Source organism: Streptomyces sp. NPDC026394 (assembly GCF_055567735.1).
The window spans coordinates 1-57,671 of the sequence record NZ_JBVHPX010000003.1 but is presented as its reverse complement, the minus strand read 5'-3'; the positions used below and the strand labels follow the sequence as shown (position 1 = coordinate 57,671).

Here is a 57,671-nt window from a genome sequence, read left to right as displayed (position 1 = left end):
CGGCCCAGCAGGGCGGCACCAGCGGCGGCGCGTCCGGCGGCTCGTCGTCCGGCGGCTCCGGCGGCGGTTCGGCGTCCGGCGGCTCGGTGGGCCCGGCGAGCGCGGGCGGCACCTCGGGCGGCCTGGCGGAGACCGGAGCGAGCGACCACGGAGGTCTGCGCGCCCTCGCCCTGGTCGCGGGCACGGTGATCCTGCTGGGCGGCGCGGTCTTCACCTTCGCACCCGGCCGGACACCGCGGCGCCGCTGAGCGCCGTACGACGGGGTCCCGTACGACCGGGCCCGTACCACTGGTCCCGTACGACGGAGCCCCGTACGCGACCGCCGGGCCCGGCACGGAACCGCCGGGTCCGGCACCCGCGCCCCGCACACCGCAGGAGGGGCCCGGTGCCCCATGGCACCGAGCCCCTCCGCGTATCGGGGACGCGCTACGTCAGCGTCAGTGGACGTCGCCCATGGACGCCTCGATCTTCTTGCGGGACATCCAGATCGCCACACCGGCCAGGACGGCCAGGGCCGCTTCGGACGCCACCACCCCCACACCGCTGAGGTCGGCACCGGCCAGGGAGATCAGGCTGACCACGCAGTCACCGGTGGTGACGGCGAGGAACCACACGCCCATCATCTGGCTGGCGTACTTCTGCGGGGCCATCTTGGTGGTCACCGACAGGCCGACCGGGGAGAGGCACAGCTCGCCCATGGTCTGGATCATGTAGACGGTGATCAGCCACATCGGGCTGACCTTGTCGCCGCCGGACGACATCTGCATCGGGACGATGAACACGAAGTACGAGGCGCCGACCAGCAGCATCGACATCGCGAACTTCACGACCGTGCTGGGCTCCTTCGAGCGCCGGGCCAGGGCCGTCCACGCCGCGGCGAAGAGCGGCGCGAGCGCCAGGACCCAGGCCGAGTTGACCGACTGGAACCAGGTCGACGGGAAGTGCAGGCCGAAGACGGTGTCCGTGGTGTTCTTGTCGGCGAAGACGTTCAGCGTCGAACCGGCCTGGTCGAAGATCATGAAGAAGATCGCGGCCGCGACGAAGAACCAGATGTAACCGCTGACCTTGGTCTGCTCGGTCTGCGTCAGTTCCTTGTCGCGCTTGATGCGCACCAGGACCGAGATCGGGATGATCATGCCGAGCAGGCTGATCGGGATCAGCGCCCAGTTCAGCGTGAAGGTCCCGGTGGCCACGACGATGCCGTAGAAGACGGCCGCGATGACGGTCCAGATCAGGCCCTTGCGCAGCCAGCCCATGCGCTCTTCACGGGTGAGCGGGGTCGGCACCTCGTTGCTGCGCGGGTTCAGGTTGCGGGTGCCGAACAGGAAGCCGACCAGACCCAGCGCCATACCGAGACCGGCGGTCGCGAAGCCCACGTGCCAGTTGATGCTCTGGCCGATGGTGCCGACCACCAGCGGGGCGGAGACGCCACCGAGGTTGATGCCGATGTAGAAGATCGTGAAGCCGGAGTCGCGGCGCGGGTCCTGCGGGCCGTCGTAGAGCTGGCCGACCATCGTGGAGATGTTGGCCTTGAGCAGACCCGAGCCCAGCGCCACCATGGCCAGACCGGCGAAGAACGTGCCCTGGCCGGGCAGGGCCAGCGTCAGGTGACCGACGATCACCACGCCCGCGCCGATGATCACGGTCTTGCGCGGGCCCCAGACCCGGTCGCCGAACCAGCCGCCGGGCATGGCGAGCAGGTAGACCATCGCCATGTAGACCGCGTAGATCGCCGAGGCGGTCGCGGCGGTCATGGCCAGGCCACCGCCCTGCTCGCCCACCTTGGCGTCGGCGCCGCCCGAGATGAGGTAGAGGACGAGGAGTGCCCTCATGCCGTAGAAGCTGAACCGCTCCCACATCTCGGTCATGAAGAGAGTGGCCAGTCCGCGGGGGTGGCCGAAGAAGGTTTTGCCGTCGCTGGCAGGGTTCCCCTGCGCGCCGGCGTCCTTCGTCAGGCTGGACGCCATGGTGCTTCCTAGGTGTGCTCGGGACGCGTGAGGAGACCGCAGCGCGCCCGGGTCGGCTGACCGGCACCGGCGTCACGTTGCCCGCCCCCACGTCCTCGGGGGCCGACGCCACTCTGGAAGAGGAATCGGCAGGACTCGCGACACCGGGATCCACGCCCCCGTGCTGTGTGCGCGGTGGACCCGGTCGACAGGTCATTCACTGTGTATCAAGACTGGTGGTTCCAGCCCCGCACACAACAGGGACCGATGACGGCTCTTGAGCGTCATGGGTCCCGAGGCTGTGCTACGGACGTTGGGACACCATACGTCCAGCAGCCGCACCGATGGGACCACTGAGACAACGGTCACATGATCAACCGGGAACCGTACGGAGGTCGGCGGCCGCGGAGCGCGCCCCGTCCCTTGATCACCCGCCGGCCGCGGGCACGTCGCCGGCGCGCCGTCCGCGGGACGTTCTCCGGCCGCCTGCGGGCGTACCGGGTCCCGCCCGTGGAGGGGAGACCGGGGACTACCATCGGCCCATGACCCGTGTACTGCTCGCCGAGGATGACGCGTCCATCTCGGAGCCGCTCGCCCGCGCCCTGCGCCGCGAGGGTTACGAAGTCGAGGTGCGCGAGGACGGCCCCACGGCGCTCGACGCCGGTCTGCAGGGCAGCATCGACCTGGTCGTCCTCGACCTGGGTCTGCCCGGCATGGACGGCCTGGAGGTGGCCCGCCGGCTGCGCAACGAAGGCCACTCCTTCCCCATCCTCGTGCTCACCGCCCGCGCCGACGAGGTCGACACCGTCGTCGGCCTGGACGCCGGTGCCGACGACTACGTCACCAAGCCCTTCCGGCTCGCCGAACTGCTCGCCCGCGTCCGCGCCCTGCTGCGCCGCGGTTCGTCCGTCGAGCCGCAGCAGCCGCCCGCGACGCACGGCGTGCGGATCGACGTCGAGTCGCACCGCGCCTGGATGGGGGACGACGAACTCCAGCTCACCGCCAAGGAGTTCGACCTGCTGCGGGTGCTGGTGCGGGACGCCGGCCGGGTCGTCACCCGTGACCAGTTGATGCGCGAGGTCTGGGACACCACGTGGTGGTCGTCCACGAAGACGCTGGACATGCACATCTCCTGGCTCCGCAAGAAGCTGGGCGACGACGCGGCCAACCCGCGCTACATCGCCACCGTGCGGGGTGTCGGCTTCCGCTTCGAAAAGAGCTGAGGCCCGCCGCCGGGCGGGAAGAAGCAGAAGAACCAACGCATCCCGCCCGGAGGACACCGTGCGCCGCCGTCTGATCAATTCCACCCTCGCCGTGGTGCTCGTGGTGATCGCCGTCTTCGGCGTCTCGCTCGTCATCGTCGAGACCCGCACCATCCAGTCGGGGGCACAGGACAGCGTCGCCGCCGAAGCCGTACGGCTCGTCGGCATCGTGGAGAGCCGGCTGGGCAGCGGCGAGAAACTGACGCCCGAGATCCTCTCGGAACAGATCACCGCCAAGCGGTACGCCGAGATCAAGGTGCCGGGCCGGGCCCGCATCGAGATCGGCTCCCGGCCGGCCGGCGACGTCATCGCCTCGACCCAGCACGGTGACCGCGGTGAGACCGTCACCGTCGAGGAACCGCGTTCCGCGGTGAGCGCCGAGATCGGCCGGACGCTGCTGGTCATCCTGGCCGTCGCGATCCTGGCGATCCTGGCCGCGGTGGTGCTCGCCGTCCAGCAGGCCCGCCGGCTGACCGCGCCGCTGACCGACCTCGCGGAGACCGCCGAGCGCCTCGGCTCCGGCGACCCGCGGCCGCGCCACCGCCGGTACGGGGTCCAGGAGCTGGACCGGGTCGCGGACGTGCTGGACGCCAGCGCCGAGCGCATCGCGCGGATGCTCACCGCCGAACGCCGGCTCGCCGCCGACGCCTCCCACCAGTTGCGGACGCCGCTGACCGCGCTGTCCATGCGGCTGGAGGAGATCACCCTCACCGACGACCCGGACACGGTGAAGGAGGAGGCCAGCATCGCGCTGGGTCAGGTCGAGCGGCTCACCGACGTCGTCCAGCGGCTGCTGACCAACTCCCGCGACCCGCGCTCCGGCTCCGCCGTCGCCTTCGACCTCGACGAGGTCGTCAAGCAGCAGGTCGAGGAGTGGCGCCCGGCCTACCGCAGCGCGGGCCGGGCCATCGTCCGCTCCGGGAAGAAGGGGCTGCGGGCGGTCGGTACCCCCGGGGCGGTGGCCCAGGTCCTCGCCACTCTGATCGAGAACTCGCTGATGCACGGGGACGGGACGGTGGCGCTGCGCACCCGGGTCACCGGCAACCAGGCGGTCGTCGAGGTCACGGACGCCGGCCGGGGCGTACCGCCGGACCTCGGCTCGCGGGTCTTCGAGCGGACGGTCAGCGGCCGGAATTCGACGGGACTGGGGCTGGCCGTGGCCCGGGACCTGGCGGAGGCGGACGGCGGGCGGCTGGAGCTCCTCCAGCAGTACCCGCCGGTGTTCGCGCTCTTCCTCGCCCGGGAGGCCGAGCCGTCGCCGGAGTGAGCCCGGGCGGGCCCGCGGGGCGCCGGCCGCCCCGGGCGTGTGGCCGTCGGTCGCGCGGCCGTCTTCAGCCGCGAGACCGGTCCTAGTCGCGCGCCCGCTCGGCGGCGGCCGCGCTCGCCGCCCGCTGCGGCTGCGCGCCCTCGGCCAGGAAGGACTCCGCGGTCTCCACGGCCTCGCGCGCGGGCAGCGCGCGGAACACCCAGGTGCGGTAGGACCAGAAGCGGAACAGCGTGGCCAGGCCGATGCCGAGGAACTTGAAGACGTTGCTCTGCAGCGAGGTGTCCCACCCGAACCCGTACGTCGCCACGTACAGGACGCCGTTCTCGATGACCAGGCCGACGACGCTGAACAGCAGGAAGAGCGTCAGCTCCTTGGTCCGCCCGTTCTTGTCGCGGTCCCGGTAGGTGAAGTAGCGGTAGCCGAGGTAGTTCGTGCCGGTGGCCACGACGGTCGCCACGACACTGGCCCGGACGACGGGCAGCTCGGTCAGGTGGCGTACCAGGTTGAAGACGACGAAGTTGACGAGGACCCCCGCACCCCCGACGGCGCCGAACTTCATGAGTTCGCGGGCCAGCGCGTCCAGTCGGGCCCGCAGTGCGCTCCGTTCACTCATCGTGATCGTTCAGCTCCTGTGGTGGGCGGTCGTGGGCGTTCCTGCACGGTCGCCCCCGTGCAACCGCACGCTCATGCTAACCAGGGGACCTGTGTGCTGCCTGCCACCCGTGACGGCAGGGGCGGACGGGATATGTCAGTCCACGGTCACGCGGAACCGCCGGGTCCGGCTGTTCTCGTCCTGCTCGTCGGCCTGCGGGGTGCCGCAGCGGAAGCAGTATCTGAGAGTCACCTCGGTACGTCCGGCGCCCCGCGCCATGAAATCGACGTAGCGCAGACCGCCCGATCCCGGGCGGACCGGCTCGTCGGCGTCGTAGTGCCCGCCGGTCCTCCGCAGTACGGCCGGATCCGGCTCCGGTGTGGCGAGGACCCACCGGAAGCCGGTGGCGGGGTTGTCCTTGAGGCGGATCGAGAAGTGGGTGCCGGAGGAGACCGTGATCTCCCGGTCGTCCTCGTCGAAGACGACGGGGCCGGTCAGCTGGGTGACCACCGCGTAGACCGCGGCGGCCAGTGCCGCCACCGCGACGACGATGCCCACGGTCCTGGTACGCCCGGGTGTCCGGCCCTCGCTCATGCGTTCCTTCCCCTCGGCGCGGGCGGCGAGCCTACCGCCCGCGCCGATCCCCGGGGGCCGGAACGGTGAGAGTGGCGTACTTGTGTTCGTACGTTCCTCCAAGGTGGCGACGGGGCTCCGTGGGCGGGCGGATACCCTGGGGGCGTGACGTTCCCGGTAGTCGGCATGGTCGGCGGCGGTCAGCTCGCCCGTATGACCCACGAGGCGGGCATCCCCCTCGGCATCAAGTTCAAGCTCCTCAGCGACACTCCGCAGGAGTCGGCGGCCCAGGTGGTCAGCGAGGTCGTCCTCGGCGACCACCGCGACCTGGAGACGCTGCGCGCCTTCGCCCGTGGCTGTGATGTGATCACTTTCGATCACGAGCATGTCCCCACCGAGCACTTGAGGGCTCTGGAGGCCGACGGCATCCCCGTCCGGCCCGGCCCCGACGCGCTCGTGCACGCCCAGGACAAGGGGGTGATGCGAGCGAAGCTCGACGCGATCGGGGCGCCCTGCCCCCGGCACCGCATCGTCGCCGACCCGGCGGACGTGGCGGTCTTCGCCGCAGAGATCAGCGGGGGCGGCGCGCAGCGCCTCGATGAGGGGCGGTGGCCGGGTGGCGGGCGGGACGGCGGCTTCCCGGTGGTCCTCAAGACGGTACGCGGCGGCTACGACGGCAAGGGTGTCTGGGTCGTACGATCCTCCAAGGAGGCCGCCGAGCCGTTCCGCGCCGGAGTGCCGGTTCTGGCCGAGGAGAAGGTCCCCTTCGTCCGGGAACTGGCCGCCAACGTGGTCCGCTCGCCGCACGGCCAGGCCGTCGCGTACCCGGTCGTCGAGTCCGTCCAGGTCGACGGCGTCTGCGACACGGTGATCGCGCCCGCCCCCGGCCTCTCCGACGCGCTGTCCGGCCAGGCCCAGGAGCTGGCGCTGCGCATCGCGCACGAACTCGGTGTGGTCGGCCACCTCGCGGTCGAGCTGTTCGAGACCGCCGACGGCCGCATCCTCGTCAACGAGCTGGCCATGCGCCCGCACAACTCAGGTCACTGGACCCAGGACGGCGCGATCACCTCGCAGTTCGCCAACCACCTGCGGGCCGTCCTCGACCTGCCGCTCGGCGACCCCCGCCCGCGCGCGAAGTGGACCGTGATGGCCAACGTCCTCGGCGGCGACTATCCGGACATGTATTCCGCGTACCTCCATTGCATGGCACGGGACCCGCAGTTGAAGATCCATATGTACGGAAAGGACGTGAAGCCCGGCCGCAAGGTCGGACACGTCAACACCTACGGCGACGACCTGGCCGACGTGCGAGAGCGCGCCGCGCATGCCGCCGGCTACCTGCGAGGGACCATCACCGAATGAGTGCGAGCACTTCCCCCACCGTCGGCATCGTCATGGGCTCCGACTCCGACTGGCCCGTCATGGAGGCCGCCGCCAAGGCCCTGGACGAGTTCGAGATCCCCTACGAGGTCGACGTCGTCTCCGCGCACCGGATGCCGCACGAGATGATCGCGTACGGCGAGGAGGCCGCCGGCCGCGGCCTGAAGGCGATCGTCGCGGGCGCCGGGGGAGCGGCCCACCTGCCCGGGATGCTCGCCTCGGTCACCCCGCTGCCGGTCATCGGCGTGCCCGTACCGCTGAAGTACCTGGACGGCATGGACTCGCTGCTGTCCATCGTGCAGATGCCGGCCGGCGTGCCCGTCGCCACCGTCTCGGTCGGCGGCGCCCGCAACGCCGGGCTGCTCGCCGCCCGGATGCTCGCCGCCCACGACCCCGACCTGCTGGCCCGGATGCGCGAGTTCCAGCAGCACCTGAACGAGCAGGCCACCGAGAAGGGCAAGAGGCTGCGCAACAAGGTCGCCGCCCCGGCCGGTTTCGGCTTCGGGAGCGGCAAGTGAGCGCGTCCCTGGAAGCGGCCCGCGCGCTGCTCGCCGAGCACCCCGTCGTCGACGGCCACAACGACCTGCCCTGGGCCCTGCGCGAGCAGGTCTGCTACGACCTGGACCAGCGCGACATCGCCGCCGACCAGACCGAGCACCTGCACACCGACATCCCCCGGCTGCGGGCCGGCGGCGTCGGCGCGCAGTTCTGGTCGGTGTACGTACAGTCCGACTACGCCGGCGACCGGGCGGTCAGCGCCACCCTCGAACAGATCGACGTGGTGCGGCAACTCGCCGCCCGCCACCCCGGCGACCTGCGCCTGGCGTACACCGCCGACGACATGGAAGCGGCCCGCGCCGACGGCCGCATCGCCTCCCTGATGGGCGCCGAGGGCGGCCACTCCATCGACAACTCGCTGGCCACCCTGCGCGCGCTGTACGAACTGGGCGTGCGCTACATGACGCTCACCCACAACGACAACATCGACTGGGCGGACTCGGCCACCGACGAGCCGCGCGCGCACGGCCTGACCGCCTTCGGCCGCGAGGTCGTCCGCGAGATGAACCGCCTCGGCATGCTCGTCGACCTCTCGCACGTCTCCGCCGACACCATGCGCCACGCGCTGGACACCAGCGCCGCGCCGGTCGTCTTCTCGCACTCCTCCGCCCGCGCGATCTGCGACCACCCGCGCAACATCCCGGACGACGTGCTGGAGCGGCTGCCCGCCAACGGCGGTGTCGCGATGGTCACCTTCGTACCGAAGTTCATCCTGCCCGAGGCCGTCGACTGGACGCTGCGGGCGGACGAGAACATGCGCGCGCACGGCTTCCACCACCTGGACACCACCGCCGAGGCCATGGCCGTGCACCGTGCCTTCGAGGCCGGCAACCCGCGCCCGCTCGCCACCGCCGCCACCGTCGCCGACCACCTCGACCACATGCGCGAGGTCGCCGGGGTCGACCACATCGGCATCGGCGGCGACTTCGACGGCACCGCCTTCACCCCCGCCGACCTCGCCGACGTGTCCGGCTACCCGAACCTGGTCGCCGAACTCCTGGACCGGAAGTGGTCCACGGCCGACCTGGCCAAGCTGACCTGGCAGAACGCCGTCCGCACGCTGCGTGGCGCGGAGGACGTCGCGCGCACGCTGCGCACCGAGCGGGGACCGTCCATCGCGACGATCGACCAGCTCGACGGCCTCGACGGCTGAGGACACGCAGGGGAAAGGGGCCGGACTTCCACGGAGTCCGGCCCCTTTCCCCCACGCCTACGTCACGCCTGCGGACGCCCCAGCGCCCGGTACGTCCAGCCCGCCTTGCGCCACAGCTCCGGGTCGAGCGCGTTGCGCCCGTCCAGGATGCGCGGCGCGGCCACCACCTCGGCCAGCGCGGCCGGGTCCAGCTCCCGGAACTCCCGCCACTCGGTCAGGTGCAGCACCACGTCGGCGCCGCGCACCGCCTCCAGCGCCGAGTCCGCGTACCCCAGCGTCGGGAACACGCGCCGCGCGTTCTCCATGCCCTTGGGGTCGTAGACCGTCACCTGGCCGCCCTGGAGGTGGATCTGCCCGGCGACGTTCAGCGCGGGCGAGTCCCGTACGTCGTCCGAGTCCGGCTTGAACGTGGCGCCCAGGACGGCGACCCGGGTACCGAGGAAGGAGCCGCCGACCGCCTCCCGGGTCAGCTCGACCATGTGGCCGCGGCGCCGCATGTTGATCGAGTCGACCTCGCGCAGGAACGTCAGCGCCTGGTCGGCGCCCAGCTCACCCGCGCGTGCCATGAACGCCCGGATGTCCTTGGGCAGACAGCCGCCGCCGAAGCCGATGCCGGCCCGCAGGAACTTCTTGCCGATCCGCTCGTCGTGGCCGATCGCCTCCGCCAGCTTCACCACGTCACCGCCGGCCGCCTCGCACACCTCCGCCATGGCGTTGATGAACGAGATCTTCGTGGCCAGGAAGGAGTTGGCGGACGTCTTGACCAGCTCGGCGGTGGGGAAGTCGGCCACGACGAACGGCGATCCCTCGGCCACCGGCTTCGCGTACACCTCCCGCAGCAGCTCCTCGGCCCGCCCGCCGTCGACACCGATCACGATCCGGTCCGGGTGCAGGGTGTCCTGCACGGCGAAGCCCTCGCGCAGGAACTCCGGGTTCCAGGCCAGCTCCACGTCCTCACCGGCCGGCGCCAGCTCCACGAGCCGCTTCGCCAGCCGCGCCGCGCTGCCCACCGGGACCGTCGACTTGCCGACCACCAGCGCCGGGCGCCGCAGCAGCGGGGCCAGCGACTCGACGGCCGACTCGACGTACGACATGTCGCAGGCGTACTCGCCGTGCTTCTGCGGCGTGTTCACACACATGAAGTGCACGTCGCCGAAGTCCGCCAGCTCTTCCCAGGAGGTGGTGAAGCGCAGCCGGCCGCTGGCGCCCTCGAAGCCCGCGACGTGCGCCCGCAGCAACTCCTCCAGGCCGGGCTCGTACATCGGGGTCTCGCCCCGCTCCAGCATCGCGATCTTCGCCGGGTCGATGTCCAGCCCCATCACCTCGAATCCCAGCTCCGCCATGGCCGCGGCGTGCGTCGCGCCGAGGTAGCCGGTGCCGATCACGGTGATCTTCAGGGCCATGGGTGCTCCAGGTGCATACGGGGAGGAGTGCGCTGCCTGAGCATAGTCCGGCCGGTGTCCGGGGGGACGGGCCCGGTGGCCGGGACCGTACGGGTGCTGTCGGCTAACTCACGTATCCCCGGTGCCGTACAGCCCCCTAGAATTCGGGTTACTTAACGGTAGTTAGCACTGTAGTCAGCTCTCAGGGGAGTGAGAAACCTTGGCGGGAACCGTCGATTTCGATCTGTACCGGACGTCCGAGGAGCACGACATGCTCCGCGACTCGGTGCGCTCGCTCGCCGAGGCGAAGATCGCCCCGTTCGCCGCCGAGGTGGACGAGCAGGCCCGCTTCCCGCAGGAGGCCCGGGACGCGCTGACCCTCAACGACCTGCACGCCGTCCACGTCCCCGAGGCGTACGGCGGCGCCGGTGCCGACGCGCTGGCCACCGTCATCGTCATCGAGGAGGTCGCCCGCGTCTGCGCCTCCTCCTCCCTGATCCCCGCGGTCAACAAGCTCGGCTCCCTCCCCGTGATCCTCTCCGGCTCCGAGGAGCTGAAGAAGAAGTACCTGGGCCCGCTCGCCAAGGGCGACGCGATGTTCTCGTACTGCCTGAGCGAGCCGGACGCGGGCTCCGACGCGGCCGGCATGAAGACCAGGGCCGTACGCGACGGCGACCACTACGTCCTCGACGGCGTCAAGCGCTGGATCACCAACGCCGGCGTCTCCGAGTACTACACGGTCATGGCCGTCACCGACCCCGAGAAGCGCTCCAAGGGCATCTCCGCCTTCGTCGTGGAGAAGTCCGACCCCGGCGTCTCCTTCGGCGCCCCGGAGAAGAAGCTCGGCATCAAGGGCTCGCCGACCCGCGAGGTCTACCTCGACAACGTCCGCATCCCCGCCGACCGCATGATCGGCGCGGAGGGCACCGGCTTCGCCACCGCCATGAAGACCCTGGACCACACCCGCATCACCATCGCGGCCCAGGCCCTCGGCATCGCCCAGGGCGCCCTCGACTACGCCAAGGGCTACGTCCAGGAGCGCAAGCAGTTCGGCAAGCCGATCGGCGACTTCCAGGGCGTGCAGTTCATGCTCGCCGACATGGCCATGAAGCTGGAGGCCGCCCGCCAGCTCACCTACGCCGCCGCCGCCAAGTCCGAGCGCATCTCCGCCGGCGGCAAGCCCGAGGACCTCACCTTCTTCGGCGCCGCCGCCAAGTGCTACGCCTCCGACGCCGCCATGGAGATCACCACCGACGCCGTCCAGCTCCTCGGCGGCTACGGCTACACCCGCGACTACCCGCTGGAGCGCATGATGCGCGACGCCAAGATCACCCAGATCTACGAGGGCACGAACCAGGTGCAGCGGATCGTGATGGCGCGCAACCTGCCGTAACGGCACGGCCGCCCGCCGACAGAGCCCCCGGCCTCGGCCGGGGGCTCTTGCGATGGGCGGCGCTTCGCGGTGTACCGGGAGGTGCCGTCCCGTCTACTCGTTCCCGCTCACCGTCACCGGCTCGTCGTTCTTCAGCTGCTCGACGAGTTTGGCGACCTTGGCCTTGTCCCAGCGGAGGTTGCCGCCGACGCTGCCGGCGATGGGCATGTTCATCGACTTGCCGTCGCCGCCCGTGACGCCCTTCATCGCGAAGAACATCGAGCCGAGGTCGAAGAGGCCCATGTCCTTGTCGACGATCACGGTGTCCAGGCCCGCGCTCATCGTCGGGTAGAGCTTGAACGGGTTGATGATCGTGCCGGGGGTCGCCGTCTGGCTCGCCAGGGCGGCGAGGAACTTCTGCTGGTTCTTCGTGCGGTCCAGGTCGCTGCCCGCGAAGGCGTAGCGGGTGCGGACGAAGGCGAGGGCCTGCTCGCCGTTGAGGGTCTGCTTGCCGGCCTGGAAGTCGGCGCCGGACTTCTTGTCCTTGAACGCCTTCGGGATGTCCATCTCGACGCCGCCGATCGCGTCCACGATGTTGGCGAAGCCCGCGAAGCCGATCTCGACGTAGTGGTCGATGCGCAGCCCGGTGTTGTGCTCGACGGTGCGCACCAGCAGTTCGGGGCCGTCCTCGGCGTAGGCCGCGTTGAGCTTGGTGTGGCGGCCCCTGGCGGCGTACTTCTTGCCGGACTTGGAACCGACGAACGAGGGGATCTCGACGTCCGAGTCGCGCGGCAGCGAGATCAGGGTCGGGCCGTTGCCGCCGTCGTGCAGGATCATCATCGAGTCCGTGCGCTTGCCCTCGGCGGAGCCGGTGTGCAGCTTCTTCTTGTCCTCGTCGGACATGCCCTCGCGGCTGTCGGAGCCGACGATCAGGTAGTTGGTGCCGTCGCCTTCCTCGGGGCGGTCGATGACCTTGCTCAGGTCGACCTCGCGGCGCAGCTTGCCGTCGGCCCAGAAGTACGTGGCGACCGAGGTGACGAGGAGCACGGCGACCAGCGTCAGCACGGACCACTTGATGCGGCGGCCCCAGTTGGGCGCGGGGCGCGGGGAACGGCCGCCGCCCTGCCCGCCACCGCCGCGGCCGCCGCCGTAGACCTGGCCGGTGTTGTAGCCGTCACCGTGCCCGCCGTCGTAGCTGTTGCCGTACGGGTCGGGGCCCTGGCCCTGAGGCGGGACGGAGGGGTGGCGGCGCGGCGAGAGGTGCGGCGGCAGCGGCGGCTCGGGCGGCTGCTGTCCCGGCCCGGGGAAGGGCCCGCCGGGGCCGCCGGGCCCGTTGGGACCGCCACGCCGTACGTGCGGCATGGCGCGCGCGCCCTCCGGCTCGGCGCCGCTGCCACGTCCGTACCGGTCTCTGTTGTCGGACCCAGGCCACTCGTTCATGGGGGAAGTCTGCCTGTCCTACGGCTCCCCCATACAGGGGAGGTACGAGATCGGGCCGCCGCTGTTGCAGAGCTGATGCAAAGTGACGCGGAGCGCCGCTTGCGCAATGCGGACGGAGGTGACCAATCCGGCACGGGTGCCCCTGGCCGGGGGTACGGGGCGGGCGCGTGGGAAGGGATGCGCGCCCCGCGCATACAGTGGGCGCATGACCGATCTCGTCACCGCCGGCCCGGAGGCCGACCTTCCGGGCAAGCCCACTTCCGTCTCCCGGACGACGCTGTCGCACATCATGACGGCAGGGGACACGAACCTGCTGGGTACGGTGCACGGCGGCGTGATCATGAAACTCGTCGACGACGCGGCCGGCGCGGTCGCGGGCCGGCACTCCGGCGGGCCCGCGGTCACCGCCTCCATGGACGAGATGGCGTTCCTGGAGCCGGTCCGCGTAGGGGACCTGGTGCATGTGAAGGCCCAGGTCAACTGGACCGGGCGGTCCTCGATGGAGGTCGGGGTGCGGGTGCTGGCCGAGCGCTGGAACGAGTCCACGCCCGCGACACAGGTCGGTTCGGCCTACCTGGTGTTCGCGGCGGTCGACGAGGAGGGCAAGCCCCGCCCCGTGCCGCCGGTCGTCCCGGAGACCGAGCGGGACAAGCGCCGCTACCAGGAGGCCCAGATCCGCCGTACCCACCGGCTGGCCCGGCGCCGCGCGATCAAGGAGCTGCGGGCGCAGCGGGTGGCGGACGGGATCGACGACGCGTAGCGACGCGGAGGGTCACGGCCCTGCGGGCCCGGCCAGGTCGAGGGTGGCTTCCGCGTCGGTCGTGCGGGCACCCTCCCAGAGCAGTACGCGGTCCGCGCCGGACTCGGCGAGGAGCTTCTCCGCGAGCCGGGTACCGCTGCCGAGGGCGCGCTCCACGACGTCCTGACCGCTGCTCCGTACGGTCCACGTGTCGCCGTCGCGTACGTCGAGGCGCCAGCTGTAGCGGACGCGTTCGCGCAGGATGCGGTAGACGTACGACGGCGTGACGGCGAGGTCGCGGGCGATGACGGGTGAGTCGAGGCCGTCCGCCGCGGCCTCCAGGACCAGACGCGGCAGGGCGGCTTCGGTGATCTTGTAGGCGCGCCGGATGCGGCCTGCCTCGGTGAGGGTGAGGTCGTCGGGGCTGATCCCGAGTTCCGGGACGGCCGTCGACCGGGCCGGTCGCGGCGCGGAGCCGGAGCAGGGGCCGGAGTCGGAGGCCGGGCCGGAGCAGGCGACGGAGCCGGTGGCCGGGGCGGGGGCAGTGCCCGGGGCGGAGTCGGAGGCGTGGTTGAGGCGTTCCACGTCCGCCTGGAGTGCGGCTTCCTCCTGCTCCAGCCGGGCCCGCTGCGCGGACAGACGCGCGGCGCGGGCGGTCAGGTCCTCGTGCCCGGAGTGCCGTGGTGCGGCCGGTGCGCCCGGTGCGCCCGGGGTGTCCGGGGCGACCGGCACCTGGCTGTCCGGCTGTGAGCGCAGGAACTGCTGGGCGACGGCGGCGATCTGGTCGAGGAACCACCGGTCGCTGAGCGGTGATCGTTTTTCACTCATGAGCGGGGACTGTACTGAGTACACAGCACCTGGACAACCGGGTACACGCCGCGGAGCCCGGCGGTCAGGGACAGGCGGCCTCGTCGCCGGTCAGCGTTCCGAAGTCGCCGGCGCCCGTCGGCTGGGTCGGGTCGTCGGAGCGCACCCGGTGGACCGCCTTGAAGTCCTTGCCGACGGTGACCCGCAGCACCGCGCCCTGGCCGGGAGCCGGGCGCAGGGCCGCCCCGGGCAGGGCGGCGGCGAGGGAGCGGACCGAGCGGTCCCAGCGCGGGTCGTAGGCGATCACGGTGCGCCGTACGCGGGTGGCGGCGTTGCCCGGGGTGCCGGTGGTGTCGAAGCCGGTGGCGCGCAGGGACTTGTCCACCGCGCGGCCCAGCCCCGTCCGGCCCGCGCCGTTGTCGACCTGCACCCGGATCGTGGCGGGCGGTACGTCCACGACCGTCGCGCGCTGCCGGCCGGGCCGCCGTACGGCCAGCGGCCGGTCCTCGCGCAGCGCCTGGAAGAGCTGCTTCGCCTTGTCCTCGTTCCACATCACGGTCGAGCCCACGTTGGGCACCTGGAAGTCGATGTCGCCCAGCGGCACGGAGGTGAACTCGGAGGACGACGGGTTGAAGCCGCGCAGTGCCTGGCCGAGGTCGACCATTTCGTCCGCGCCGAACCCCTCGTCGGCCCGTACGGACTCCAGCAGCGCGTCGGTGATCTCCTTGAACTGGACCGGGTGGAGCAGCGCGCCGGAGCTGGTGATCTTGTGCATGAGCGCGGCGAGGAAACGCTGCTGGCGCTGCATCCGCCCCAGGTCGGAGGCGCTGTCCAGGTGCCGGGCGCGGACGTACTGGAGGGCCTGGCCGCCGTTGAGCCGGGAGCGCCCGGCGGGCAGGTCCAGGCCGCTGTAGCTGTCCTTCAGGGGGCGGTTGGTGCAGATGTTCACACCGCCGACCGCGTCCACCGTCTTCATGAAGCTGGTGAAGTCGACCTCCAGGTAGTGGTCGATGTGCACACCGGTCATCCGCTCGACGGTCCGGATGGTCAGGCCGGGGCCGCCCTCCGCGTACGCCGCGTTGAGTTTCACGGGGTGGCCGCGGTGGTGCTTGCCGGTGGTCCCGTCGGTGTGCGGGGGCGTCTGCGCGTACGAGTCGCGCGGCAGGCTGACCACGCTGGCGCGGTTCCGGTCGGCGGACAGGTGCACCATCATGATCGTGTCGGTGCAGTGGCACGGCTCGCCGCCCAGGTGGTACCGGCGCTTCTCCTCGGGGGAGAGCTTGTCCCGGCCGTCCGTGCCGACGACCAGGAAGTTCATGCCGTCCCCGCCGCTGTTGTCCGGCCGGTTGCCCAGGCCCTTGAAGGCGTCCACCCGGGCGATGCCGTCCTCGACCCCGGTGACCATGGCGTGCCCGACCCCGCCCGCGGCCAGCAGCAGCAGCGAGACGCCCGCGGTGACGCGCAGGCCCCAGCGGGGCCGCCCGTCCCGTCGCCGGTGACGGGCGCGCGGACGGGGCGAGCGGTGCGGTGCGGTCATGGGGACACCTCCGCGGCAGGGTCGGGGCGGACGGAGTGCGGGAACGGGGCGGGGGACCGGGGGGACGGGGCAGCGGGGAGGAGAGCGGCGGGGGAGGGAGTGGTGAGGGCGGGGCGGCGGGGGCGGGCGGAACCGTTTCCGCGTCCGGGCGGACCGGCCGCGGACGGGAAGGAGCGGGCCGGGTCACCGTAGGCCCATATGATCGGCTGTAAAGCGCCACACGCCGGACGCCGGCCCCAGGGCCACCCGCCTGCCGTCGGCCCCCGTCCCCCATACGCGGTAACGTGACCGCGATGAACGCCACGCCACCGCAGCAGCTCCCGGCCGTCTCCGTGATCATGCCGGTGCTCAACGAGGAACGTCATCTGCGCAGCTCGGTCCAGCACATCCTGGAACAGGAGTACGCCGGTGAGATGGAGGTGGTGATCGCGCTCGGGCCCTCGACGGACCGTACGGACGAGATCGCCGCCGAGCTGGTCGCCGAGAACGCCGCCAACGAGCGGGCCCGCGTGCTGACCGTGCCCAACCCCACCGGCCGCACCCCGGCCGCCCTGAACGCGGCGATCAAGGCGTCCCGCCACCCGGTCGTGGTGCGCGTCGACGGCCACGGCATGCTCTCGCCGGACTACATCGCGACCGCCGTCCGCCTCCTGGAGGAGACCGGTGCGCAGAACGTCGGCGGCATCATGCACGCCGAGGGCGAGAACGCCTGGGAGGACGCGGTCGCCGCCGCGATGACCTCCAAGATCGGCGTGGGCAACGCGGCCTTCCACACGGGGGGCGCCGCGGGCCCGGCCGACACGGTCTACCTGGGCGTCTTCCGCCGTGAGGCGCTGGAGCAGCAGGGTGGCTACAACGAGGAGTTCATCCGCGCCCAGGACTGGGAGCTGAACTTCCGCATCCGCGAGGCGGGCGGGCGGATCTGGTTCTCACCCGAGCTGAAGGTGCAGTACCGGCCGCGGCCCAGCGTCCGCGCGCTCGCCCGGCAGTACAAGGACTACGGGCGCTGGCGCCACGTCGTGGCCCGCTACCACTCCGGTTCGATCAACCTGCGGTACCTGGCACCGCCGACCGCGGTGTGCGCCATCGCGGCGGGCGCCGTGGTCGGCGCCCTCGTCACGCCGTGGGGCTTCGCCGTCCCGGCCGGATACCTGGCGGCCATCGCGGCGGGCTCGGTCCCGGCGGGCAAGGGACTGCCGCTGAAGGCCCGCGTCCAGATCCCGGTCGCCCTGGCGACCATGCACATGTCGTGGGGCTGGGGTTTCCTGACCAGTCCGCGGTCGCTGGCCGAGAAGGTCATCGCCAGCCGCCGCCCGGCGGTGCCGGCGCCGCAGCCGGCCGCCGCGGAGTGACCGTGCGGGCGACCCGCGCATCCGGCTTACGCGGCCGTCGGCCGCGTGCTGCGGGACGCGTCCCTCCGGGTGCGCGCGCCGCCGCCCCTCCTGTACCGCCCGCCCCTCCTGTCCCAGCAGTTCACGCGGGCTGGGCACAGACGCCCCGGCATGGCTACGATACGTGTCACGATCATCACGTACCGTGCCCGGCGATCGGCTGGAGGTGCCCCCGTGCGTCCCTGGGCGGCGCTGGTTGTCCTGCTGTGCGGCACGTTCCTCGCCAACCTCGATGTCTTCGTCGTGGTCGTGGCCATGCCCGCGCTGGAACGGGACCTGGGCGCGGACGGCAGCCAGCAGCAGCTCGTCCTCGCCGGTTACCAGCTCGTCTACGCCCTCGGCCTGGCCGCCGGCGGCCGGCTGGGGGACGCGCTGGGCTCCCTGCGGGTCTTCGGCCTCGGCATGGCCGTCTTCACCGGCGCCTCGGTCGTCTGCGGGGCGGCGCCCACCACGGCCGTCCTGATCCTGGCCCGGTTGTTCCAGGGCGCCGGGACGGCCCTGATGGTGCCCCAGGTCTACCGTGCCGCGCAGACGCTGTTCACCGGCGCGGCGCAGCGCCGGGCGTACGCCGCGATCGGCGCGGTGATGGGGCTCGGCGCGATCGGCGGGCAACTGCTCGGCGGCTGGCTGCTGTCGGCGGACGTCCTCGGCCTCGGCTGGCGGGCCGTCTTCCTCGTCAACGTACCGGTGGGCGTCGCGGCGCTCACCCTCCTGCCGTGGGCGGCGGGCGGGGGCCCGCCGGCGCGCCGCGCGCCGGTGCGCGCCGACCTGCCCGGCGTGGGCCTCGCGGCGGCCGCGCTCGGGCTGTTCACCGTCCCCCTGGTGGCGGGCGGCGCGGGCGGCATGGTGTGGTGGGGACCGGCCTGCCTGGCCGCCTCCGTCCCGGTCGCCGCCTGCTTCCTGCGCCACGAACGGGCGCTGGACGCCCGGGGCGGCTCCCCGCTCGTACCGCCGCGGCTGCTGGGGCTCGACGGCTTCCGGCGCGGCATCGTGCTGATCGTCCTGGTCAACTGCGGGCTCGCCGCGTTCGTGCTGATGCTCGGGCTGCTGCTCCAGAAGGGCCTGCGCTGGAGTCCGCTGGCCACCGGCGCGGGCATGGTGCCGGCCGCGGTCGCGTTCGCCGCCGGCTCGCTGATGGCGCCCCGGCTGGCCCGCGGCGCGGAGGTACGGCTGCTGGTCCTGGCCTCCCTCGCCGCGACCGCCGGGTACGCGGGCTGCGCCGTGACCGCCCTCGGCACGGACCCCCGCTGGCTGCTCGGCGCGGTGTGCGCCGTCGGCGGCGCGCTGGGCCTGTGCGTCACTCCCGCCCTGTCCGTGACCCTGCGCACCGTGCCGGAACCGGTCGCGGGCGCGGCGTCCGGCGTGGTCTCCACGGCCCAGCAGCTCGGCGCCGCGCTCGGCGTGTGCGTCTACGGCTTCCTCTTCTTCGCCCAGGTGCGCGCCACGGCCGACGTGGTCGCCGCCTTCGCGGTCACCACCACCGCGCTGACCACGACCTCGGCGGCCGCCGCGGTCCTGGCCCGCGGCCTGCCCCCGGCGGCCGCTCCCGCCGGCCGGCCGGCGGACCGCCGCGCACCGGCGGCGCGGGACCTCCCGATGTGACACCGGACCGATCCCCCGACCGTACGGAGACACGCTTGTCCCCTCATCCCCGGTCCGCCGCCGTGCGGCCGAGCCCCGAAGCCCGGCTCGCCGAGACCGTCCCGCAGGTGAGCCGGTACCTGACCGGGCTCCTCGACGCCTACCGGCCCCGGTACGCGCACCTGCGGCCCACGCTCGAACGGCTCGTCACCCACGGCAGGCGGTCCCCCCTCGAATGCGCGCTGCCGCTCCTCGTGCACGGCGCCGTCGAGGGCACCCTCGAACCGGCCGTCCCGGTGGCCGGGGCGCACACCCTGTGGTGGCGGGCCGCCAACACCTTCGACGACGTGTCGGACGGCGACACCGGCACCCGGCTGTACGGCGGCGCCCCGGCCGCCGTCATGACGGCGGCCCTGGAATGCGGCTACGCCCTGCCGTTGCGGGCCTTGGCCGCCCTGCCCGTGCCCGGGCCCCTGCGCGAGCGTCTGACCGCGGACTACCTCGACGGCTGGACCGCCGCCTGCGACGGGCAGGTCGGTGACCTCCTCGGCTCACCGACCGGGACGAGCCCCGAGGAGGTGCTGACGGTCTACCGGCACAAGAGCGGCGCGGTCTACGCCATGGCCGCCACGATGGCGGCCCGCCTGGCGCTCGGCGCGGACGCCGCCGACGACCCGCGGGCCGCCGCCTGGGGGGAGTTCGGACAGGCCGTCGGTGTCCTCGCGCAGTTCCGCAACGACGAGGACGACCTGCGCTCCGGCCGGAGCGAGGACCTCGGCAACCGCACCGCCACCTACCTCCTGGTCCAGTTGCTGCACGCGGCCACCGACGCGGACCGGGAGCAGGCGGTGGAACTCCTCGGCCGGGCCGCCGACTCCCCCGCCGACCGCCGCCGGCTGGCCGCCATGATGTTCACCCCGCACGTCCTCGTCCCGTACCGGCGCATCCTCGCGGACGTCCACCAGCGCGCCCACGCCCTGCTGGACACCCTCGCCCCCGCCTCGCCCTTCACGGCGTCCCTGCACCGGCGCGTCGACGACGAGGTGCGGACCACCGCGAACGCCTGTGCGCCGGCGGGCCCGCACGGCGCGCACTGCACCCTGCCGCCGGAACCGGCGGTGCCGCCCGGTCGCGGCCGGGCGCGGTCCGGTCAGAAGGTGTAGGCGGGGTTCACCTTCATACAGGCCTTCTTGTCCTCGCCGTTGAGGGCGTCGGCGCTGTCCGGGGCCTTGTCGGCCTCCTTCTTGCCCTCCGACGGTACGGGGAACGACGTCCCCTTGCGCCAGTCGTTGCCGATCACCAGCCGCATGCGGGTGGCCGAACCCGACTCCTTGACCGCGTCCTTGGGCAGGCCGAGGGCCTTCGCGAGGGCGAGGGCGTCGCCGCGCCCCTCCTTGGCCGGGTAGGTGATCGTGGTGTCGGCCTGGGTGGTGAGGCGGGAGTCCGTGGCGGCGCTCGTGTAGCCGAGGGACGCCAGACGGCCGGCGATCACGTTCGCACGGCCGGAGACCGGGCCGGTCACCGTGCTGTTGGTGCCGTTCTGGACGACGACGTCCAGCTTGTCCTTGGCCGTCGTCGGCTGCGGGTCGGGCGCGGGCTTCTTCTTCTTGTCCTTGCCGTCCAGCGCGGTGTCGTTGCGCACGAGGGAGAAGGTCTGTTCGGCGTCGCCCGGCTTGGGCACGACGTACTCGCCGCCCGCCGCGTACTGCCACGGCATGGTGACCATCGTGATCCGTTCGGTCGGCACCCGCTGGAGGTCGCCGCCCAGGTCGTACAGCTTCTTGACGCTGCCCAGGCCCTCGTCCACGGTCAGTGCCTTGGTGGCGGCCTCGGCCAGGTCGCGCAGCTTCATCGGGTCGGTCAGCTTGGTGCCCGCCTTCAGCTCGCGGACCATCGAATTCATGTACATGTGCTGGGCCTTGGCCCGGCCGATGTCGGTGTTGTCCTCGAAGCCGTAACGGGTGCGCAGCCACTGGAGAGCCTGTACGCCCTTGACCGCGTGGGTGCCCGCGGTGAGCTTCAGGCCGCTGCCGTGGCCCTTCTTGTCGTGCGAGTAGACGTTCTTGTCCACACACACGGGTACGCCGCCGATGGCGTCCGCCATGTCCACCACACCGGCGAAGTCGACCATCATGAAGTGGTCGATGTAGATGCCGGTCAGCTCCTTCCAGGTGGCGACGGTGCAGCCGGGGCCGCCGTGCTGGAGCGAGGTGTTGATGGCCGCGGTGGTCTGCGGGTAGACCTTGCCGTCGTCCGGGTCCTTGCACTCCGGGATCGGTACGCGGGTGTCGCGCGGGATCGAGACGACCGACATGTTGCTGCGGTCGGCGGAGACGTGCAGCAGCATCTGTACGTCGGCCAGCGGCTTGCGGTCCGCGTCCTGGCGGGCGCCGCCCAGCTCGATGTTCTTGTCGCTGTTCCGGCCGTCCGAGCCGAGCAGCAGGATGTTCAGCGGCGTCTGCCCGAAGGCGTTCGGCTCGGGTTTCTCCAGGCCGCCGGAGCCCAGGTCCAGGGCGTCCTTGCGGAGGTTGCTGTTGAGGTGCTCGTAGTACCAGTAACCGGCGCCGGCCGTGCCGACTATCAGCACGGCCAGGGTTATCGCGCTCCAGCGCAGGACGCGCCGGGCCTTGCTGCGGGGTCTGCGCGCGCGGCGGGAGCCCTTGGCCTCGGGCTCGGAGCCGTCGGCGGGGGAGGAGCCGGGGTCCGCCGCGTCCTTGAGGGCGGTGGCGGTACCGGCGGCAGGTGTACCGGCGGCGGGGGTGCCGGTGACAGCCGTGCCCGTGACGGCCGGTGCGGGAGGCCGGCCGGTGGTGGCGCCGCCCGGGGCCGGGCCCGCGACGCCGCCGCTGATCACGGGCGGCCCCGACACCCCTCCCGTGATCACCGGAGGGACGGCCGCGCCGCCGCCCGCCGACGGCGTGCCGGTGACGCCGGGAGCGACCGGGGCGTCCGGGGCGTCCGGGGCGTCCGGGGCGTCCGGGGGAGGCGTACCTCCCTGGTCCGCCGGTCGCGGCGCACCGGACCCCGGCGCTCCGTTCCGCCCGTCTCCGTTCCCGTTCCCGTACAGGCTGTCGTCCCAGCCCAGATCCTCGGCGCCGGGCCGGCGCCGTTGTGGCCCGTCACCACGCGCACTGCTGTGCCGCATTGGGTTTCTCCCCCGTCAGTCGGCGCCGGTCACGGCGGCCGGGGCTCGCTTGGTCTTTCCGGCTGCCCCGTGCAGCCGCGGACCGGCCGGGGGGTCCGGCCGGGGTCCGGCTACTTGGCGCAGACGTTCTGGTCGTCGGCGTTCACGTTCTGCACGCCGTCCGGCGTTTTCGTCGGCGCCTCGATCGACTTGCCCGGTCCCTCGAAGTCCTTGCCAAGGATCAGCTTCATCGGGACCTTGGGCCCCGCGTCCGCGGTGGTCTTCTTCAGCGCGCTCTTGGGCAGGCCCATCCAGTCGGCCAGGGCTGCCGCCTGGTCGGCCTGGTTCGGCGCGTACTCCAGCCGGGTCGCGGCCAGCTTCGTCGGCGCGTTGCCGGCGTTGGTCGACAGCTTCGCGGCCTTGCTGTTCTGCAGCCAGTCCACCGTCTCCTGGGCGGCACCGATCGGTCCGCCGCCGTTGCTGACGTCCACCCGGACCTTGTCGGCCGGGGCCTTGGGAACCTTCTTGTCGTCCGACGTGCCCTTGCTCTTCTTCTCCTTCGTCCTGGACAGCGAGTGGTCGGCGCGGATCATCTGGAACAGCGGTCCGGCCTTCGTCTCGTCCAGTACGACGGTCGCAGGGTCCTTCGGGTTGTCCAGGACGGGAACTGTGGCGAAAGTGATGTTTTTGATGTCGACCCGGCTGAGGTCCTTGGCGAGGTCCACCAGCTTGCCCGCGCTGCCGATCCCGGTGTCCACGGTCAGCGCCTTGGTGGCGGCCTGGGCCAGGTCGTAGAGCTTGGGCACGCTGGTGAGGGTGTCGCCGGACTTCATCTTGCGGATCATCGAGCTGAGGAACTGCTGCTGGAGCTGGATGCGGCTGAGGTCGCTGCCGGTGCCGACGGAGTGCCGGGTACGGACGAAGGCCAGCGCCTGCTCGCCCTTGACGATGCTCTTGCCCGCCGGCAGGTGCAGATGGGACTTCGGGTCGTCGATCGGCTTCGCGGCGCACACCTCGACGCCGTCGACCGCCTCCGACAGCTCCTTGACCGCGTTGAAGTCGGCCATCATGAAGTGATCTATGGACAGGCCGGTCATCTTCTCGACGGTGCGCCAGGTGCAGCCGGGGTCGCGGTCCTCCTGGCCCAGGCTCGTGTTGAAGCGGACGTTGCGCTCGCCCGGGATGTTCCTGGTGGCGCCGTCCTTCTTCGTCGGGCAGTCCGGAATGTCGGTGATCATGTCGCGGGGGATGCTCAGGGCCGTCGCGTTGGAGCGGTCCTTGGAGATGTGCATCAGGATCGTGGTGTCCGCGTGCCCCACGCTGCCCGCGTCGCCGTATCCCTGGTTGCCCTTGCCGGAGCGGGCGTCCGTGCCGATGACGAGGATGTTGACCGGGCCGTCCTTGACCGCCGGGTTCTCCTTGCCGACGTCGACCTTGGAGATGTTCCCGTTGAGCTGCTGGTACAGGAAGAACGCGCCGCCGCAGCCCGCGACGAGGACGAAGCCGAGCGCGCCGGACGTCCAGTAGAGCGCTTTCTTCTTCGCGGACTTCTTCGGCTTGGGCTTACGGCGGCTCGGTGCGCTGCCGCCGGGCGGCGCGGAGCGGTTCCCGGCGCGCCGGTCGCGTTGCGCGGGCAGCTCGCGGGTGTCGGTGTCCCGGCCGGGTCCACCGCTTCCAGAACCGTTTTGCCCCGTACGCCTGCCGGGCTGCCCCGTACCGCCGCCGGGCGCGGGAGTGCCCCGGCCCCCCTCGGGCCGTGGTGTGCCACGGCCGCGTCCGGGCGCCGGCCCCTTGCGGCCGGCCGGCTGCGTCGCCGGGGCGTCGCCGGGGTCCAGCCGCAACTCGTAGGTGCCGGTGTTCGGGTCGAACACCCACTGATCGGCGGGATCGATGTCGTCCCCTCGCCCACGGCCTTGCGCGTCCACGGTGCCTTGTGTCCTCCGTCGGTGCCACGCGGCGCCTCCCCCTCAAGGCGCTCGGTCGGTCGGTTGTGCAATGCGCGGTCAGCCTGGTCGTGCGGACCGGATCGCTCACACTATCCGCCCGGTTCGGCGACGAGCGACGCCCGTGACACATTCCACTCCCCTACAACTGGGCAATTCACCCCATCTTTTCGGCAGCTTTCCAGCGGCCGGACGTATTTTTGCCGAGCTTTCAGCGGCAGATCCCGCGTTCGGCGGTGGTTCCCCGGAACGTGGGTGTCGCGGACGGGAGAGCGGAACCGTCCGACGTGTCGCCCGCGGAATCCTTACGCGATCCGGACGCCGGGTTCGGGGATTGCGGCGCGCCCGCCGTGTTCCGCGCCCGGCCGGGTACGGCGGACGCGGCGGGGGCGGGGGAGGGAGCCGCCGAAGGGGGCCGTACGGTCACCGGGCGATCCTTGGCCAGTTGCCGGAAGAGCTGCCCGGCGTCCGGCTGGACGAGTTCGTCGCGGTCGGGGTCGTAGCGGTACTCCTGACGCGGAACAGTCAGAAACTGCACCTTGTCGGTCGGAATGCTGCGCATACCGCGGACCCATTCGTACAGGCCCCGCAGGGACGCCAGGTCCTCGTCCGTGGTCAGGGAGCTGGTCGCGGCGTCCAGCAGCGGATAGAGCCGGCCGGGGTGCAGCAGGACGCCGTTGCTCTGGACCTTGTTCACCAGCGCCGCCAGGAACTGCTGCTGGCGCTCCATGCGCATGGTGTCGCTGCCGTCGCCGAGGCTCTTACGGGCCCGGACGTAGCCGAGCGCCTCCTCCCCGCGCAGCGTCTGCCAGCCGGACGGCAGCCGCAGATGCGCCTCGTCGTCATTGACGGGGCGTTCCAGGCAGAGGTCGACTCCGTCCACCGCGTCCACCATTTTCTTGAATCCGGCGAAATCCACGATCATGTGGTGGTCGATGCGAATGCCGGTCAGCTTCTCGACCGTACGGATCGTGCACGCCGCCCCCGCGAACTCGAACGCCCAGTTGAACTGGATGAATTGCGGTACCGACTGCTTTCCGTCGGAACGCTTGCAAGCGGGAATGCGCACCATCAGATCGCGCGGGATGCTGACCGCCGTCGCGCTCCTGCGGTCCGCCGCCGCGTGCAGCAGGATCGCGGTGTCCGAGCGTTGGGTGCCGTTGTCCGCGCCGTACTTGCCGTTGGATTCCCCGGAGCGCCGGTCGGAGCCGATCAGCAGGACGTTCTCCGCGCCCCCGGGCTCCGACTTGGGCCGCTCCGCCTCGTACTTCTCCAGCTCGTTGCGGGTGTCGTGGTCGGTACGGATGTTGCCGTCCAGCTTGGTGTAGAGCAGCCAGCCGGTACCGGCCGCGGCCAGCAGCAGCCCGGCGAGCCCGAGGGCGGTCCAGCGCAGCCACCGGCGCCCGGGCCGCGGGCCGGTGGCCGTCGCGCCGCTCTCCGCCGTGAGGTCCAGCGGCGGGGCCGCGGGCGGGGCCGGGCGCCCGCCCGGCTCGCCGTCGGCGTCCCGCGGACCGGGCCGGCCGGGAGGGTTCTCCGGGCTGTCGCTCACGTGTGCGTCCCCATCCCTCCGGAGTCGGTGTCCCGCCCGCGCGGGCCACCGTCCGGGGCCGGACGGGCGGGCCCGCAAGGGCATCCGTATCCCAAGATCATGGCCTGCCCGGGGCGTACCGGCCCCTCACGGAGGGTCAGGCGTCCGCCGGACGGGGGACAGGACGCGGGAGCCCGGGGCCGGGACGCGGCCGGAAGGCGGACCCCGGCCGGGACGCGGCCCGGGCGCCTCGGGACGCGGACCCGGCATCTCGGGGCACGGCCCCGGCACCCGGGACACGGCACCCCGGCCCCGCGCCGGAGACGCGGTACGGCCCGTCAGTCCGCGCGGTGCGTGACCCGCTCGCTCTCCTCGCGCTGCGCCAGGCCGTCCGCGGCCAGCCGGTCCAGGTTGCGGCACAGGACGACCGAGCCGCCCGCGGCCAGCGGGGCGAACAGCCCGGCGGACAGGCCCGCCCAGGTGTCGTACGGCAGGCCGGACAGCAGCCGGGACCCCTCGGACAGCCCGCGTTCCGCGGCATCGGCCAGCGCCACCGCCACCACCTCGGCGCCGGTCAGCTCCCGGCCGTCCACGGCGAGCGCCGGGTCCTGCGGGGAGACCGGCGCGTACGGCGCGAACCGGTCGCCCTGGCTCGGCACCTCGACCGCGTAGTCCGCGAAGCCCTGCGGCGCCTGCGGGAAGCGGCCGCCCAGCGGGCGCAGCGCCAGCGCCACCCGCTCGCCCGTGCAGGCGCGGGCCTCCTCCAGGGTGTCCGGGCCGCTCACGACGAGGTCCGCCGCGCCCGGGTCGCCGCCGACGTCCGCGACCACGCCGACCGAGGAGCAGGCCAGCAGCCAGACCGCGGTCTGCCAGTGCGCGGGCAGCAGCAGCGCGAGGCGGTCGCCGGGTTCGGCGGCGAGGTCGCCCTGGAGGTAGTTGGCGGTCTTCGCCACCCAATTGGCGAAGGTGGCGACGGACAGTTCCACGCGCTCGCCGGTGGCGTCGTCGTAGAAGGTCACGAGCGGGCGGGCCGGGTCCGCGGCGAGTGCGGAACGCAGCAGGTCGGCGGGGGTGCGATCGGTGGTGTTCATCGGCGTCAGGGTACGCGCGGCGGCGGCCGCCGGTCAGCCGGACGGCGGGCGGGTACGGGGCATCCGGGCCGACGCGCCGTCAGTTTCATGAATGGCATGTTATGTCCCATTCGTTCACGCTTTCTCCATGCGTGCCATTCTTGCTACCTCGATCGCCGTGACGTGCACCGCGGCCCTCGCCCTCCCGCTCGCCCTGCCCGCCGGGGCGACCACCGCCGGCCCGGCCGGCACCTCCGCAACCGGTACGTCCGACGGGCGGCCCGCCCCACGGGCCGGACAGCCCGCACAGCCGGGTCAGCGGTCCGGCCGGGCCGTACCCGTCGGCATCCCCGGCAGCACCCGCTCCCTGCCCCTGCGCCCCCTGCACACCTCGGACCGGAGCGCGGCCTCCGGCGCCCAGGGCCGGTCCGCCCGCGGTGTCGCCCCGTTCTCCATGGTCGGCGTCGTCTGGGACGACCCGGCCGCCGAACTCCACGGCGACGTCCAGGTCCGTACCCGCCCCGTCGGCAGCACCGGCTGGTCCGGCTGGCAGGACCTCCAGGCGCACGACGACGACGCTCCCGACCCGAGGTCCGCCGAACGCCGGGGCGGCTCCGTACGGGGCAGCACCGCACCCCTGTGGGTGGGCGCCTCCGACGCCGTGGAACTGCGCGTCCTCCCGGAGCGCGACGGCAGCGGCCGGACGGCCGCACGCCGGGCCCTGCCCGCCGGGATGCGCCTGGAGCTGGTCGACCCCGGCCAGGACACTCCGCAGGTACGGGCGGCGCGGATCGGCGAACAGCCCTCCGGCGGGAGCCGTCCGAAGCCGCCCCGGAACACCGGAACCGTCGGCTCCGCCCTCGACGCCCTGCTCGGCGTCTTCCGCCTCCCCGCGCTGGGCAAGCCCGCCGGCCCCGGCGACGACTACGACGACGAGCCCACCCCCCGCCCCACCGACACCTCACGCCCCACCACCCCGCGCTCCCACATCGGCCCGCGCCCGGCCATCGTCACCCGGGCCGGCTGGGGCGCCGACGAGCGGCTGCGCGAGCGGGAGTTCGCGTACACCAAGAGCGTCCGGGCGGCCTTCGTCCACCACAGCGCCACCGGCAACAACTACACGTGCCGGCAGGCCCCTTCGGTGCTGCGCGGCATCTACCGCTTCCACGTCAAGAGCAGCGGCTGGCGCGACATGGGCTACAACTTCCTCATCGACAAGTGCGGCACCGTCTACGAAGGCCGTGCGGGCGGCGTGGCCAAGGCGGTGATGGGCGCCCACACCCGCGGTTTCAACCAGAACAGCATGGGCATCGCTGTCCTCGGGGCGTTCGAGAATGCAAATCCGCCCGCCGCGGCCGTGTCCGCGGTGGCGAAACTGACGGCCTGGAAGCTCGGCCTGTACGGAGTCGATCCGCGAGCCGTCACGACCCTGGTGTCCGGCGGCGGCAACCGGTTCAAGAAGGGCACCAGGGCCAAGCTGCACGCCATCTCGGGGCACCGGGACGGGGTCAACACCAAGTGCCCCGGCGACCGCCTGTACAGAAAGCTCGGTACCGCGCGCGAATCGGCGGCCCGCCTCCAGGGGCGCTGAAAGTCCGTTCGAAAGTATCTGCCTACACTGGTCCGCCGACCGGCCGACCCCAGCAGGAAGCAGAGAAGACAAGGTGACTGAAGCGATCCTCCTGGTCGGCGGCAAGGGCACCCGGTTGCGCCCGCTGACGGTGCACACGCCCAAGCCGATGGTCCCGGCCGCCGGCGTCCCCTTCCTCACCCACCAACTGGCGCGCGCCCGCGCCGCGGGGGTGGAGCACGTCGTGCTGGCCACGTCCTACCTCGCCGAGGTCTTCGAGCCGTACTTCGGCGACGGGTCCGCGCTCGGCCTGCATCTGGAGTACGTCACCGAGGAGGAGCCGCTGGGCACCGGCGGCGCCATCCGCAACGTCGCCTCCCGCCTGCACTCGGCACCCGGCGACCCGGTCCTGATCTTCAACGGTGACATCCTCACCGGACTGGACATCGCGGCCCTGGTGGACACCCACCGCACCACCGGCGCCGACGTCTCCCTGCACCTGACCAAGGTCGCCGACCCGCGCGCGTTCGGCCTGGTGCCCACCGACGCCACCGGCCGGGTCACCGCCTTCCTGGAGAAGCCGCAGACGCCCGAGGAGATCGTCACCGACCAGATCAACGCGGGCGCCTACGTCTTCAACCGCTCGGTCATCGACACCATCCCGGCCGGCCGGCCGGTCTCCGTCGAACGCGAGACCTTCCCCGGCCTGCTGGAGAGCGGCGCCCACCTCCAGGGCATGGTCGACTCCACCTACTGGCTCGACCTGGGCACCCCGCACGCCTTCGTCCGCGGCTCCGCCGACCTGGTGCTGGGCCGCGCGCCCTCCCCGGCCGTCCCCGGCCGCTGCGGTGACCGCCTGGTCATGGACACCGCCGAGGTGGCGCCCGACGCCAAGATCACCGGCGGTTCGTCCGTCGGCCCCCGCGCCCGGATCGGCGCGGGCGCGCGCGTCGACGGCAGCGCCGTCCTGGAGGGCGCCGTCGTCGAGCCGGGCGCCCGCGTCCGCGACTCGCTGATCGGCGCCGGGGCGCGCATCGGGGCGCGCACGGTGCTGGAGGGCGCGGTCATCGGCGACGGCGCCCACGTCGGCGCCGACAACGAACTGCGCGACGGCATACGGGTGTGGTGCGGCGCCGAGATACCCGAGGCGTCGGTCCGCTTCTCCTCCGACCAGTAGGCCGCGGTACGGGGACGGGCAGGAAGCGGCAGCCGGGCGCCGTCCCTCCGGAACCCTTCCGGAACCCCTCCAGACCCCCTTGGAACACCTCCGAATCCCCTCCGGGCACCAGGCCCCCGCCACCGCCCACCCGCATCACTTACCCTGGCCGGATGCCCGCCCCCCTCCGCCGCACCTGGACCCCACCGGGTCCGTACGACCTGCACCGCACCCTCGGTGTGCTCGGTCGCGGCCCCGGCGACCCGGCGTTCCGGGTGGTGGACGGCGCGGCCTGGCGGGCCAGCCGCACGCCGCAGGGACCGGCCACCTTGTGCGTACGGGAGCGGTCCGGCGCCGGGCAGGTCGAGGCCGAGGCGTGGGGCCCCGGAGCCGAGTGGATGCTGGACGGGCTGCCCGCCCTCCTGGGGGAGGGCGACGACCCCGCGGCCTTCACCCCGCGGCACCGCCTCGTCCACGAGGCGCGCCGCCGCCATCCCGGCGTACGGCTCGCCCGCACCGGCCTGGTCCTGGAGTCGCTGATCCCCTCGGTCCTGGAGCAGAAGGTCACCGCCGACGAGGCGTACCGCGCCTGGCGCCTGCTGCTCCAGCGGCACGGCGAGCCCGCGCCCGGCCCGTTCGAGCGGCTGCGCGTGATGCCCGATCCGCGCGGCTGGGCGCTGATCCCGTCCTGGGAGTGGCACCGCGCGGGCGTCGACCACAAGCGTTCGGCCACGATCCTGCGGGCCGTACGGGTCGCCAGCCGCCTCGAAGAGGCCGCGGCCATGGACCTGCCGGACGCCCTGCACCGGCTCCAGCTGGTCCAGGGCATCGGCCCGTGGACGGCCGCCGAGGCGCTCCAGCGCTCCAACGGCGCGCCCGACGCGATCACCGTCGGCGACCTGCACCTGCCGCGCATCGTCGGTTACGCGCTGACCGGGCGGCGCGACGGCACCGACGAGCAGATGCTCGACCTGCTCGCCCCGTACGAGGGACAGCGGCACCGCGCCACCCGCTTCATCCTGCTGTCGGGCCGGACCCTGCCGCGCCGCGCCCCGCGCTTCCCCGTCGGGGACATCGCCCGGCTGTAGCGACGGCCGGACGGTGCCTCTGTAGGCCGGGCGGCGCCCCGTGGGCGCGGGTCCTCAGCGCACCACCACGAAGTCGTCCCCCGAGCGGTCCGGCCGCGGCCGGGGCGGCGCCGCCGGGCGGCCCACGGCCACCGCGCCCATCGGGTCCCAGTCCGCCGGCAGGTCCAGCGCCTCGCGTACGACGTCGCGGCAGAACATCGTCGAGGACACCCACGCCGACCCCAGCCGCTCCCCGGCCAGCGCGACCAGGAAGTTCTGGATGCCGGCGCCGTTGGCGACGACGAACATCTCCCGCTCGGCCGCGTTGCGCCGCGCGTCCGGATAGGTGTGCGAGCCGTCCATGACCAGGCACGGCACGACCAGGTACGGCGCGTTGCGCAGCACGTCGCCCCGGCGCACCCGCTTGGCGATCGACTCCGCGTTGAAACCGTCTCCGCGCAGGTCGGCGATCCAGGCGTCCCGCATGGCGTCCAGCAGCCCGGTGCGGGCGCTCTCGGTCTCCAGCAGGACGAACCGCCAGGGGGTGGTGTGGTGCGGTGCGGGCGCGGTGACGGCCGCGGCGACCGCGCGCCGGACCGCGCCGGGGTCCACCGGGTCGTCGGTGAACTCGCGGACCGTACGCCGCAGCGTCACCGCTTCCCGTACGGCCTCGGAGGTGCCCAGCCGGAACATGTCGTCGGGAGCGGACCGCACCAGGTCCCGGGCCCCGGCGTCGTCCGTGGCGCCGTCCGTGCCGTCCTCGCGCACCACGTGCGGCAGCCCGCGGACCACCGCCACCGGCAGCCCGGCCGCCTTGCCCTTCACCAGGTCGCCCGCCGCGGCCAGTTCGTCGGCGGTGGCGACGATCGTCGCGCTGAGCGGATTGCCGTACGCGTCCGTGCCGCCGCGCAGGTCGTCCAGCACCCGGACCCCGGCCGCGCCGATCGCGACATCGGTCAGTCCGCTGCGCCACGGCCGCCCGAAGGTGTCGCTGACGACGACACCGACCCGTACGCCCAGCGCTTCCCGCAGCCCGTCACGGATGGCGCGCGCCGAGGCGTCCGGGTCCTCGGGCAGCAGCAGTACGGTCCCGGCCGGCGTGTTGGAGGCGTCGACGCCCGCCGCCGCCATGACCAGGCCCTGCCGGTTCTCGACGATGCGCAGGGTGCCGCGGCGCGCCACGACCCGTACCGTCTCCTGGTCGATGGCGGCCTCACGGTCGGTGGCCTCCATGATCCGGCCCTCGGCCTTGCTGATGATCTTCGAGGTCACCAGCAGCACGTCGCCGTCGGCGAGCCCGGGCAGCCCGTCGGCGGTCGCCGCGGACGCGATGATCTTGGCGAGGTCGTCGCCGTCCCGCACCTCGGGGATGCCGGGCAGCGCCCACACCCGGTAGGCCGGGGCCGCCGCCTCGGGGGCGCTCGCGGCGGCCGGCGCGGGCCCGGAGGCGCTCACGCGCGGACCTCCTCGGCCAGCGCCAGCGCCGCACGGGCCATCGCGGCGGTGGCGTCCAGGTCCGTCATCATCAGCGGTACGGCCTGGCAGCGGATGCCCGCCTCCTCGACCTCGGGCACCGCGCCCGCGTCCACCGTGTCCACGAGCCAGCCGTCCAGCAGACCGGAGCCGTAGTGCTGGGCCACCGCGGCCGCCGTCGACTCGACGCCGACCGCCGCGAGGACCTTGTCCGCCATGCCGCGCACCGGCGCGTCCCCGACGATCGGCGACAGCCCGACCACCGGCACCCCGGCGTCCGCGATCGCCTCGCGGATACCCGGCACCGCCAGGATGGTGCCGACGCTCACCACCGGGTTGGACGGCGGGAAGAGCACCACGTCGGCCTCGGCGATCGCCTCCAGCACGCCCGGGGCGGGCTTGGCCTGCTCGGCGCCGACCGGCACCACCGCGTGCGCGACCACCGAGGCGCGCAGCCGCACCCAGTACTCCTGGAAGTGGACGGCCTTGCGCTCGCCGTCGACGTCCACGGCGACATGGGTCTCGATCCGGTCGTCGGACATCGGCAGCAGCCGCACCCCGGGCTTCCACCGCGCGCACAGCGCCTCGGTCACCGCGCTGAGCGGGTAGCCGGCGCCGAGCATCTGCGTACGGACGATGTGGGTGGCGAAGTCCCGGTCGCCGAGCCCGAACCACTCGGGCCCGACCCCGTACGCCGCCAACTCCTCCTTCACCCGGAAGGTTTCGTCGGCCCGGCCCCAGCCCTGCTCCTCGTTGATGCCGCCGCCGAGCGTGTACATCACGGTGTCGAGGTCGGGGCAGACCTTCAGCCCGAACAGATGGATGTCGTCACCGGTGTTGCCGATGACCGTGATGTCGGCGTCCGGCGCCGCTGCTTTCACACCCCGCAGGAAGCGGGCGCCGCCGATGCCGCCGGCGAGAACCACAATGCGCATGGTCCCAGCATGTCAGCCGGTGACCGCCTCGTGGGAGGCGCCCGCCGCGCACCGGGCGCTGTGCATCGGCATGTCGGTCAGGCCGGGGAAGTACACGTGCAGGCTGACGGCGGGGACGAGCGCGGCGTTGACGACCTCGTGGACGTAGCCGGGGGCGAAGACGCGCTGCGCGCCGGCCGTCAGCGCCCGGTTCCCGCCCGTGGTGCGCTCGCTCAATTCGCCCTCCAGGACGGTCAGTACGCCGGAGGAGGGGCCGTGGTCGTGCCGTCCGCTGCCCTGCCCCGGCAGCCAGCTCAGCAGCCACACCTCGTAGCCCGGCCCCTGGCGCAGCCGGTGGTACCAGCGGGTGGTGGCGTCGTAGCGCACGAGCGGGGCCCAGGCCGCGCGGCTGGCGGCGATCTCGCGGGCGAGCCCGGCGAAACCGGCGACGGTGGCGGGGTGGGCGGGGACGGGCGGGAGCAGATGCGGGATCGCGAGCGGGTCGCCGGCGATCTGGACGTCGCTGTTCATGTGCGGGATTTCCTCGGCAAGGTGCTCGGGTGGCGCAGATCAGATGACGCGGAGGGGGTGCGCCGCCGCGCGCGGGGTGCGCGGAGCGGGCACGGAAGCCGTACGGCGGGGTACTGCGGGAAGCGGAAAGCTGGAGCTCGGTGGCGTCAACAGCTCGAACAGCGACAGCGGGCCTGGGCAGCGCAGCGGGACCCGTAGGAACGGGTCAGGCGGAGCGCAGGAATCGCTGGCATGCCTGCAAGGAGACCGGGTACTCGGCGCCGTGTCAACCGGGTGTCTGGTTTGGGGTAAATGTTTCACCTCATCCGGTTACTGCGAGCGGCGAAAGGTTTGTGCAGGCGAGGTGTGGAGCAGACGGGCGACATCCGCGCACTCCCGCGCGCCGTTGCGGTCTCGTGACCTGAATGTGACCTGTCCCGCTTCGGCGGGTGCGGTGCAACGGCTGTGCCGCCCGTCGCGTCCTTGGGTGTGAGAGGGGAGTTACGGGTGATGCGGCTGAGGAAGTGTCCTGTTTTTTGCCGATTTGAACACTTTCTGCATAGGCTTGGTTCCGCAGAGTGAATAAGGGGCCCAATAGCAGATCTCGGCTTGACTGGCCCGGATCGGCACACTTGTAATTTCACTCGTGTCGTTCAGCCGTCATCGGTAACGGCTGCATCACGGGGACGCAAAGACAGACGAGGGGCGCACATGACCGAGCTGTTCCAGGAATTGCTGGTCGAAGAGGCGGACGAGGAGCTCGGCTGGCAGGAGCGCGCGCTGTGCGCCCAGACCGACCCCGAATCCTTCTTCCCGGAGAAGGGTGGCTCCACCCGCGAGGCCAAGAAGGTCTGCCTCGCGTGCGAGGTCCGCTCCGAATGCCTTGAATATGCCCTCGCCAACGACGAACGCTTCGGCATCTGGGGCGGACTGTCCGAGCGCGAGCGGCGCCGGCTCAAGAAGGCAGCGGTCTGACGTCCGGTGCGACGGCCCCGGCTGCCGGGCCACCGATTCTCCCCATATCCCCCTATAGACAACGGTCCGCCTCCGCAGCCCGCCTGCCGGAGGCGGATCGCTGTCTACGCGGCAGACGGACGCGCACCGCCGAAGCATTAGTGTGGGGCCGCGTCCGAGGCGCACCGACGCCCTGACCGGCACCCGGCCACGACCCGTGCCGTCGGCCGCACCGCGTCGCCGTCCGTCGCAGTCCACAGCGCAGCGCTATGCCGGGGGAGGACCCCGAGACCCCCGGGGAGGGCCCCTACCTCGATGTCCGTGCACAGTCAGCCGGCCGACCAGGCCGCGCAAGCCGCCGCCCAATACCACGACGGCTCACCCGAGTTCCCCCGGCACGTCGTCACCGCCGTGATCGTCTCCCACGACGGCGAACGCTGGCTCCCCGACGTCCTCGCCGGAATCCTCGGCCAGGAACGCCCGCCGCAGCAGATCCTCGGCGCCGACACCGGCAGCGCGGACGCCTCCGCCCGGCTGCTCGGCGAGGCCCTCGGCGACGACCGGGTGCTCCACCTCGCCCGCCGCTCCGGCTTCGGCACCGCCGTCGACGAGGCCGTCCGCACCGCCCCCGTCCTCGGCCCCGACGACCTGCCGTACCTGCGCCGCCCCAGCGGCTGGGACCCGGTCGGCCGCACCTGGCGCGACGACGCCTACGACCTGCCGGAACTCCCGCACGGCGACCCCGTCCAGTGGCTGTGGCTGCTGCACGACGACTGCGCCCCCGAACCCGACGCGCTCGCCGAACTCCTGCGGGTCGCCGACTCCAGCCCTTCCACCGCCGTCGTCGGTCCCAAGCTCCGTAGCTGGTACGACCGCCGCCAGCTCCTCGAAGCAGGCGTCAGCATCGCCCGCAGCGGCCGCCGTTGGACCGGCCTGGACCGCCGCGAACAGGACCAGGGCCAGCACGACCAGGTACGGCCCGTCCTGTCCGTCTCCAGCGCGGGCATGCTCGTCCGCCGCGACGTGTACGAGCAGTTGGGCGGCTTCGACCGCCGCCTGCCCCTGATGCGCGACGACGTCGACCTGTGCTGGCGCGCCCAGGCCGCCGGCCACCAGGTCCTCGTCGCCCCCGACGCCGTCCTGCGGCACGCCGAGGCGTCCGCCCGCGAACGCCGCCCCATCGACTGCGTCGGCCGCTCCACCGCCAGCCCCCACCGCGTCGACAAGGCCGGCGCCGTCTACACCCTCCTGGCCAACACCCGCGGCGCCCTGCTCCCGTACGTCGCCCTGCGCATCGTCCTCGGCACCCTGCTGCGCGTCCTCGCCTACCTCGTCGGCAAGGCCCCCGGCCAGGCCCTCGACGAACTCGCCGGCCTCATCGGCACCCTGCTGCGCCCCGGCGCGATCCTCGCCGCGCGCAAGAAGCGCGGCCGCCCCGCCACGGACGCGGGCGAGCTGCGGCCCCTCTTCCCGCCACCCGGCGCGACCGTACGGGCCACCGTCGAACAGGTCGCCGGCAACCTCGCCGGGCGCTCCGCCCCCGAAGCCGCCTCCGCCGGACGGCACGGCGCCGTCGAATCCGGACCCGGCGGCGACGACGCCGACTACCTGGAGATCGAGCAGTTCGCCCGCCTCAAGCGGATCGCCCGCCGGCCGGCCCCGGTGCTCTTCCTCCTCCTGCTCCTCGTCTCGCTCGTCGCCTGCCGCTCCCTGCTCGGCTCCGGTGCCCTCACCGGCGGCGCCCTGCTGCCCGCCCCCGACCGCCTCGGCGACCTCTGGAGCGGCTACCTCGACGGCTGGCACACCACCGGCACCGGCAGCACCGCCGCCGCGCCCCCCTACCTCGCCGTCCTCGCCCTCGTCGCCACCTTCTTCCTCGGCAGCACCAACCTGGCCGTCACCGTCCTGCTCGTGTGCTCCGTACCGCTCGCCGGACTGAGCGCCTACTTCGCCTCCCGGCCACTGGTCACCTCCCGCCTGCTGCGCGCCTGGGGCAGCGTCGTCTACGCCTTCCTGCCCGCCGCCACCGGCGCCCTGGCCGGCGGCCGCGTCGGTACCGCCGTCCTCGCGATCCTGCTGCCGCTCATGGCACGCGCCGCCGTCGCCGCCGGCGGCCTGCGACTGACCCCCGGCACCCGGCCGAGCTGGCGCGCCGCCTGGGCGTACGCGCTGCTGCTCACCTTCACCACCGCCTTCACCCCGGTCGTCTGGCCCGTCGCCGTCCTGCTCGGCATCGCCCTGCTGGTCCTGCGCGCCCTCGACGGCAACCGCGGCCTGCTCCTGCCCTACGCCCTGCGGTTCCTCGCCGTCGCCGCCGCCCCGCTCGTCGTCCTGGCGCCCTGGTCGCTGTCCCTGCTCGCCCACCCCTCCCGCTTCTTCCGGGAGGCCGGACTGGACCTCGGCACGGGACCGGCCTCCGTACTGGACCTCGTCGGCATCAGCCCCGGCGGCCCGAAGGCCGGCGGCGGGGTGCTGCTCCTCGGCATCGTGCTGGCCGCGCTGTCCGCCACGCTGCGCGCCGACCGGCAGCGCGCGGTCCGCATCGCCTGGGCCGCGGCCGTGACCGGCCTGCTCTTCGCCGTGCTCGCCAACCGCTCCGCCTGGGCCGGGCCCGCCGTCCTCGTCTACGGGCTCGCGCTGCTGAGCGCCGCCGCCGTCGGCGCCGAAGGCATCCGCTCCCGTATGGAGACCCTCGGCTTCGGCTGGAAACAGCCGGTCGCCGTCCTGATCGCGATCTCCGCGCTGCTCGCCCCGCTGTACGCGGCGGCCAGTTGGATGATCACCGGCGCGGCCGGGCCGCTGGAGCGCCGCGACCCCGTCCAGGTCCCCGCCTTCGTCGCCGAGGACACCGGCTCCGTCGACCAGGCCCGCACCCTCGTCCTCGACGGCGACGCCGGCCACGTCGCGTACACCCTGGTACGCGGCTCCGGCGCCCGCCTCGGTGACGCCGACATCGCCACCGAGACCGGCGAGGACAAGCGGCTCGGCGGCATCGTCGCCAACCTCGTGGCCGGCTCCGGCGCCGACCAGACCAACCAGCTCGGCGGCTACGCGATCCGCTACCTCCTGGTCCGCGACGGTGCGCCCCGCGACATGGGCCGCGTCCTGGACGCCACCCCCGGCCTGACCCGCCTCAGCCAGGACGACGGCAGCGCCCTGTGGCGCGTCGACCAGCGCGTCTCACGCGTCTCGATCGTGCCCGGGGAGACCAAGGACGGGACGCGCGCGGGTCGCGCCACCGCACCGGTCCCGGTTCCGTCCGGGCCCGTCGCGGCCCACACCGACCTGCCCGACGGCGCCGACGGCCGGGTGCTGCGCCTCGCCGACACCGCCGACGCGGGCTGGCAGGCCACCCTCGACGGCAAGGCACTGAAGCCGGTCACGGTCGACGGCTGGGCGCAGGGCTTCGCACTGCCCGCGTCCGGCGGCCGCCTGGACCTCACCTACGACGACCCGGTGGGCCACACCGCGTGGCTGTGGGCCCAGGGCCTGCTCGCCGTGGTCCTGGTGGTGCTCGCCCTGCCGGGCCGCCGCCGGGAGATCGACGACGACCTGCCCGAGGAGGGCGCGGCCGCGGTGCCCGCGGAGGCTTTCGCGGGCGAGGGCCGTCGCGCCCGGCGGCTGCGGGCCGCCCAGGCCGCCGCCCCCGAGGACGGCGCGGCGCCGGGCGTCCCGGGCCCGCGGCCCGGGGAGGACCCGGTGACCGACCCTGCGGCCGCGCCTGCCGCCGCCGACCCGATGGCCGCCCCGACCGCCGACCCGTACGCGGCCGACCCGTACGCGGCCGTGCCGCAGCAGCAGAGCTACGAGCAGCAGTCGGCGTACGGAGAGCAGTCGGCGTACGGGCAGCAGCCGGGGTACGGACAGCAGGGCTACGAGCAGCAGCAGGGCTACGACCCGCAGCAGGGGTACGGGCAGCAGATGTACGACCAGTGGCAGCAGCCGCCGCACAGCCAGGACCAGTACGCACCGGATCAGTACGGGCAGGACCAGTACGGGCAGCCGTACACGGGCGCAGCGGGCACCGTCCCGGCGGACCCGGACCAGGCCGCCCCCTACCCGCCCGGCGCCTACGACCCGTACCCCTACGGCCAGCAGCAGCCGCCGCACCAGCAGCAGCCCTACGACGACGGCACGACGTACCCCGGCTCCTACCGCGAGCCCCGCCGTGACGGGAGCGACCAGCAGTGAAGCGCACCATCATGTCCCTGATCGGCGCAACGGTGGCGCTCGGCGCGGTCACCGGTGTCGCCGCCGTCGCCACCCCCGAAGGCCGGAGCACCACCACGGCCGAAGGCGCCTCCCGGCGGCCCGTCGAACGGTCCGCCCTTCTGTGCCCGCCGCCCACCTCGTCGGAGGTCGGCGACACCACGTACACCGCCTTCACCCCCGAAGGGACGGGCGGCAAGGCCGGTTCCCAGGGCACCGCCGGGCTGCTGCCCGCACCGTCCGGCAAGCAGCCGGACGGGAAGGGCGGGCCGGACGGCAAGGGCAAGGCGGGCGCCGGCCAGGGGCAGCAGGGCGCGCAGGCGGGCGCCGACCCCGTCGCGCCCCTGAAGAAGGCCGGCACCCCCGTCACCGCGACCACGGACCGCGCGGACGCGCCCGCCCTCGCCGGGACCGCCGACGGCGCCCTCGCCCCCGGCTGGACCGTCCAGCAGACCACCGGCGTCGCGGCCGGCAGCGGACGCGGCCTGCTCGGCCTGTCCTGCGCGGCGCCCGACACCGACTTCTGGTTCCCCGGCGTGAGCACCGCCAAGGACCGCCAGGACTACATCCACCTCACCAACCCCGACGACACCCCGGCCGTCGTCGACCTCGACCTGCGCGGCAAGGACGGCCCGCTGAAGGCCGGCTCCGGCGAGAACATCACCGTCCCGCCGCACTCCACCGTGCCGGTCCTGCTCTCCACCCTGACGGGCACGCCCGCCCAGGACGCGGCCCTGCACGTGGTCACCCGCGAGGGCCGGGTCGGTGCCTCCGTCCAGGCCGCCGACGCGAAACTGGGCGGCGACTGGCTGCCCGCGGCGGCCGACCCCGCGCCCGGCGCGGTCCTGCCGGGCATCCCGGCCGACGCCACCGCCGTCCACCTCGTCGCCGTCGCGCCCGGCAAGGAGGACGCCGACCTGAAGGTGCAACTGGCCACCCCGAACGGCCTGATCACCCCGGCCGGACTGGAGACCCTGCACGTCAAGAGCGGCATGACCGCCTCGGCCGACCTCAAGGACCTCACCAAGGGCGAGGCGGGCTCACTGGTGCTGACCCCCGCCGACGGCTCCAAGGCGCCCGTCGCGGTGGCCCTCCGGGTCGTCCGCGGCAAGGGTGACAAGCAGGAGATGGCCTTCATCCCGGCCACCGGACCGGTCGCCCAGCGCGCCACCGCCGCCGACAACCGGGACAAGGGCAGCACCCTGTCCCTCGTCGCACCGGTGAAGGGCAAGGACGCCGAGGTCACGGTCACCGCGTCGGCGGGCAGCGGGGGCGGTACGCCGGTGTCGAAGACGTACACGGTCAAGGGCGGCAGCACCCTCGCCGTGGAACCGCCGCGCCCGCAGGGCCTCAAGGGCTCCTACGCCCTGACCGTCACCCCGGCGGCGGGCAGCGGCCCGGTCCACGCGGCACGGACCCTGGCCCTGCCCCAGGGCGGCCTGCCCGCCTTCACCGTGCAGACGCTCCCGGACGACCGGGGGTCGGTGGTGGTGCCGACGGCGGGGGAGGACCTCAGGCTGTTGCTGAAGTGAGGGGCGGGGGCCGAGGCACCCGGAGCCGGGCTGCCGAGCCGCCGGGGCGCCCGGAGCCGGGCCGCCCGGATCGGGCCCGGGGTCAGTCCTGCCCGTACCGCGGGTCGACCGACTCCGGCGCCAGGCCGAGCAGCTCGGCGACCTGTTCGACGACGACCTCGTGGACCAGCAGGGCCCGCTCGTCGCGGTTCTTGGTGCGGATCTCGACCGGGCGGCGGTAGACGACCACCCGTTCCCGCTGGTCGCCGGTGGCGGGCAGCAGCCGGCCCAGCGGCACCGTCTCCTCGTCGGCGGCCGGCCCGGTGTCCCCGTCGGGGCCGAACCCGGGCACCTCGACGACCAGGAAGTCGATGTCCGCCAGTTGCGGCCAGCGCCGTTCCAGCCGGTCCCGTGAGTCGTAGACCAGGTCGACGAAGGAGTCCGCGCGGCTCACCGAGAGCGGCACCTGGGGCGGGGCGACCGGGCCGCGCATACCGCGGCCGTGCCGGTCGCGCCGGCGCGGGCGGGGCCCCGCCGGGGCGGGCGGCCGCGCGGCGCCGCCGGGCGCGGCGGGAGTGCCGCCGGTGCCGGTCGGCGCGGAGGGCCCTCCGGAGTCGGCCGGAGGAGGTACGGGGCTGTCCATCAGAACCGAGCGTAACCGTCCCGGGGCAGGCAGCGGGGAAGAGCGGCGGATCCGGTGCCATGTCGTCGAGCGACCGGTCGTAGGCTCGTTGAGTCCGCTTGCAGCCATGCATCGGACCGGGAAGGACATGGGGAATGACATGAAATGTACAGAGTCGTGACAGGTTTCGACGCACTGCGCCGTCCGGCGCAGTGCTCACCGCACGGTTCGGCCCGGGCGCCCGCAGGTCAGGCGCACCGGACGAACCGGGACGACACGGTTGGGTGAGGTCGTGGAGAGTCATCGCGGCCCGCTCAAGAGTGCGGTACCGTCCAACGTCGTGAGCCCTGTACGTCGCTGTTCGCGCACTGCGTGCGGCCGCCCCGCCGTCGCAACGCTGACGTACGTCTACGCGGATTCGACCGCCGTGCTCGGACCGCTCGCCACCTACGCCGAGCCCCACTGCTACGACCTGTGCGCCGAGCACTCCGAGCGGCTGACCGCGCCGCGCGGCTGGGAAGTCGTACGCCTGGCCACCGACACCGGCCCGGCCCGCCCCAGCGGCGACGACCTCGAAGCGCTCGCCAACGCGGTGCGCGAGGCGGCCCGGCCCCAGGAACGCGCGGCGGGCGGCGGCAACGGCCCACAGGTCAGCGGACCGAACGGACGTGACGCCCACCCGATGGAGGTCGCCCGCCGGGGGCATCTGCGGGTGCTGCGGTCGCCGGACAACTGAGTTCCGGGTCCGGGCGACCGGGTTCCGACTTCGGGTCCCGGTCGCTCCCGTCACTTCCTTCCGCGCCATTGACGCCGCCTCGCCGCGGGCACCACCATGCCTCCACTCCCGAAAGATCCGCTTCCGTATGGCGGAAGTGACGGGGGAGCTGCCCACCGGGAGGCCGAGTGTCCGTACCGCAGCGGGAGTTCGTGCAGCAACTGGAGCCCGTGGCCGGCTCCCTCGCCCTGTCCGCGCTCGTCGCCGCCCTCCCGCTGGTCACCGTCCTCGTCCTGCTCGGCGCCGTACGGATGCGCGCCCACCGCGCCGGACTCACCGGCCTCGCCGTCGCCCTCGCCACCGCCTGCCTCGGCTACGGCATGCCCGCCGGACAGGCCCTGTCCGCCGCCGCGCAGGGCGTGCTCTTCGGCCTGTTCCCCATCCTGTGGATCGTCGTCAACGCCCTGTGGGTCTACCGGATGACGGTCCGCACCCGCCACTTCGACGTCCTGCGCCGCTCCTTCTCCGGGCTCTCCGCCGACCCCCGCGTCCAGGCCCTGGTCATCGCCTTCTGCTTCGGGGCACTGCTCGAAGCGCTCGCCGGATTCGGGGCGCCCGTCGCGATCAGCGCGGTGATGCTGGTCGCCCTCGGGATCTCCCCGGTACGGGCCGCCGTCGTCGCGCTCGTCGCCAACACCGCGCCGGTCGCCTTCGGCGCCATGGGCACCCCCGTCGTCACACTCGCCCAGGTCACCGGCCTGCCGCTGGACACCGTCGCCCCGGTCGTCGGCCGCCAGACCCCGCTGCTCGCCCTCGTCGTACCGCTGCTGCTGGTGTTCCTGGTCGACGGGCGGCGCGGCCTGCGCGAGACCTGGGCACCCGCGCTCGCCTGCGGACTGGCCTTCGCCGCCGTGCAGTTCGCGTCCGCCAACTACGTGTCCGCGCAACTCGCCGACATCGGCGCGGCCCTCGCGGGCGCCGCCGCCCTCGTCGCCGTCCCCGGCGCCCGCAGACCCGCCTCCGAACCCGTACGGAACGCCGTCCTGACCGGCGCCCGCAGCGAGGACCTGGACGTCCGAGACTCCCGCGCCGACGTCGTCCGCGCCTACGCGCCGTACGCCCTCGTCGTCGCCGTCTTCTCCCTCGCCCAGGTCCCGCCCGTCAAGGACCTCCTCGCACGGGCCACCCGCACCTTCGACTGGCCCTTCCTGGACGTCGCGGGCCCGGACGGGAAACCGGCCGGCGGCAACGTCTTCTCGCTCCCGCTGCTCGCCACCGGCGGGACGCTGGTGCTGCTGGCCGGCGTGCTGACCGCCGCGGTACTGGGCGTACGGGCCGCCACCGCCGTACGGGAATGGGCCGCGACCGTACGCGAACTGCGCCTGGCGATCCTCACCGTGACCTCCGTCCTGGCCCTCGCCTACGTCATGAACCTCTCCGGACAGGCCGCCGCCATCGGCCACTTCGTCGCCGCCGCCGGTGCCGGGCTGGCCTTCCTCTCGCCCGTGCTCGGCTGGTTCGGCGTCGCCGTCACCGGCTCCGACACCTCCGCCAACGCCCTCTTCGGCGCCCTCCAGGTGACCGCGGCCCGGCAGTCCGGCCTCTCACCCGTCCTCCTCGCCGCGGCCAACAGCTCCGGCGGCGTGCTCGGCAAGATGATCTCCCCGCAGAACCTGGCCATCGCCTGCGCCGCGGTCGGCCTGGCCGGACGCGAGGGTGACCTGCTGCGCAAGGTGCTGCCGTGGAGCCTGGGGCTGCTGCTGGTGATGTGTCTGATCGTGGTGGGACAGAGCACGGGCGTGCTGGGGTGGATGCTGCCGTAGGGGTGCGCGGTGCCGGCCGGAGCGCCCGGGTGGTCCGGACTGCGCGCATGACCACCGGCTTCACGGGACACAAGATGACCCGGGCTGCCGGACCCCACCCCCCGAACCAGCCTCCCGCCGGCCGCGTACGGGTAGGTTTGGGACCCCGTCATGACATCAGGAGGGCTGGCTGTGACTGATCTGTCGCAGATCGTGAAGGCGTACGACGTGCGCGGTGTGGTCCCCGACCAGTGGGACGAGCCGCTGGCCGAACTGTTCGGCGCGGCCTTCGCCCAGGTGACCGGAGCGGACGCCATCGTCACCGGGCACGACATGCGGCCCTCCTCGCCCGGCCTGTCCCGGGCCTTCGCCCGCGGCGCCGCGGCGCGCGGGGCCGACGTCACCGAGATCGGCCTGTGCTCGACCGACCAGCTCTACTACGCCAGCGGCGCGCTGGACCTGCCCGGCGCGATGTTCACCGCTTCGCACAACCCCGCGCAGTACAACGGCATCAAGATGTGCCGGGCGGGCGCCGCCCCGGTCGGACAGGACACCGGCCTCGCCGACATCCGCGCGCTCGTCGAGCAGTGGCGCGACAACGGTGCCCCGGAGCCCGTGGCGACCCCCGGAACCATCACGCAGCGCGACGTCCTCGCCGACTACGCCGCCCACCTGCGCCGCCTCGTCGACCTCTCCGGCATCCGCCGCCTGAAGGTCGTGGTGGACGCCGGCAACGGCATGGGCGGCCACACCGTCCCCACCGTCTTCGAGGGACTGCCCATCGACCTGGACGCCCTGTACTTCGAACTCGACGGCACCTTCCCGAACCACGAGGCCAACCCCCTGGACCCGGCGAACATCGTCGACCTCCAGGCGCGCGTCCGCGAGGTCGGCGCCGACCTCGGCCTGGCCTTCGACGGCGACGCGGACCGCTGCTTCGTCGTCGACGGCAGCGGCGACCCGGTCTCCCCGTCCGCGATCACCGCCCTGGTCGCCGCCCGCGAACTGGCCAAGCACCCCGGCGGCACGGTCATCCACAACTGCATCACCTCCTGGTCCGTCCCCGAGGTCGTCAAGGAGAACGGCGGCACGCCCGTACGCACCCGCGTCGGCCACTCGTTCATCAAGGGGGAGATGGCCAGGACCGGCGCCATCTTCGGCGGCGAGCACTCCGCGCACTACTACTTCCGCGACTTCTGGAACGCCGACACCGGGATGCTCGCCGCCCTGCACGTCCTGGCGGCGCTCGGCGGCCAGGAAGGACCGCTGTCCGAACTGGTCGCCCAGTACGACCGGTACGCCGCCTCCGGCGAGATCAACAGCACCGTCGACGACCAGACCGGCCGCCTCACCGCCGTGCGGACCGCGTACGAAGGTGAGCCGGGCACCGAACTCGACGAGCTGGACGGCCTGACCGTCAGCACCGCCGACTGGTGGTTCAACCTCCGCCCCTCCAACACCGAACCCCTGCTCCGCCTGAACGTCGAGGCCCGGGACCAGGAGACGGTCGAGCGGGTGCGGGACGAGGTGCTGGCGATCGTTCGCGGATGAATGGCCGGGGGGATCAGGGGCCGGGCTCCGCCCGTCCCCGCCCCGCCCGTCCCCGCCCCGCCCGTCCCCGCCCCGCCCGCCTGCGGCGCGTCCCGCCGCCCGCCCCGGCGGTACGCTGGCAGTGCCGTATTTCCGCCGAAGGAGAAGCCCCCATGCCGGTCGACGCCAGCCTGATCGAGATCCTCGCCTGCCCGGCGTGCCACGCCCCGCTGGCGGACCGGTCGGACGCCGACCCGGCCGAGCTGCGGTGCACCGGCACGGAATGCGGCCTCGCCTACCCCGTCCGGGACGGCATCCCCGTCCTCCTGGTGGACGAGGCCCGGCGCCCCGCCTGACCCGGGCGCCGGAGCCGTCCGGCCCCCACCCCGCCCGTACCGGCGATCGGAGGCAGCGCACACCATGCTCGACGAGTCCCTGTTGGACGCACCCGAAGCGCTGGCCGGCGCCGACCGTTACGGACTGCTGCGCGGCGTCGCCGAATCCGGGGCACGGGTGCGCACCGCGGCCCGCAACGCCGCCGAGTCCGGCATCGCCGACCTGCGGCCCGACGGCCGCCCCCGCACCGTCCTCGTGGCAGGCCCGGCACCGGCCGCCGCCTGCGTCGCCGACCTCTTCGGCGCCCTCGGCGGCGGCGCCTGCCCGGTCACCCTCATCCGGCCCACCGGCGTCGCGGCGCGGCCCGGCGCGCTGCGCTGGACCCTGCCCGGCTGGTCAGGACCGCTCGACCTGCTGCTGATCGCCGGCCCGGACGGCGCCGACCCCGGGCTCGCGCAGCTCGTCGAGCAGGCGTACCGCCGCGGCTGCTCCGTCGTCGCCGTCACCCCGGCGGGCGGCCGGCTCGCCGACGCCGTCGTCCAGGCCCGCGGCCTGCCCGTGCCGCTGGCCACCACCCCGTACGACGCCGAGTTCGACATCGAGGGCGCGCCGCCCGCCGCCCCCGGCACCCTCTGGTCGCTGCTCATCCCGATGCTCGCGCTCGCCGACCGGATCGGCCTGCTCAGCGCCACCTCCGACCTGCTCGCGCAGCTCGCCGACCGCCTCGACCAGGTCGCCGAACGCTGCGGCCCCGCCATCGAGACGTACTCCAACCCCGCCAAGACCCTCGCCGCCGAACTCGCCGACGCACTCCCGCTGATCTGGACCGAAGGCACCCTCTCCGGAGCCGTCGGCCGGCACTTCGCGACCGTCCTGGCCGGGCTCGCCGGCCGGCCCGCCCTCGCCGGCGAACTGCCCGAGACGATGACCACCCACGGTGCGCTGCTGGCCGGCCCGTTCGCGGCCGGCGCCGACCCGGACGACTTCTTCCGTGACCGCGTCGACCAGCCCACCGCCCTGCACGCCCGCGTCGTCCTGCTCCGCGAGGACACCCCGGGACCGCTCTCCGCCGCGCCCGCCGCCCGCGAACTGGCGCTGGAGCACGACACCCCCGTCAGCGAACTGGAACCGGCCGGCGGCAGCGCCCTGGAGAAGGCCGCCGAACTCCTCGCCGTCACGGATTTCGCCGCCGTTTACCTGGCGCTCGCCGACACCGAGGGAGCATGAGGCCCCGGCCGCGGCCGCCGCACGTACGGGAGACTTGAGCGCGCCCCGGCAGCAGCCGGACCGCAGACGAAGAATCAGGAAGCCCGCCCATGGACCGCCTCACCAACACCGTGCGCCCCTACGCCTGGGGCTCCACCACCGCCATCCCGGAACTCCTCGGCACCGAACCGACCGGCGAACCCCAGGCCGAGATGTGGATGGGCGCACACCCCGGCGCCCCCTCCCGCACCGACCGCGGCGCCGGCCCGGTCTCGCTGGCCGACGTCATAGCCGCGGACCCCGAAGGCGAACTGGGCCCCGACGCGGTACGCGCCTTCGGCCCCCGGCTGCCCTTCCTGCTCAAGCTGCTCGCCGCCGACTCCCCGCTGTCCCTCCAGGTCCACCCCGACCTGACCCGGGCCCAGGAGGGGTACGCCGACGAGGAGAAGCGCGGCGTCCCCGCCGACGCCCCGCACCGCAACTACAAGGACGCCAACCACAAGCCCGAACTCCTCTGCGCCCTCACCCCCTTCGAAGGGCTCTGCGGCTTCCGGCACCCGGCCGAGGCCGCCACCCTCCTCGAAGGACTCGGCGTCAGCGCCCTCAAGCCGTACGCCGACATCCTGCGCGCCGCCCCGGAGGACGCCGCGCTGCGCGAAGTCCTCACCGCCGTACTGGGCGCCGACCGGGACGAGACGGCCGAAACCGTCGAACAGGCCGCGGCCGCCGCCCGGCGCCTGGCCGGCGAGGGCGGCCCGCACGCCGACTCCTACGCCGCGTACGCCGCCATCGCCCACCACTACCCGGGCGACCCGGGCGTGCTCGCCGCCATGCTCCTCAACCACGTACGGCTGCAGCCCGGCGAAGCGCTCTACCTGGGCGCCGGCATCCCGCACGCCTACCTCGGCGGCCTCGGCGTGGAACTGATGGCCAACTCCGACAACGTGCTGCGCTGCGGCCTGACCCCCAAGCACGTCGACGTACCGGAACTGCTGCGGGTGGTCCGCTTCGCGCCCCGCGACGCGGGGGTGCTGCGGCCGGAGGAGGCCACGGCGTCGGGCGAGGAGGTCTACGAGACCCCGACCGACGAGTTCCGGCTCTCCCGCTTCGTCCTGGCCCCCGGAGGCCCGGCCCGCACCCTCGACGACCGCACCCCCCAGATCCTGCTGTGCACGGCGGGGACGGTCGCTCTGCACGCGACCGCGACCGGCACGGGGCCGGACGGCGGTCCCGTCTCCCGTACGGGCGCGGGTTCTCGTACGGATGCGTCCTCCCGTGCGGATGCGGCTTCCGGTACGGATGCGGCTTCCCGTACGGATGCGGCTTCCCGTACGGACCTGGCGCTCGCGCCCGGCGAGTCGGCCTTCGTACCGGCCGGCGAGCGTGTGGAACTGACGGGAGAGGGCACGGTCTTCCGGGCGACGGTGGCGCTCTGACGGCAGCCCGCAGGAGCCCCGGCGCCGGTTCGGCACCGGTCCGGGGGCGCCCCGACGCCGGTCCGGGGGCGTCCCGTGCGTGCCCCGGCGGGCGGGCTGCAACAATGACCCGCCTAAAGGGTTCGTAAAGGAGCCCTCGGAGCGGCCTCGGAGCAGGCTGCACACCGCAGCCGGTCGACGGAAGGGAAATGCGCCACCCATGAGTGCATCAGGCGGTACCAAGGCGATCGTCGCGGCGCTGGGCGCCAACCTGGCGATCGCGGCGGCGAAGTTCGTGGCCTTCGCCTTCAGCGGATCGTCCTCGATGCTGGCCGAAGGCGTCCACTCCGTCGCCGACTCCGGCAACCAGGGACTCCTGCTCCTCGGCGGCAAGAAGGCCAAGCGCGCCGCCACCGAGGAACACCCCTTCGGCTACGGCCGCGAGCGCTACATCTACGGCTTCCTCGTCTCCATCGTCCTGTTCACCATCGGCGGCGTCTTCGCCCTGTACGAGGGCTACGAGAAGATCCACGACCCGCACGAGCTGGACAACTGGGTCTGGCCGGTCGGCGTCCTCGTCTTCGCGATCATCGCCGAGGGCTTCTCCTTCCGTACGGCCATCAAGGAGTCCAACGAACTGCGCGGCAAGCAGACCTGGCCCCAGTTCGTCCGCCGCGCCAAGGCGCCCGAACTCCCCGTCGTCCTCCTGGAGGACTTCGGCGCGCTGGTCGGCCTGGTGCTCGCGCTCGGCGGCGTCGGCCTCACCCTCGCCACCGGCAACGGCGTGTGGGACGGCATCGGCACGATGTGCATCGGCGTCCTCCTCGTCCTGATCGCCCTGATCCTCGCCGCCGAGACCAAGTCGCTGCTCCTGGGCGAGGCGGCCGGCCCCGAACAGGTCGCCAAGATCCGCGCCGCCGTGGTCGACGGCGACACCGTCACCCGCGTCATCCACATGCGCACCCTCCACCTCGGCCCGGAAGAACTCCTCGTCGCCGCCAAGATCGCCGTCCAGCACGAGGACACGGCCAAGGAGGTCGCCGACGCGATCAACGCCGCCGAGGACCGGATCCGCGCGGCCGTCCCGATCGCCCGCGTGATCTACCTCGAACCCGACATCTACCACGAGTCCGCCGCCGCCTCGGGCGACAACCCGGCCAAGACACCGGGCGGAGCCTGACGGCCGGCCCCTCTCGTACGGCAGGGCCCCGCACCCGAACCGGTGCGGGGCCCTGCCGCTTCCCACCGCCGACCGCCCCGGCAGCCTTACGTACCTGCTTACGGCCGTACGTCGCGGCCGTGCGGCCGTACGTCACGCGCCTGGGGCCCGGCCGTAGCACGCGCCTGCGGCCGTACGTCGCATGCCCGCGCCTTGCGGCTGCTGTTCGGCTGCCCGGCTACCCGACCTCGCTCAGCACCCGCAGGATCGCCGTCACGTCCGGCGCGCCCTGCAACCGTGCCCGGAAGTTCGCGTCCATCAGCTTCCGCGACAGCAGCGCCAGGATGCGCAGATGCTCGTCACCGGCGGCGGCTTCCGGCACCGAGATCATGAACACCAACTTGGCGCGCGTACCGTCCAGCGAGTCCCAGTCGATGCCCTCGGCCGAACGCGCGAAGCCGACGACGGGGGCGGTCACCGCGTCCGTCTTGGCGTGCGGGATCGCGATCTCCTCACCGAGACCGGTGGTGCCCTGCGCCTCCCGCGCCAGCGCCACCCGGACCAGCTCGGCCACGTCCGCCACCTTGCCGGTACGCGCCGCGAGTTCCGCCATCTCCCGGATCGCGGCCTCCTTGCCGTCGGCGGCCAGCCGCACCTTCACGGTCTCCCGCGTCAGATACCCGGAAAGCACCTCCCCGCACGATCCCTCTCCCTCGGGCTCCTCTCCCTCGGCCCCTTCACCCTCACCGCGTGGGCCATTGCCTGAGGTGCTTCCGCCTGGGATGCCTTCACCTGGGGTGCTTGCCTCCGGGGTGCTTCCGCCCGAGGCGCCTTCGCCCGAGGCGCCCCCGCCTGGGATGCCTTCACCTGGGTTGGCTGCCTCCGGGGTGTTCTCGTCCGGTGTGCTTTCGTCCGAGGTGCTGCCGCCGGGTGTGGCTTCGCCTGAGGTGCCTCCGCCTGGGGTGCTTCCGCTTGGGGTGCCTGCCTCCGGGGCGCTCTCATCCGGCGTGCCTTCGTTCGAGGCGTCCCCATCAGACGCCTCTACACCTCTCACCTCACAAGCCACAGCACTACCGGCCCCGGCGCTCTCAGCCGCGTCGTCCTCGGCCTCGGCGCTCTCAGTCGCACCACTCCCGGCCACGGTGTTCTCAGCCACGGTGCTCTCAGCTCCGGCACTCTCGACCGCGCCGTTCTGAACCACGGCGTTCTCACCCGCCGTGACTCCGGCCGCCCCGACCGCCATACCTCCGGTCGTCCCGGTCGCCCCAGCCATCCCGGCCGTCCCATCGGCCAAGGCCCCGGCCGCGCCGACACCCGCCAGGACCGCTTCCGGCCCCGCCCCCGTGCCCGGCCCTGCCCCCGCGCCCGACCCCGAAGCCGCCCCGATGTCCCCAGCCATACCGGCCACTCCAGCCACTCCGACCTCCCCAGCCGCCGCACGCCCCTTCTGCCGCTCCGCCACATCCACCAGCGCGACCGTCGTCAGCGCCGTCACGACCGATCCGGCCGCCACGGCCACGAAGAACATCGGCACCCCGCCGACCGCGCCCAGGATCGCCACGATCGGTCCGCCGTGCGGCACCGCGTCCGTCACCCCGGCCATCCCGGCGACCGCTCCGGCGACCGCGCCGCCCAGCATGTTCGCGGGGATGACCTGCGTGGGGCGGGCCGCCGCGAACGGGATCGCGCCCTCCGATATGCCGAACAGGCCCATGAAGAGCGACGCCATGCCGGTCTCCCGCTCCTGGTCGGAGTACAGGCGCCGGCGGATCAGCGTGGCCAGGCCCTGGCCGAGCGGCATCACCGGGATCGCGGCAGCGCACATGCCCATGACGGTCTGGTTGCCGGTCGCGATCAGTCCGGTGCCGAAGAGGAACGCCGTCTTGTTGACCGGCCCGCCCATGTCGAACGCGATCATCAGGCCGAGGACCGCGCCGAGCGCGATCGCGCTGGTACCCGTCATCCCGCTGAGCCAGTCCGTCAGGTGCGTGAACACCCACGAGATCGGCCGGCCGAGGACGTAGATGAAGAACAGCCCCAGCACCGCCGTCGCGACGATCGGGATCACGATGATCGGCATGATCGGCCGGACGAACCGGGGAACCCTGACCTTCTTGATCCACATGACCAGGTACCCGGCCAGGAAGCCCGTGACGATCGCCCCGATGAACCCGGCACCCGCCTTGGAGTCGTACAGCTCGCCGGTGTTGGCTATCCAGCCGCCGATCATGCCCGGCACCAGCGCGGGCCGGTCCCCGATCGCGTACGCGATGTAACCGGAGAGGATCGGCACCATCAGCTGGAACCCGATGGTGCCGATGTCGTTGACGTGCGCCCAGAAGGTGCCCTCCGGGATGGCCAGCCCCTTCGGCGTCGCCTCGCCGCCGACCGCCAGGGACAGCGCCAGCAGCAGGCCGCCGACCACGACGAACGGGATCATGTAGCTGACACCGTTCATCAGCGCCTTGTACGCGAGGCTGCGCTCCTTCCCCCGCGAGCCACCGGCCCCGGCTCCGCCGCCCCTGCCGAACCGCGCCCCGGCCCCACCACCCTCGCCCGACCGCGCACCGGCCGTCCCCGTGCCTCGACCGCCCGGTCCACCTCCGGCTCCGGCCCCGGTCCTGCCCCCGGCCCCGAGCCCGACCCCACCGCCGCCTCGGGCACCCCTGCCGTCACTCCCACCCCTGCCGCCGGCCCCGGCCCCGTACGTGGCCCTGTCGCTTCCGTACTCGCCCCCGTCATCCCCGGCCCCGGCTCCGTAGCCCTCCGCACCGTCGCCCTCCGCCCCGTACACCGGCGCGCTCAGCACCCGTCCGATCAGCTCCTCCGGATGGCGGATGCCCTCGGCCACGCCCACCACCAGCAGCCTCTTGCCGACGAAGCGAGCCGGGTCGACGTCCTTGTCGGCGGCGATGATGATGCCGTCGGCGTGTCTGACATCGTTGTCAGACAGGACGTTCTCGGCGCCGATCGACCCCTGCGTCTCCACCTTCATCGCATGGCCGAGCGACTCGGCGGCCTGGGTCAGCTTCTCGGCGGCCATGTACGTGTGGGCTATGCCGGTCGGGCAGGCGGTCACTGCGAGCAGTTTCAGCCCTTGCCCGCCCCTCTCCGCACCCTTGGGGGGATCAGCTGGACTGGTGGTCACGTGGCTCTCCTAACGGACGTGCGCGCAAGGTGACGTGCGAGTGTCCTCGCGCTCCCCGCATCCTGCAATACGGAGGGGCGGGTGCAAAGTGCCCTACGCCACACCGCTCCAGGCCAGAACCCCACCACCCCCACCCGCACCCACGCGCCCCCCCCTGCGCCCCGCCCGCATGCGCCCGTCACCCACGCCTACGCCTCCGCCCCACGCCCACGCCCGCCACGCACGCTCCCGGCACCCACGCGCCCGCCACCTGCACCCCGCACCCGCCACCTGCCCTCCCCGCGCCCGCCGCCGGCGTCCACACACCACGGCCGCCGGCACCCGCACACCGCGCCCGCCGGTACCCGCACACCACGATCGCCGGCACCCGCACCGCGCCCGCGGAGCCCCCCGCGCCCACCGCCCGCTCGCCATTTTCCTAGGGCGGGCTGGGGTTCCCGGGGGCGATCGGTGTAGATTCGTGACCAGTGCCAGACGTCGCTGCTGATGGCGGTCGGGCGGTCCGCCCCGCGGGCCGGCCGAGGGAGAGAGGGCCTCCGACGGACTGCGCTGCGGCCAGGGGAGAGGTGTGTCCGCCCACGCGGAACCGCCCGTACGGTATGCCGTCCCGGACGGTGTACCGCTCATGCGGTACGTCCGCCCACGCGACACTCCGGGCGGCGACGTCCCCACCTGCCCGCGCCGCAGACTGCCAGCCAACCACCCTCGACCACGGGAGCAACCCGAATGTCGACCGCAGCCAACAGCCAGGACTTCAAGGTCGCCGACCTGTCCCTCGCCGCCTTCGGCCGCAAGGAGATCACCCTCGCCGAGCACGAGATGCCCGGCCTGATGGCGATCCGCAAGGAGTACGCCGCCGCACAGCCGCTGGCCGGCGCCCGCGTCACCGGCTCGCTGCACATGACCGTGCAGACCGCCGTGCTGATCGAGACCCTCACCGCTCTCGGCGCCGAGGTCCGCTGGGCCTCCTGCAACATCTTCTCCACCCAGGACCACGCCGCGGCCGCCATCGCGGTCGGCCCGAACGGCACCCCCGAGAACCCCCAGGGTGTCCCGGTCTTCGCCTGGAAGGGCGAGACGCTCGAAGAGTACTGGTGGTGCACGGAGCAGGCGCTGACCTGGCCGAACTCGCCCACCGGCGGCCCGAACATGATCCTCGACGACGGCGGCGACGCCACGCTCCTGGTCCACCAGGGCGTCGAGTACGAGAAGGACGGCAAGGCCCCCGCCGTCGAGACCGCGGAGAACGACGAGCACCGCGCGATCCTCCAGCTCCTCAACCGCACCCTCACCGAGTCCCCGCAGAAGTGGACCAAGCTGGCGTCGGAGATCCGCGGTGTCACCGAGGAGACCACCACCGGCGTGCACCGTCTCTACGAGATGCAGCGCGACGGCAAGCTGCTCTTCCCGGCGATCAACGTGAACGACGCCGTGACGAAGTCCAAGTTCGACAACAAGTACGGCTGCCGCCACTCCCTGATCGACGGCATCAACCGCGCCACCGACACCCTCATCGGCGGCAAGACCGCCGTCGTCTGCGGCTACGGCGACGTCGGCAAGGGCTGCGCCGAGTCGCTGCGCGGCCAGGGCGCCCGCGTGATCATCACCGAGATCGACCCGATCTGCGCGCTGCAGGCCGCGATGGACGGCTACCAGGTCACCACCCTGGACGAGGTCGTCGAGACCGCCGACATCTTCGTCACCACGACGGGGAACAAGGACATCATCATGGCCTCCGACATGGCCAAGATGAAGCACCAGGCCATCGTCGGCAACATCGGCCACTTCGACAACGAGATCGACATGGCCGGCCTCGCCGCCATCGACGGCATCGTCAAGGACGAGGTCAAGCCGCAGGTCCACACCTGGACCTTCCCCGACGGCAAGGTCCTGATCGTGCTGTCCGAGGGCCGCCTGCTCAACCTCGGCAACGCGACCGGCCACCCCTCGTTCGTGATGTCCAACTCCTTCGCGGACCAGACCCTGGCCCAGATCGAGCTGTTCACCAAGCCGGCGGAGTACCCGACCGACGTCTACGTCCTGCCCAAGCACCTGGACGAGAAGGTCGCCCGCCTCCACCTCGACGCCCTCGGCGTCAAGCTCACGACCCTCCGCCCCGAGCAGGCCGCCTACATCGGCGTCACGGTCGAGGGCCCCTACAAGTCCGACCACTACCGCTACTGATCCCCGCGCACCCGGTGTCCGCCCCGCCACCGCGCACATCGGGCACCACCACCGGCAGCCGGTGATCCAGGCCCCCGCCCAGCACCACGGCGGGGGCCTGACCCGTACCACCGGACCCGACCAAGGACCCCCATGCCCCGCGGCCGCTACTCCCTCCACGACCCGCACGACCACACCCCCCTCGGCGAAGAACACTTCCACTGCGCCACCGGCCCCTCCGGCTGGCGTTACGTCTCCCAGCTCACCACCCCCTCCGGAGACCACGCGGGCTCCGTCGACCTCACCCTCGACGACCTGGGCCGCCCCATCCGCCTCGAACTCCACGCCGGCGGCTGGCAGGTACGCGGCGCCGCCCTGGAAGGCGTCACCTGGGTCCGTACCGACCCGGCCGGCGACCACGCCACCGAAGGCAACGTCCCCGCCCACGCCTTCACCGGCGCGTCCCCCGCCTTTCTCGTCGCCACCGCCCGGCTGCTGCGCCCCGCCCCCGGCACCGGAGCCGTCCGCACCCGCCTCGTGGCCTTCACACCCCCCGTCCTCGCACCCCGCACGCTCGACCAGTCCTGGGCCTTGGTGAAAAGGACAGCACACCCCACTGACAACGGCCCGCTGACCGCGGACGAATACCAGGTCAACGACCTGGAGACCGGTGAACAGCACGCCGTCCACCTCGCCGGCGACGTCGTCCTGTCGGCCCCCGGCATCGAACTCGAAGACCTGGAAACCCCGCCCTCGGCCTTCACCTGACCGGCCGACACCCACCACCCCGAGCCGCCCAGCGGCCGCCCCTCACCTCACGCACCGGCATACCCACCGGCCCCTGGCCTTGGCCGCCCTGTCCGGCCGCGCACCGCCCTCACACCGGCGGCGTGAACCCCGTACGCCGCTGCCGGCCGCCCACCGACCCGTCCCCGTCGCCGTTCCCGTTCTCACCCCTGGGCCCGGCCTCCCCGGCCCTGGCCTCAGCCGTCCCGTCCACGGCTTTCCCGGCTCGGACAGCCTCCCCGGCGCTCGCGCCACCCTGCCCCGCCGCCGGGGCCCCATACGAAGCCTCCCCCTGCGCCGCCGCAGGCTCGCCCGCACCGCGCCCGTAGCCGGCACCTCCGTACACACCATCCCCGTACACGCCACTCCCGTACGGACCTCCGTACGCACCCCCCTGCCCGGCCGCCACCGGCCCCGGAGCCCCCAACGGCGCCCCGAACGCCCGCTGCGCCTCCCGCGCCTGCCGCTCACCCGTCACCGCGGCCAGATACACCGCCGGATGCATGTCCGCCGGCACCGACGCCCCGGTCCAACCGCGCAGATCCGCCGCCAGCCGAGCCCCCACGGCCCCGCCGACCTGCGGATCGAGCTGACCTATTCGGCTCAGGTACTGGCGCACCGTCAGCCACCAGCTGTCCGGAACCCGCGACAGGTCCAGCGCGCCGAGTTCCGCCGCCAGCCAGGGAGGCGGGGGCGGCAGCACCGGCATCCCGCGCGGGGTGGGTATCCGCTCCCGTACGACGACGGTGCCCGCGAACACATCACCGAGCCGCCGCCCCCTGGCCGAGACCAGCGAGGCGATGCACGCCACCACCCCCATGGTCAGCACGATCTCCACCGCACCCAGCGCGCCGCGCACCAGCGCGTGCCGGAACCGGACCGGCCCGCCGTCCTCACGCACCACCCGCAGCCCGCACACCAGCTTCCCGAGCGACCGGCCGTGGCTCAGCGTCTCCACCACGATCGGCACCCCGACCAGCACCAGTACGAACAACGTCACCGACACCGCGGCTCTCGCCGCCTCGTCCATGGACGCCGTGGCGCTGAGCAGCAGCAGCGAGACCAGGACATAGGCACTCCAGGTCACCGCGAGATCGACGAGGACCGCCAGTGCCCGGCTCGGCAGCCGGGCCGGCCGCAGCCCGAGTACCACCGCCTCGCCCGTCACGAGCTCGTTCACCTGAGCCGCCCTTCCTTGCCCCACTCCGTACCGGTCCGTCCCCGGACCGCCGCCCGCCCCATGGCCGACCGGGCCAGTCTGCCAAGCTGACGGCACAGTCACCTCACGGCGCCGCCAGGAGCTGAATCCATGGACCTCGATGTCTTCGTAAGGGCCCACCGTGCCGAGTGGGACCGGCTCGAAGAACTGCTGCGCCGCAAACGCCGCCTCACCGGCGCCGAGGCCGACGAACTGGTCACCCTCTACCAGCGCACCACCACCCACCTGTCCCTACTCCAGGCCAGCGCCCCCGACCCCGCCCTCACGGGACGCCTCACCTCCCTCGTGGCGCGCGCCCGCAGTACGGTCACCGGCGCACGCAAGGCGTCCTGGCGCGACGCCGCCCGCTTCTTCACGGTGTCGTTCCCCGCCGCGGTCTACCGCCTGCGCCACTGGTGGGTGCCGACGGCCCTGCTCTCCACCGCGGTCGGCGCCCTCATCGCCTGGTGGATCGCCACCCACCCCGAAGTCCAGGCCGCCATCGGCGCCCCCGAGGACCTGCGCGCCATGACTCGCCCCGGCGGGGAGTACGAGACGTACTACTCCAGCCACCCCGCCGCGTCCTTCGCCGCCCAGGTGTGGACGAACAACGCGCAGGCGGTCGCCCTGTGCCTGGTCCTGGGAGCCTTCCTCGGCCTGCCCGTCTTCTGGGTGCTCTTCCAGAACATGCTCAACCTGGGCGTCGGCCTCGGCCTGATGTCGTCGGCCGGTCGCCTCGATTCCTTCCTCGGCCTCCTCCTTCCGCACGGGCTCCTGGAACTCACCGCGGTCTTCGTCGCAGCCGGCATCAGCCTGCGCCTGGGCTGGACCGTCATCGACCCCGGCCCGCGCACCCGCCGCACCGCCCTCGCCGAAGAGGGCCGCTCCGCTCTCGGCGTGGCTGTCGGCCTGGCCGCCGTGCTGTTCGTATCGGGCGTCCTCGAAGGCTTCGTCACCCCTTCCGGCCTGCCCACCTGGGCCCGCATCACCATCGGCGTCGTCGCCGAGCTGGCCTTTCTCGCGTACGTGTACGTACTCGGCGGCCGCGCCGTCCGATCAGGCGAAACGGGGGACGTCGACGAGGCGGACCGCGAGGCACCCGTACCGACCGCGGCCTGATGTGCGTGCGACCCCGCTGACCTGCTAATCTCCTCATCTCCCCAAGAGGCACGTTGACACGGGCAGGGCGGGGAGGTAGATTCGAACGGTTGCCACGGACTAGACATGTTCGAGCGCAACAGTTAGTCTCTCGTCTGCTTCGGTCGGAACATCGATTCCACGAAGCGCCTCCGAATCTTTATCCGGAAAACGTCCGCCGATTTCAGGTCGGCAAAACGCTTCTGATAAAGTCGGAACAGCCGAAAGGCAAACTCCTCCGACAAACATCGGATACGAATTCGGCCCGGAAACGGACCGGGAATCGGATCTGATAGAGTCGGAAAGGCCGGAAAGCGAAAGCTGGACGGCCGCCCCGCTCCAGCAGGGGTCGGAAACGGAAAGCGGAAACGCCGAACGGATCTGGTAAGGTTGGAACCGCGAAGAAGCCGAAAGGCCGAAACGCACCGGCGAAAATCAGGACCGC

Annotated in this window: 45 protein-coding genes (1 of these 45 running past the window's edge); 27 read left to right on the top strand and 18 right to left on the bottom strand. The window is 73.0% G+C overall.

The annotated features are described in order from the left end of the window. A protein-coding gene (locus ACZ4QV_RS08615; RefSeq protein ID WP_361616464.1) for a hypothetical protein crosses the window boundary here: on the top strand, nt 1-248 show its 3' end. The gene continues 1,198 nt to the left of window position 1, outside the view; the window shows 248 of its 1,446 coding nt (coding positions 1,199-1,446); its start codon lies beyond the left edge, outside the window; its stop codon occupies nt 246-248. A 189-nt stretch (nt 249-437) separates the two neighbouring features. Here the strand turns inward: ACZ4QV_RS08615 and ACZ4QV_RS08610 are convergent, their stop codons facing one another. Continuing rightward, the gene (locus ACZ4QV_RS08610; RefSeq protein WP_361150017.1) at nt 438-1,967 is read right to left on the bottom strand and encodes a peptide MFS transporter; all 1,530 of its coding nucleotides are present in this window, start codon (nt 1,965-1,967) and stop codon (nt 438-440) included. A gap of 521 nt (nt 1,968-2,488) precedes the next feature. Between ACZ4QV_RS08610 and ACZ4QV_RS08605 the strand changes: the two genes are divergently transcribed. After that, nucleotides 2,489-3,169, top strand: coding sequence for a response regulator transcription factor (locus tag ACZ4QV_RS08605; RefSeq protein ID WP_030021664.1), 681 nt, complete (start codon nt 2,489-2,491; stop codon nt 3,167-3,169). 58 nt (nt 3,170-3,227) lie between these two features. Then, a complete protein-coding gene (locus ACZ4QV_RS08600; RefSeq protein ID WP_361150020.1) occupies nt 3,228-4,475 on the top strand; it encodes an ATP-binding protein in 1,248 nt (415 codons plus the stop codon). A gap of 82 nt (nt 4,476-4,557) precedes the next feature. Here the strand turns inward: ACZ4QV_RS08600 and ACZ4QV_RS08595 are convergent, their stop codons facing one another. Together ACZ4QV_RS08595 and ACZ4QV_RS08590 are read right to left on the bottom strand one after the other, a co-directional pair. Continuing rightward, nucleotides 4,558-5,088, bottom strand: a complete 531-nt coding sequence (locus ACZ4QV_RS08595) for a GtrA family protein (protein ID WP_361150022.1) — start codon at nt 5,086-5,088, stop codon at nt 4,558-4,560. Nucleotides 5,089-5,223: 135 nt separating this feature from the next. After that, nucleotides 5,224-5,661, bottom strand: coding sequence for a protease inhibitor I42 family protein (locus tag ACZ4QV_RS08590; protein ID WP_361150024.1), 438 nt, complete (start codon nt 5,659-5,661; stop codon nt 5,224-5,226). Nucleotides 5,662-5,805: 144 nt separating this feature from the next. Here ACZ4QV_RS08590 and ACZ4QV_RS08585 point away from each other — a divergent pair, with 144 nt between their 5' ends. Genes ACZ4QV_RS08585 through ACZ4QV_RS08575 form a run of 3 tightly spaced genes read left to right on the top strand, consistent with a single transcriptional unit; the run spans nt 5,806 to nt 8,731 of the window. Beyond that, nucleotides 5,806-7,002, top strand: a complete 1,197-nt coding sequence (locus ACZ4QV_RS08585; RefSeq protein ID WP_361150027.1) for a 5-(carboxyamino)imidazole ribonucleotide synthase — start codon at nt 5,806-5,808, stop codon at nt 7,000-7,002. Then, nucleotides 6,999-7,538, top strand: coding sequence for a 5-(carboxyamino)imidazole ribonucleotide mutase (gene purE, locus ACZ4QV_RS08580; protein ID WP_361150030.1), 540 nt, complete (start codon nt 6,999-7,001; stop codon nt 7,536-7,538). Before ACZ4QV_RS08585 ends, purE begins: the two co-directional genes overlap by 4 nt. Then, a complete protein-coding gene (locus tag ACZ4QV_RS08575; RefSeq protein ID WP_361616461.1) occupies nt 7,535-8,731 on the top strand; it encodes a dipeptidase in 1,197 nt (398 codons plus the stop codon). The genes purE and ACZ4QV_RS08575 overlap by 4 nt, the downstream gene beginning before the upstream one ends. Nucleotides 8,732-8,793: 62 nt before the next feature. Here the strand turns inward: ACZ4QV_RS08575 and ACZ4QV_RS08570 are convergent, their stop codons facing one another. Beyond that, nucleotides 8,794-10,134, bottom strand: coding sequence for a UDP-glucose dehydrogenase family protein (locus ACZ4QV_RS08570; RefSeq protein ID WP_361150035.1), 1,341 nt, complete (start codon nt 10,132-10,134; stop codon nt 8,794-8,796). A 199-nt stretch (nt 10,135-10,333) separates the two neighbouring features. Between ACZ4QV_RS08570 and ACZ4QV_RS08565 the strand changes: the two genes are divergently transcribed. Beyond that, on the top strand, nt 10,334-11,506 hold the full coding sequence (locus ACZ4QV_RS08565; RefSeq protein WP_361150038.1) for an acyl-CoA dehydrogenase family protein: 1,173 nt from the start codon (nt 10,334-10,336) through the stop codon (nt 11,504-11,506). Nucleotides 11,507-11,599: 93 nt separating this feature from the next. Here the strand turns inward: ACZ4QV_RS08565 and ACZ4QV_RS08560 are convergent, their stop codons facing one another. After that, the gene (locus ACZ4QV_RS08560; RefSeq protein WP_361150041.1) at nt 11,600-12,925 is read right to left on the bottom strand and encodes an LCP family protein; all 1,326 of its coding nucleotides are present in this window, start codon (nt 12,923-12,925) and stop codon (nt 11,600-11,602) included. A gap of 205 nt (nt 12,926-13,130) precedes the next feature. Here ACZ4QV_RS08560 and ACZ4QV_RS08555 point away from each other — a divergent pair, with 205 nt between their 5' ends. Beyond that, nucleotides 13,131-13,685, top strand: coding sequence for an acyl-CoA thioesterase (locus ACZ4QV_RS08555; protein WP_361150043.1), 555 nt, complete (start codon nt 13,131-13,133; stop codon nt 13,683-13,685). A 12-nt stretch (nt 13,686-13,697) separates the two neighbouring features. On the opposite strand, the gene ACZ4QV_RS08550 is transcribed toward ACZ4QV_RS08555, so the two are convergent. Beyond that, entirely contained in the window at nt 13,698-14,492 is a 795-nt protein-coding gene (locus ACZ4QV_RS08550; protein WP_467762718.1) for a hypothetical protein, read from the bottom strand. Nucleotides 14,493-14,556: 64 nt separating this feature from the next. Continuing rightward, entirely contained in the window at nt 14,557-16,008 is a 1,452-nt protein-coding gene (locus ACZ4QV_RS08545; RefSeq protein WP_361590880.1) for an LCP family protein, read from the bottom strand. 293 nt (nt 16,009-16,301) lie between these two features. Between ACZ4QV_RS08545 and ACZ4QV_RS08540 the strand changes: the two genes are divergently transcribed. From ACZ4QV_RS08540 to ACZ4QV_RS08530, 3 genes are all read left to right on the top strand, one after another. Then, a complete protein-coding gene (locus ACZ4QV_RS08540; protein ID WP_361590882.1) occupies nt 16,302-17,360 on the top strand; it encodes a glycosyltransferase family 2 protein in 1,059 nt (352 codons plus the stop codon). A gap of 213 nt (nt 17,361-17,573) precedes the next feature. Beyond that, entirely contained in the window at nt 17,574-19,001 is a 1,428-nt protein-coding gene (locus tag ACZ4QV_RS08535) for an MFS transporter (RefSeq protein WP_361150055.1), read from the top strand. A gap of 35 nt (nt 19,002-19,036) precedes the next feature. Continuing rightward, a complete protein-coding gene (locus ACZ4QV_RS08530; protein WP_361590884.1) occupies nt 19,037-20,143 on the top strand; it encodes a class 1 isoprenoid biosynthesis enzyme in 1,107 nt (368 codons plus the stop codon). Here ACZ4QV_RS08530 and ACZ4QV_RS08525 read toward each other — a convergent pair. The 4 genes from ACZ4QV_RS08525 to ACZ4QV_RS08510 form a co-directional block, all read right to left on the bottom strand. After that, nucleotides 20,131-22,125, bottom strand: coding sequence for an LCP family protein (locus ACZ4QV_RS08525; protein ID WP_467762717.1), 1,995 nt, complete (start codon nt 22,123-22,125; stop codon nt 20,131-20,133). The genes ACZ4QV_RS08530 and ACZ4QV_RS08525 overlap by 13 nt on opposite strands. Nucleotides 22,126-22,235: 110 nt before the next feature. After that, nucleotides 22,236-24,029, bottom strand: a complete 1,794-nt coding sequence (locus ACZ4QV_RS08520; RefSeq protein ID WP_361150063.1) for an LCP family protein — start codon at nt 24,027-24,029, stop codon at nt 22,236-22,238. Between the two features lie 229 nt (nt 24,030-24,258). Next, nucleotides 24,259-25,596 carry an LCP family protein gene (locus tag ACZ4QV_RS08515; protein ID WP_361635827.1) on the bottom strand — a complete coding sequence of 446 codons (1,338 nt, stop codon included), beginning with the start codon at nt 25,594-25,596 and terminating at the stop codon, nt 24,259-24,261. Nucleotides 25,597-25,913: 317 nt separating this feature from the next. Next, nucleotides 25,914-26,666, bottom strand: a complete 753-nt coding sequence (locus ACZ4QV_RS08510; RefSeq protein WP_361150067.1) for a TIGR03089 family protein — start codon at nt 26,664-26,666, stop codon at nt 25,914-25,916. 127 nt (nt 26,667-26,793) lie between these two features. Here ACZ4QV_RS08510 and ACZ4QV_RS08505 point away from each other — a divergent pair, with 127 nt between their 5' ends. The 3 genes from ACZ4QV_RS08505 (at nt 26,794) to ACZ4QV_RS08495 (ending at nt 30,459) form a co-directional block, all read left to right on the top strand. After that, on the top strand, nt 26,794-28,236 hold the full coding sequence (locus ACZ4QV_RS08505; protein WP_467762716.1) for a peptidoglycan recognition protein family protein: 1,443 nt from the start codon (nt 26,794-26,796) through the stop codon (nt 28,234-28,236). Between the two features lie 73 nt (nt 28,237-28,309). Next, nucleotides 28,310-29,392 (top strand): mannose-1-phosphate guanylyltransferase, encoded by a 1,083-nt coding sequence (gene manB, locus ACZ4QV_RS08500; protein WP_361590894.1) that lies wholly within the window; start codon nt 28,310-28,312, stop codon nt 29,390-29,392. Nucleotides 29,393-29,544: 152 nt separating this feature from the next. Beyond that, nucleotides 29,545-30,459: a DNA-3-methyladenine glycosylase family protein gene (locus ACZ4QV_RS08495; RefSeq protein ID WP_361590896.1), complete on the top strand. Its 915-nt coding sequence runs from the start codon at nt 29,545-29,547 to the stop codon at nt 30,457-30,459. Between the two features lie 54 nt (nt 30,460-30,513). On the opposite strand, the gene ACZ4QV_RS08490 is transcribed toward ACZ4QV_RS08495, so the two are convergent. From ACZ4QV_RS08490 to ACZ4QV_RS08480, 3 genes are read right to left on the bottom strand one after another with little or no spacing between them, the layout of a single operon-like run. Beyond that, the gene (locus ACZ4QV_RS08490; protein WP_361590898.1) at nt 30,514-31,893 is read right to left on the bottom strand and encodes a coenzyme F420-0:L-glutamate ligase; all 1,380 of its coding nucleotides are present in this window, start codon (nt 31,891-31,893) and stop codon (nt 30,514-30,516) included. Continuing rightward, nucleotides 31,890-32,846, bottom strand: a complete 957-nt coding sequence (gene cofD / locus ACZ4QV_RS08485; protein WP_361590900.1) for a 2-phospho-L-lactate transferase — start codon at nt 32,844-32,846, stop codon at nt 31,890-31,892. Before cofD ends, ACZ4QV_RS08490 begins: the two co-directional genes overlap by 4 nt. A 12-nt stretch (nt 32,847-32,858) precedes the next feature. Then, the gene (locus tag ACZ4QV_RS08480; RefSeq protein ID WP_361150080.1) at nt 32,859-33,356 is read right to left on the bottom strand and encodes a cysteine dioxygenase; all 498 of its coding nucleotides are present in this window, start codon (nt 33,354-33,356) and stop codon (nt 32,859-32,861) included. 690 nt (nt 33,357-34,046) lie between these two features. On the opposite strand from ACZ4QV_RS08480, the gene ACZ4QV_RS08475 reads away from it, so the two are divergent. The 3 genes from ACZ4QV_RS08475 to ACZ4QV_RS08465 all read left to right on the top strand — a co-directional run bounded on the left by ACZ4QV_RS08475 (nt 34,047) and on the right by ACZ4QV_RS08465 (nt 40,030). Further along, nucleotides 34,047-34,310, top strand: coding sequence for a WhiB family transcriptional regulator (locus tag ACZ4QV_RS08475; protein WP_003983763.1), 264 nt, complete (start codon nt 34,047-34,049; stop codon nt 34,308-34,310). A gap of 294 nt (nt 34,311-34,604) precedes the next feature. Beyond that, on the top strand, nt 34,605-38,480 hold the full coding sequence (locus ACZ4QV_RS08470) for a glycosyltransferase family 2 protein (protein WP_361616448.1): 3,876 nt from the start codon (nt 34,605-34,607) through the stop codon (nt 38,478-38,480). Then, entirely contained in the window at nt 38,477-40,030 is a 1,554-nt protein-coding gene (locus ACZ4QV_RS08465) for a DUF5719 family protein (protein WP_361150085.1), read from the top strand. Before ACZ4QV_RS08470 ends, ACZ4QV_RS08465 begins: the two co-directional genes overlap by 4 nt. 82 nt (nt 40,031-40,112) lie before the next feature. On the opposite strand, the gene ACZ4QV_RS08460 is transcribed toward ACZ4QV_RS08465, so the two are convergent. Further along, complete coding sequence (locus ACZ4QV_RS08460; protein ID WP_361150087.1) at nt 40,113-40,652, bottom strand: metallopeptidase family protein; 540 nt, start codon at nt 40,650-40,652, stop codon at nt 40,113-40,115. A 271-nt stretch (nt 40,653-40,923) separates the two neighbouring features. Here ACZ4QV_RS08460 and ACZ4QV_RS08455 point away from each other — a divergent pair, with 271 nt between their 5' ends. The 7 genes from ACZ4QV_RS08455 to ACZ4QV_RS08425 all read left to right on the top strand — a co-directional run bounded on the left by ACZ4QV_RS08455 (nt 40,924) and on the right by ACZ4QV_RS08425 (nt 48,815). After that, nucleotides 40,924-41,367, top strand: coding sequence for a DUF3499 domain-containing protein (locus ACZ4QV_RS08455; protein ID WP_078624427.1), 444 nt, complete (start codon nt 40,924-40,926; stop codon nt 41,365-41,367). Nucleotides 41,368-41,534: 167 nt separating this feature from the next. Then, nucleotides 41,535-43,169: an L-lactate permease gene (locus tag ACZ4QV_RS08450; RefSeq protein ID WP_361616442.1), complete on the top strand. Its 1,635-nt coding sequence runs from the start codon at nt 41,535-41,537 to the stop codon at nt 43,167-43,169. Nucleotides 43,170-43,340: 171 nt separating this feature from the next. Beyond that, nucleotides 43,341-44,699: a phosphomannomutase/phosphoglucomutase gene (locus ACZ4QV_RS08445; RefSeq protein WP_361150093.1), complete on the top strand. Its 1,359-nt coding sequence runs from the start codon at nt 43,341-43,343 to the stop codon at nt 44,697-44,699. 152 nt (nt 44,700-44,851) lie between these two features. Next, nucleotides 44,852-45,034 carry a Trm112 family protein gene (locus ACZ4QV_RS08440; RefSeq protein WP_030021694.1) on the top strand — a complete coding sequence of 61 codons (183 nt, stop codon included), beginning with the start codon at nt 44,852-44,854 and terminating at the stop codon, nt 45,032-45,034. Nucleotides 45,035-45,098: 64 nt separating this feature from the next. After that, entirely contained in the window at nt 45,099-46,241 is a 1,143-nt protein-coding gene (locus ACZ4QV_RS08435) for an SIS domain-containing protein (protein WP_361592544.1), read from the top strand. 89 nt (nt 46,242-46,330) lie between these two features. Continuing rightward, nucleotides 46,331-47,656, top strand: coding sequence for a mannose-6-phosphate isomerase, class I (manA, locus tag ACZ4QV_RS08430; RefSeq protein ID WP_361592547.1), 1,326 nt, complete (start codon nt 46,331-46,333; stop codon nt 47,654-47,656). 199 nt (nt 47,657-47,855) lie between these two features. Beyond that, nucleotides 47,856-48,815 (top strand): cation diffusion facilitator family transporter, encoded by a 960-nt coding sequence (locus ACZ4QV_RS08425; protein WP_361150103.1) that lies wholly within the window; start codon nt 47,856-47,858, stop codon nt 48,813-48,815. Nucleotides 48,816-49,032: 217 nt separating this feature from the next. On the opposite strand, the gene ACZ4QV_RS08420 is transcribed toward ACZ4QV_RS08425, so the two are convergent. Beyond that, entirely contained in the window at nt 49,033-51,942 is a 2,910-nt protein-coding gene (locus ACZ4QV_RS08420) for a fructose-specific PTS transporter subunit EIIC (protein WP_467762715.1), read from the bottom strand. A gap of 726 nt (nt 51,943-52,668) precedes the next feature. Between ACZ4QV_RS08420 and ahcY the strand changes: the two genes are divergently transcribed. Both ahcY and ACZ4QV_RS08410 read left to right on the top strand, forming a co-directional pair. Then, nucleotides 52,669-54,126, top strand: a complete 1,458-nt coding sequence (gene ahcY, locus ACZ4QV_RS08415; protein ID WP_361150107.1) for an adenosylhomocysteinase — start codon at nt 52,669-52,671, stop codon at nt 54,124-54,126. Between the two features lie 132 nt (nt 54,127-54,258). Then, nucleotides 54,259-54,873, top strand: a complete 615-nt coding sequence (locus tag ACZ4QV_RS08410) for a hypothetical protein (protein WP_361150110.1) — start codon at nt 54,259-54,261, stop codon at nt 54,871-54,873. A gap of 109 nt (nt 54,874-54,982) precedes the next feature. Here ACZ4QV_RS08410 and ACZ4QV_RS08405 read toward each other — a convergent pair whose 3' ends face one another. Further along, entirely contained in the window at nt 54,983-56,071 is a 1,089-nt protein-coding gene (locus ACZ4QV_RS08405) for an RDD family protein (protein WP_361616436.1), read from the bottom strand. A gap of 129 nt (nt 56,072-56,200) precedes the next feature. On the opposite strand from ACZ4QV_RS08405, the gene ACZ4QV_RS08400 reads away from it, so the two are divergent. Beyond that, a complete protein-coding gene (locus tag ACZ4QV_RS08400) occupies nt 56,201-57,208 on the top strand; it encodes a stage II sporulation protein M (RefSeq protein WP_467762714.1) in 1,008 nt (335 codons plus the stop codon). A gap of 202 nt (nt 57,209-57,410) precedes the next feature. Here the strand turns inward: ACZ4QV_RS08400 and ACZ4QV_RS08395 are convergent. Next, a partial coding sequence (locus ACZ4QV_RS08395) for a hypothetical protein (RefSeq protein WP_467762713.1) occupies nt 57,411-57,671 on the bottom strand: 261 nt, incomplete at its 5' end.

Coding starts and splice junctions, on each gene's coding strand:
- ACZ4QV_RS08545 (WP_361590880.1), bottom strand. CDS start 16,008: ATGACCGCACCGCACCGCTCGCCCCGTCCGCGCGCCCGTCACCGGCGA.
- ACZ4QV_RS08540 (WP_361590882.1), top strand. CDS start 16,302: ATGAACGCCACGCCACCGCAGCAGCTCCCGGCCGTCTCCGTGATCATG.
- ACZ4QV_RS08495 (WP_361590896.1), top strand. CDS start 29,545: ATGCCCGCCCCCCTCCGCCGCACCTGGACCCCACCGGGTCCGTACGAC.
- ACZ4QV_RS08475 (WP_003983763.1), top strand. CDS start 34,047: ATGACCGAGCTGTTCCAGGAATTGCTGGTCGAAGAGGCGGACGAGGAG.
- ACZ4QV_RS08510 (WP_361150067.1), bottom strand. CDS start 26,666: ATGAACACCACCGATCGCACCCCCGCCGACCTGCTGCGTTCCGCACTC.
- ahcY (WP_361150107.1), top strand. CDS start 52,669: ATGTCGACCGCAGCCAACAGCCAGGACTTCAAGGTCGCCGACCTGTCC.
- ACZ4QV_RS08550 (WP_467762718.1), bottom strand. CDS start 14,492: ATGAGTGAAAAACGATCACCGCTCAGCGACCGGTGGTTCCTCGACCAG.
- purE (WP_361150030.1), top strand. CDS start 6,999: ATGAGTGCGAGCACTTCCCCCACCGTCGGCATCGTCATGGGCTCCGAC.
- ACZ4QV_RS08400 (WP_467762714.1), top strand. CDS start 56,201: ATGGACCTCGATGTCTTCGTAAGGGCCCACCGTGCCGAGTGGGACCGG.
- ACZ4QV_RS08595 (WP_361150022.1), bottom strand. CDS start 5,088: ATGAGTGAACGGAGCGCACTGCGGGCCCGACTGGACGCGCTGGCCCGC.
- ACZ4QV_RS08440 (WP_030021694.1), top strand. CDS start 44,852: ATGCCGGTCGACGCCAGCCTGATCGAGATCCTCGCCTGCCCGGCGTGC.
- ACZ4QV_RS08570 (WP_361150035.1), bottom strand. CDS start 10,134: ATGGCCCTGAAGATCACCGTGATCGGCACCGGCTACCTCGGCGCGACG.
- ACZ4QV_RS08610 (WP_361150017.1), bottom strand. CDS start 1,967: ATGGCGTCCAGCCTGACGAAGGACGCCGGCGCGCAGGGGAACCCTGCC.
- ACZ4QV_RS08590 (WP_361150024.1), bottom strand. CDS start 5,661: ATGAGCGAGGGCCGGACACCCGGGCGTACCAGGACCGTGGGCATCGTC.
- cofD (WP_361590900.1), bottom strand. CDS start 32,846: ATGCGCATTGTGGTTCTCGCCGGCGGCATCGGCGGCGCCCGCTTCCTG.
- ACZ4QV_RS08460 (WP_361150087.1), bottom strand. CDS start 40,652: ATGGACAGCCCCGTACCTCCTCCGGCCGACTCCGGAGGGCCCTCCGCG.
- ACZ4QV_RS08605 (WP_030021664.1), top strand. CDS start 2,489: ATGACCCGTGTACTGCTCGCCGAGGATGACGCGTCCATCTCGGAGCCG.
- ACZ4QV_RS08555 (WP_361150043.1), top strand. CDS start 13,131: ATGACCGATCTCGTCACCGCCGGCCCGGAGGCCGACCTTCCGGGCAAG.
- ACZ4QV_RS08560 (WP_361150041.1), bottom strand. CDS start 12,925: ATGAACGAGTGGCCTGGGTCCGACAACAGAGACCGGTACGGACGTGGC.
- ACZ4QV_RS08410 (WP_361150110.1), top strand. CDS start 54,259: ATGCCCCGCGGCCGCTACTCCCTCCACGACCCGCACGACCACACCCCC.
- ACZ4QV_RS08425 (WP_361150103.1), top strand. CDS start 47,856: ATGAGTGCATCAGGCGGTACCAAGGCGATCGTCGCGGCGCTGGGCGCC.
- ACZ4QV_RS08470 (WP_361616448.1), top strand. CDS start 34,605: ATGTCCGTGCACAGTCAGCCGGCCGACCAGGCCGCGCAAGCCGCCGCC.
- ACZ4QV_RS08435 (WP_361592544.1), top strand. CDS start 45,099: ATGCTCGACGAGTCCCTGTTGGACGCACCCGAAGCGCTGGCCGGCGCC.
- ACZ4QV_RS08480 (WP_361150080.1), bottom strand. CDS start 33,356: ATGAACAGCGACGTCCAGATCGCCGGCGACCCGCTCGCGATCCCGCAT.
- ACZ4QV_RS08505 (WP_467762716.1), top strand. CDS start 26,794: ATGCGTGCCATTCTTGCTACCTCGATCGCCGTGACGTGCACCGCGGCC.
- manA (WP_361592547.1), top strand. CDS start 46,331: ATGGACCGCCTCACCAACACCGTGCGCCCCTACGCCTGGGGCTCCACC.
- ACZ4QV_RS08525 (WP_467762717.1), bottom strand. CDS start 22,125: ATGCGGCACAGCAGTGCGCGTGGTGACGGGCCACAACGGCGCCGGCCC.